Below are 56,397 nucleotides of genomic sequence, written 5' to 3'. Positions count from 1 at the left end.
GAAGGATGGACGGAAACGACAATATCGGCCCGTTCTTCGAGCACCGCGATTGCGCCTGGCCGCAGCCAGCCGCCCTCGGCCGCCGCAGCCATCGCCTTCTCACCGAGACCCTTGCCATAGGGTGGGTCGGCAAAGAGCACGTCGAAGGGGTCGAGATTGCCGACGCTGCCGAGATCGGTCGCATCCCGGCGCAGGATGCGCGTTCGACCATGCAGGCCGAGCGCATCGATATTCTCCCAGAGCAGCGCCCTGCCCTCGACACTGTTTTCGACGAAGAGCGCATGGCGACAGCCGCGTGAGACGGCTTCGAGGCCGACGGCGCCGGTGCCGGCAAAAAGGTCGAGAATCCGGGTGCCATCGACGCATTCCGGATAGGCATGGCTCAATATATTGAACAGGCTCTCGCGCGTCCGGTCGGCGGTCGGCCGGATCTCGTTGGATTTTGGCACGGCGAGAGGCCGTCCGCGAAACTCACCGCCGACGATCCGCACCGCGCGTCATTCCTTTTCCTCTAGCACCACCTCTGGACGGCCCGCCCGCAGGCCTGTCGCCGCCCGGTCTGTCCCCGCCCGGCTTGGTGCCTTTCGGCTTGCCGGAAAAACTCTTGGCCCCACCAGGTTTCGCCCCGCTGGGCTTGGCCGCAAAGCCCTTGCCGCGCGGCCTGTCTCCAGAAGGCCTGTCACCCGAAGGCTTGTCACCGCGCGGACGCTCGGAGCGGCCCTCGCCGGCAAAGCTTCTGGCTGCCCGCGGACGCTCATCACCGTCCTCGCGCGGCCTGCGATCGCCACGCGGCTTATCACCGAAGGGCCGGTCTCCACGTGAAGGACGATCACCGGAGGGGCGGTCGCTGCGCGGACGCTCAGAACGGCCCTCACCGGGGGAGGTTCTGGCGGCGCGAGGACGCTCGTCGCCATCCGCACGCGGCTTGCGATCACCGCGCGGCTTGTCGCCGAAGGGGCGGTCTCCACGCGAAGGACGGTCGCCGAAGGGGCGGTCGCCGCGCGGACGCTCAGAACGGCCCTCACCGGCAGGGCTTCTCGCGGCACGAGGACGCTCGTCGCCATCCGCACGCGGCTTGCGATCGCCGCGCGGCTTGTCGCCGAAGGGCCGATCACCACGCGGTGGACGATCACCGAACGGCCGGTCGCCGCGCGCCGGGCGGTCGCCAGAACCGCGGTCTTCGCGGGCGGGGCGATCACCAAAGCCGCGCTTGCGGCCGAAGCCTTCGCCCTCATCCTTGCCGCGGGGCTGCTCGCTCGAGCGGATCCATTCGCCATCCTCTTCGCGCACGCGGTTCACCTGCGTGCGCGGGCGATCCTCGATGCGATCATTCTTTGCCGGCGCCTGCTCGCCGCGCCGGCGCGCAGTCTGCGCATTCTTGGCGGCTTTCGCCGCTGCCTTTTCGCCGAGCGGCCGGGCGCCCGGCGCCATCCAGACATTGGCGCTGCGGCGCTGGCCGAGCGGCTGGGGACGCTTCGGCTTCTCGTCGTCCCTGCGGCCGCCGTCGCGGCGATCGTCCTCTTTGCGCGCCCCACCGTGGCGGTCGTCGCGCTTCGTATCGAGACGGCTCAGCGCCCGTTCGCGCTTGTCCTCGTCGCGACGCGGACCCTCGCGCTTTTCCGGTGCTGCCGGCTCTGCCTCTTCCTCGGCAGCGACCGCCGTCGTATTGTAGATCGGCGCGTCGAAATTCGCCTTGGCTTCCTCGATGAGGCGCGGGCCGAGCTGGTCGCGCAGTGTGCGGCCGCGCACTTCGACGACATGGCCTTCCGGCAGGTCGCCAAGCTGGAACGGGCCATAGGAAATGCGGATCAGGCGATTGACGTCGAGGCCGAGCGCACCGAGAACGTTCTTGATTTCGCGGTTCTTGCCTTCGCGAAGACCCATGGTGATCCAGACGTTCGAGCCCTGCGTGCGGTCGAGCGTCGCCTCGATCGAGCCGTAGAGCACGCCGTCGACGGCGATGCCGTCCTTCAGCTTGTCGAGCGCGTCCTGATCGATCTCGCCATGGGCGCGGACACGGTAACGCCGCAGCCAGCCGGTCGCCGGCAGCTCGAGCGCGCGGGCGAGACCGCCGTCATTGGTCAAGAGCAGCAGGCCCTCGGTGTTGATATCGAGGCGGCCGATCGACATGACGCGCGGCAATTCTTCCGGCAGGTTGTCGAAGACGGTCGAGCGGCCTTCCGGATCGGCATTGGTGGTCACCAGGCCGGTGGGCTTATGATAGAGCCACAGTCTGGTGCGCTCGATGCCGCGGATCGGCACGCCGTCGACTTCGATGCGATCGGCGAGCGTGACGTTGACGACGGGGGTGTCGAGCACCCTGCCGTTCAGCGTCACACGGCCTTCCATGATCATGCGTTCGATGTCACGGCGGGAGGCGACGCCGGCACGCGCCATCACCTTGGAAATGCGTTCGGCCTTGGCGTCACTATCGGTTTCGGCGGCGATTGCGCGTGCGACCGCAGGCTTTGCCGGCTTGTCGCCGTCCGCCTTCGGGCCGGCTTTCGACCTGATATCCCGTGAAAGGGGCTTTGCGCCCGGGCGTTTTGGCTTGTCTTTGGGTGTCATTTGTTGTTTGCCTGCCTTTTGGGCCTGTCTATCAGGTCACGCATCTGCGGTTAAGTGGAAATTCTTGCGATCGTGAAGACAAATCGTTTCATGGAGATGGCGCTCGAAGAAGCGCGTGCCGCCGGAGAACGCGGAGAGGTGCCGATCGGCGCCGTCGTCGTTATCGACGATATTGCCGTTTCACGCTCTGGAAACCGCACGCGCGAGCTCAAAGACGTCACCGCACACGCCGAAATCGCCGCGATCCGGCTCGCTTGCGAAGCGCTCGGACAGGAACGTCTTGCCGGTGCCGATCTCTACGTGACGCTGGAGCCTTGCACCATGTGCGCGGCAGCCATCTCGTTTGCGCGCATCCGCAGACTCTACTACGGCGCCGAGGACCCGAAGGGCGGCGGCGTCGACAATGGCGTGCGATTCTATGCGCAGCCGACCTGCCACCACGCCCCGGAGGTCTATTCCGGCTTCAACGAGGTCCAATCGGCCGATCTGCTGCGAAGGTTCTTTTCGCAAAGGAGAGAGGCGCCGTAATCCCAGCGCCTCTGCGCGGCGCCGTCATCCTTGCCGGCGCGCCGAAAAAGCCGCTATTGCAGGAGGTTCCACCACTGCTTGCCGGTGTTGGCGACCGCTGCATCCTTCTTGCGCTTCTTCTGCTTCTTGAGTTCGGGCTCGCCGACATCATCGAGCTTTGCCGGATCGTCGACGGTGCGGTAGCCGGGCGGCGGATCTGATATATAGCGGCGCTGATCGACATAGGAGCCCTTCTGCAGGGCGCGGGCTTCACGGTAGGCCTTGGTCTGAGCTTCCGTCGTGCGCCGGCCGCCTTCGATCGCAGAGCTTGCGAGCGGCGAGCGGTAATTCGGATTGTCCTCGTTCGCGTCGGCTTCCGAAACGAGACGAGCACGTGTCTCCTCCGGCGATTCAAGCCACTGCGGATTGTCCTTGTTGGCGACCGTCTGCTGCGGCGCAACGAGGGTCTCTTTCTGCGCCTGAGCCGGCAGCACCAGCGTTGGACGCGGCGTGTACTTGACGCCTTTGTTCTTCGGGTCTGGACCGGTCAAAGACACCGACTGGCCGAGATCGTCGGTCAGCTGCTCCATGGCGGTCTTGTCGGTGCCGTAGGTCGGGCTGCTGGCGCAACCGGACACCAGGGAGCATCCCGCCACTACAACAGACAGGCAGGCGCCCATACGGAACCAATGCGTTGCTAACATGAAAACCCTTCCAGCCCTGCCGGTGCAATCATCGCCCAACCGGACAACCGTCCCCCTGACGCAAAAATCCGGCCATTTTCAGGCAGCTTTTACCGGATGAACCGCGAAAACGCAATTCATCCGGCAATATTCTTCACGTAAGTGCGGCAAGCTCACGAAGGGCAGCAGCGTCGCGGGCCGAAACATCGGGATATTCGGGATCGGAACCGACATCCCTGGTGATGCGCCAGGAGCGGGCGCATTTCTCACCCTCTGCCAGCTTCGGCACGACGCTGACCTGAGGCACCTCCGCCAGGCGGAAGGCATCCCCTGGTCCTTCGCCGACCTTGATCTCGATTGCCGAGGTGATGCAGACCTCGGTGAAGTCCTGGCCTTCCAACGCCTTCAGCAGTTCCGGATCGGCGATATGAACGACGGGAGCCGCTTCCAGCGAGGAGCCGATGCGCTTGTCCTTGCGCTCGATCTCCAGAGCGCCTGTCACAACCGAGCGGACCGTGCGGATCTTCTTCCACTTCTCGGCCAGGGCATCGTTGCGCCATTCCTTTGCGACCGGGGCAAACTGCTCCAGATGCACCGAAACGGCGGACGGGTTGCGCGACAGCCAGGCCTCCTCGGTGGTGAAGGGCAGCATCGGGGCAAGCCACGTCACCATGCAATCGAAGATCTGGCGGATGACGTGCAGGCTGGCGCGCCGGCGCAGGCTCGACGGCGCGTCGCAATAGAGCGCATCCTTGCGGACATCGAAATAGAAGGCCGAAAGCTCGACATTGGCGAAATCGATCAGCGCGCGGGCGATCTTCTTGAAGTCGAAGGCATCGTAGTTCTCGCGCACCAGTTCGTCGAGTTCGGCAAGCCGGTGCAGCATCAGCTGCTCCAGCTCCGGCAGATCGGCAAACGCGATCTCCTCGCCCTTGTCGTGGGCGAGCGTGCCAAGCATCCAGCGGATGGTGTTGCGCAGCTTGCGATAGGCATCGACATTGGTCTGGATGATCGTCTTGCCGACGCGCAGGTCGTCGGCATAATCCGAGGTCATCACCCAGAGGCGCAGGATATCGGCACCGGCGTCCTTCATCACTTCCTGAGGTGCTGTGACGTTGCCCTTCGACTTCGACATCTTCTCGCCCTTCTCGTCCATGGTGAAGCCATGGGTGAGGACGGCGTTATAAGGCGCGCGGCCGCGAGTGGCCGCCGATTCCAGCAGCGACGAATGGAACCAGCCGCGATGCTGGTCGGATCCCTCGAGATAAAGATCGGCCGGCCACTTCAGGTCCGGGCGGTCTTCGAGCGTGAATGTGTGCGTCGAGCCAGAGTCGAACCAGACGTCGAGGATATCCATGACCTGGGTCCAGCGGGAATGGTCGTGGTCATTGCCGAGGAAACGCTCCTTGGCGCCTTCGGCAAACCAGGCGTCGGCGCCCTCATGTTCGAAGGCTTCGAGGATGCGGGCGTTGACGGCTTCGTCGACCAGGACATCGCCATCATCGTCTGCAAAGACGGCGATCGGCACGCCCCAGGCGCGCTGGCGCGAGAGCACCCAGTCCGGACGGCCTTCGATCATGGCGCGCAGGCGGTTCTGGCCGGCGGCGGGCACGAAGCGCGTATCATCGATCGCACCCAGCGCGCGCGAACGCAGCGTCGTGCCGTCGGCAAGGGTCTTGTCCATATAGACGAACCATTGCGGCGTGTTGCGGAAGATGACCGGCTTCTTCGAGCGCCAGGAATGCGGATACTGGTGCTTCAGCCGGCCGCGGGCAAAGAGCGCGCCGCGGGCGATCAGTTCCCTGATGACACGGTCGTTGGCATCGCCCTTCTTGCCGTTGTCGTCGATGACGCGGGCGCCCTCGAAGCCGGGGGCGTCTGATGTGTAGAAGCCGCCGTCGTCGACCGGAAACGGGATCTTGGTGTCGATGCCGCGGGCCTCAAGCGCGCGGACAGCCGACATCCAGGCATCGAAGTCTTCCCGACCGTGGCTGGGTGCGGTGTGCACGAAGCCGGTGCCGGCGTCATCGGTGACGTGATCGCCATCGAGCAGCGGCACGCGGAATTCATAGCCACCGCCGAGACCCTTGAAGGGATGGGCACAGGTCATCGCTGCGAAGTCGGCTGCAGAGACATCGCTCAAGCGCTTATACTGCAGCTTGGCCTTGGCGAAGGATTCCTCGGCCAGCTTGTCGGCAAAGATCAGCTTTTCGCCGGGACGCGGACCAAAATCGTTCTCGGCGGCCGTCACTTCATAGAGGCCGTAGGAGATGCGCGGCGAAAAGGAGACCGCGCGGTTGCCGGGGATCGTCCAGGGCGTGGTCGTCCAGATGACCAAGAACGCATCCTTGAGCGCGACCGGACCTTCGACGACTGGGAATTTCACCCAGATCGTGTCGCTCTCATAGTCCTGGTATTCGACCTCGGCCTCTGCCAGCGCCGTGCGCTCGACGACCGACCACATGATCGGCTTGGAGCCGCGATAAAGCTGACCGCTTGCGGCGATCTTCAAGAGTTCGCCGGCGATGCGCGATTCCGCGTGAAAATTCATCGTCGTATAGGGATTGTCGAAGTCACCCTCGATGCCGAGGCGCTTGAACTCTTCCGCCTGGACTTTGATCCAGCCGGCGGCGAATTCACGGCATTCCCGGCGGAATTCGTTGACCGGGACCTCGTCCTTGTTCTTGCCCTTCTCGCGGTACTTCTCTTCGATCTTCCATTCGATCGGCAGGCCGTGGCAATCCCAGCCGGGCACGTAATTGGCGTCGTAGCCGCGCATCTGGAACGAACGGTTGATGACGTCCTTGAGGATCTTGTTCAGCGCATGGCCGATATGGATGTTGCCGTTGGCATAGGGAGGGCCATCGTGAAGGACGAATTTCTCGCGGCCGGCGGCGGAAGCGCGCAGTTTCTTGTAGAGACCCATCTCCTGCCAGCGCTTGACGAGTTCCGGTTCCTTCTGCGGCAGGCCGGCGCGCATGGGAAAATCGGTCTCGGGCAAATAGAGGGTCTTCGAATAGTCGATCTTTTCGGCTGTATCGGTCATGTCTGACAATCGTTTTCTGGCGGCCCAGGAAGGGGCGCAACGGGCGTGAAATAGCTGGTGACGGAAGCGCTCTTACCAAGCGCCAAAAACCCGGACCTTCCGGCCGCTTAGCGCGCGCGGAAGGCCGGGCCGATAATTCGCATCATCATTGCCAGCCGATATTTCGTCATCGCGCCGGTTCATAGGCGTTTTTGCCGGGAAAAGGAAGAGAAGAATTCGCGGTTGGCAATCCGCTTCAACGGCTGGAATCGCCGGTGGCCGCAGCGACAGCCGCACTCAAGGCGACCTCAGGAAAAGCACAGTTTCCGATCAAGCGCGCCGAGTGGCTTGACACCCGCAAGCAGCGCCCTCGCCTCTTCCTCATCGCGCTTGATCCGGGCGACGAGCGGATCGAGGCCGTCGAATTTCAGCTCGGGGCGGAGATAACCAAAGAAGGAGACGGAGCAGAGCTGGCCGTAGAGATCGCCGCTGAAATCGAAAAGATAGGTTTCGAGCAGCGGCGCGCCGTTTTCCGTGACCGTCGGGCGGCGGCCATAGCTTGCAACGGCATCGTGGAGCGTGCCGTCCTGGCGGCGGAAGCGGACGGCGTAGATGCCGGCGGCAAGATCGACCTCCGGCGGCAGGCGCATGTTGGCCGTCGGAAAACCGAGTTGGCGGCCGAGCTTTTCGCCATCGATCACCTCAGCTTCCACCGTATAGCGGTAACCGAGCATGCCGGCGACTTCACTGACATTGCCCTCCTTCAGGAGCGCGCGGATATGGCTCGAAGAGACGACATCGGCGTTTTCGTCACGGAAGGCATCGATCAGGGTGACGCCGAAGCCGTAGGTATGGCCGGCATTCATCAGGAAGGCCGGACCGCCCTCGCGGCCACGGCCGAAATGGAAATCGAAGCCGGTGACCACTTCGGAAGCGCCGAGCCAATCCTTCAGGATCGAATGGATGAAATCATCGGCCGAGCGCTGCGAGAATTCGTAGTCGAAGGGATATTCGATGACGGCGCTGAAGCCCAGCGTTTCCAGGATACGGGCTTTCAGCGGCGCCGGCGTCAGGCGGAAGACCGGTGTCTGCGGCCGGAAGACCGTGCGCGGATGCGGCTCGAATGTCAGCACCAAAGCGGGGATACCGCGCGCCTTGGAGATCTCGAGCGCCCGGCTCAGCACCGATTGATGGCCGCGGTGCACGCCATCGAAATTGCCGATGGCAATGACGCCGCCCTTTAGATGGGCGGGTAGGGGTTCCCGGGTTTCATTGCGGTGGAAGACGGTCATCGGCTGGCTTCTCTTCATGCAAGGCGTGTCTTCATGCAAGGCGGGGCATCCACCACTTCGGCGCGGCGTTTTCCTGTTCGAGATAGGCGTTGAGGATCGCCTCGTCGGTCTCGCCGTTGAGAGTATATTCCTTAGCGTGGATACCGCCGCTGATGTAGAGGAGGTCGAGGCCGTAATTCAAGGCGCCGCGCACGTCGGTCGGCATGCCGTCGCCGATCGCCAGCACGCGATCGACCGGGAAATCGCCGCGAAGCTCGCGGGCAGCCGCAAGCGTCGCCTCGTAGATCGGCCGGTGCGGCTTGCCGGCGATGCGGGTTTTGCCGCCCAGCTGCTCGTAATAGGCGGCCATGGCGCCGGCGCAAGGGATGATGCGATGGCCGCGCTCGACGATGAGGTCGGGATTGGCGCAGATCATCGGCACGTCGCGGGCTTTGAAATCGAGAAGCATGTCGGTGTAATCCTCCGGCTTCTCGGTCTCGTCGTCGAAAAAGCCGGTGCAGACCAGCGATTGCGCTTCGCCCGCCGGCCGGCGCTCGACGCCAATGCCTTCGAGCAGCGCCTTGTCGCGCTCGGGGCCGAGCAGAAAGACGGTCTTCGGCCCTTCGGCGATCAGCCCGCGCGTGACGTCGCCAGAGGTGACGATCCTGTCATAGGCACTGTCGGGAACGCCGATCTGGCGCAACTGATCGACCACCTGCCAGGAAAGGCGCGGCGAATTGGTGATGAGGACAACGGCGAGGCCGTTTTCGCGTGCCGCTTCAAGGGCTGCGGCCGCCTTCGGGAACGGATCGACGCCGTTGTGAACGACGCCCCAGACATCGCAGAGCACCACATCATAGCGACCTGATATCTCCGAGAAGTTTTCTATCCGCTTGGCCATTCCGATTTCCCGATTTGCTTCAGTCACCGGTGACATTGCAAAGGCGCAAGACGATGGCAAGGCATTTTCTTCGCCGCCGGGCCAATGCGTAGAGCTCGAACGGCGATCCGGAGGAGCGGAAGGGCAAAGGGTTTTGACGATTATCGCGAAGCGGCAGATCGCCGAGCGCGGACGAGTTCGGCAAAGTTCAGCTGCGCCGAGGTTTTGGCCGCAATCTCCGACTATTCTCCGGCATCTTCACAATTCCGGCACAAAAATTCGTGATTGCTCTCATTGACTCCTCTCGGAGCCATCCCTAAATGCTCGTCGCTAGCACTCACCGCAAGGGAGTGCTAACATCTATCCATGTGGGCCAATCCGGTCCGCGAATGTCATTCGATCGAGGGATTAGACAATGGCAAGCACCAACTTCCGCCCCCTTCACGACCGCGTCGTTGTTCGCCGCGTTGAGTCCGAAGCCAAGACCAAGGGCGGCATCATCATTCCCGATACCGCCAAGGAAAAGCCGCAGGAAGGCGAAATCGTCGCCGTCGGCTCCGGCGCGCGCGATGAGTCCGGCAAGGTCGTCGCACTCGACGTCAAGGCTGGCGACCGCATCCTGTTCGGCAAGTGGTCCGGCACCGAAGTCAAGATCGACGGCGAAGACCTTCTGATCATGAAGGAAGCCGACATTATGGGCATCATCGGCTGATCGGCCGACCTGCTTTCCCGAAATGGCTGACGGGCTCTTTGCCCGAACAACTCGAATTCAGGAGTTAAGAATATGGCATCTAAAGAAATCAAGTTTGGCCGCACCGCGCGCGAAAAGATGCTGCGCGGCGTCGACATTCTCGCCGATGCAGTGAAGGTCACGCTCGGCCCGAAGGGCCGTAACGTCATCATCGACAAGTCCTTCGGCGCGCCGCGCATCACCAAGGACGGCGTTTCCGTCGCCAAGGAAATCGAACTCGAAGACAAGTTCGAAAACATGGGCGCCCAGATGGTCCGCGAAGTTGCTTCGAAGACCAACGACATCGCCGGCGACGGCACCACGACGGCTACCGTTCTTGCCCAGGCGATCGTTCGCGAAGGCAACAAGGCCGTTGCAGCCGGCATGAACCCGATGGACCTGAAGCGCGGCATCGACCTTGCTGTTGCCGACGTCGTGAAGGATCTCCAGGCCAAGGCCAAGAAGATCTCGACTTCGGAAGAAGTTGCACAGGTCGGCACGATTTCGGCCAATGGCGACAAGCAGGTCGGTCTCGACATTGCTGAAGCCATGCAGAAGGTCGGCAACGAAGGCGTCATCACGGTTGAAGAAGCCAAGACCGCCGAAACCGAACTCGAAGTCGTCGAAGGCATGCAGTTCGACCGCGGCTACCTCAGCCCCTACTTCGTGACCAATCCGGAAAAGATGATCGCCGACCTCGAAGACGTCTTCATTCTCCTTCACGAGAAGAAGCTCTCGAACCTGCAGTCGATGCTCCCGGTTCTCGAAGCCGTCGTTCAGACCGGCAAGCCGCTCCTCATCGTCGCTGAAGACGTCGAAGGCGAAGCCCTCGCTACGCTCGTCGTCAACAAGCTGCGCGGCGGCCTGAAGATTGCTGCCGTCAAGGCACCTGGCTTCGGCGATCGCCGCAAGGCCATGCTCGAAGACATCGCCATCCTGACGGGCGGCACTGTCATCTCCGAAGATCTCGGCATCAAGCTCGAATCCGTCACGCTCGACATGCTCGGCCGTGCCAAGAAGGTTTCGATCTCCAAGGAAAACACCACGATCGTCGACGGTTCGGGCGCTAAGACCGACATCGAAGGCCGTGTTGCCCAGATCAAGGCCCAGATCGAAGAAACCACCTCCGACTACGACCGCGAGAAGCTGCAGGAACGTCTTGCCAAGCTCGCTGGCGGCGTTGCCGTCATCCGCGTCGGCGGCTCGACGGAAGTCGAAGTGAAGGAAAAGAAGGACCGCATCGACGACGCGCTCAACGCGACCCGCGCTGCCGTTCAGGAAGGTATCGTCCCCGGCGGCGGTATCGCTCTGCTCCGCTCCTCCACGAAGATCACCGTCAAGGGTGCAAACGACGACCAGGAAGCCGGCATCAACATCGTTCGCCGCGCCCTGCAGTCGCTCGTTCGTCAGATCGCTGAAAACGCAGGCGACGAAGCCTCGATCGTTGTCGGCAAGGTCCTCGACAAGAACGAAGACAACTACGGCTACAACGCCCAGACGTCCGAATATGGCGACATGATCGCCATGGGTATCGTCGACCCGCTCAAGGTCGTTCGCACGGCGCTGCAGAACGCTGCTTCTGTCGCATCGCTGCTGATCACCACCGAAGCCATGATTGCCGAACTGCCGAAGAAAGAATCGGCTGGCGGCGGCATGCCGGGCGGCATGGGCGGCATGGGCGGTATGGACATGATGTGATAGGCCAACGGCCTTTCACAGCATCGTTCATGAAACCGCCCATCATCTAAGATGGTTCAGCGCGTCAAGCGCGCTGAACTGGCGGTATGGACATGATGTGATCGGCGAAAGCCATCACTGACTACCATTCCGGCATCCGGAACAGGAAGGGCGGCTCTCGGGTCGCCCTTTTCTTTTGCCCAAAGCGATTCGACGTGCGGCACAGTGATTTGCATAGCCGACGAACGCCCGCCCGGCTCCCTTTTACAGGCCCCGGGCACGAAGCTTGCGCGAGGCTTGCGCTGCCTGCGTCTTTCTCAGCCCACCGACATGCGAGAGATCATTGAGTTGCGGCACGATTTCCGGCCTGACGCAGAGTGAAAACGTTTGCAACGCTCTCAAAGATGATCCTCCTGTGCCAATTCTGGCGAAATAGGCCGAAGATGCAGGCATCCTAAGAAATGAGGCCGATCCGAATACCCCTTAAAAAGCCGTTGCCGTTTGTCCAAAAGCCCCTATAAATCCGCGCTGCAATTAAAGTGCGCCCGGCGATAATTTTTCGCCAATAGACGAGGCCGGGGCGCGGAAGGCGATGCATGAACGTTCGGCTTCGAAGGGCTCCGGTTACGGAGGCCAGATGGCCGTGGCAATCATCGCCGGATGAAGCGCGGGCATCATGCCCGCTGCTGCGTGATCCTGTTTCTTTGTGTTTGCCGAGCGTGCGGCGGGAGCCGCATCCGAACGGGGGAACGCCTTGTTTAAGATCGCCAGAGCCAATGCAGCCGTACCTTTGACACCCGGCTCGTTTGATGACGCCAATCAAAATCACGAGATGTTGGCGCAGTTTTCCGTTTCCGAAGCTTGGACTGGAGATTTTTCGAGCGGCATGCTCCGTCTCGGCGAATGGAGCGCGATGCTGCACGGCCTTGCCGCACGGGAATGCGGACTGCTCAGCCTGATCCGCTGCTATGATGCCAAGGACCGCAGCCACATATTGGAGCTGTTCGAGCAGGCGGCGACGCTCTGCTCCTCCTTCTGTTTTTCGACGACGATCATCATGCCGAACGGCTTTCGCCAGCCGCTGTTCTGCATGGGCGAGTCCAACGGTCTCGAGCAGAAATACAGCGGCAGCATGGTCGGCGTCTTCGTCTTTCCGCGCTTCAAGCTGGAAGGCACAAAGCAGATCACAAGCCGGCGATAGGCCGGACATCAAGATAAAAGGCCGCCTCGAGGGCGGCCTTTCTACTTTGCAGCGATCCGTCCGTTACTCCGGCTTGACCGGTATGTTGAGTCCCCTGGCACTTGCCGGGCGGGCGATGCAGCGCTCCAGCCAATCCGAGACGGCGGGGAATTTTGCGTATTCGAGCACCTCGCGGCCGCCATAGAAAATATCGGCGCCGCGAACCCAGGTGAAGGTGGTGATGTCGGCGATCGTGTATTGATCGCCCATGATCCATTGACGACCCTTCAGCCGGTCATCGAGCACGCCGAGCAGCCGTTTGGATTCATCGCGATAACGCTCGACCGGATAGGAATTGTTGGCGACCTTGTCGGCGGCGAATTTATGGAAATGCCCGAACTGGCCGAACATCGGGCCGATACCCGCCATCTGGAAAAACACCCACTGGATGGTTTCGTAGCGACCGGCGGCATCAGCAGGGATGAGCTTGCCGGTTTTTTCGGCGAGATAAAGCAGGATCGCGCCGGACTCGAAAAGGCCGATCGGCTTCCCGTCCGGACCGTTCGGATCGATGATCGCCGGAATGCGGCCGTTCGGGTTGAGAGATTCGAATTCCGGCGACTTCTGATCGTTGGCGGCGAAGGAAATATAATGCGGCTCATAGGCGAGGCCGAGCTCTTCGAGGGCGACCGAGACCTTCACCCCATTCGGCGTCTGCAGGGAATAGAGCTGGATGATGTCGGGATTTTTTGCCGGCCAGCGCGTCGTGATCGGAAATGCGGAAAGATCTGCCATCGGAGTCTCCATGTTGGGCGCCGACCATAAGAGACCCGGCTTGGCAAAGGCAAGCGGGGGCAGCTAATGCATGTCGCCCAAAAGTGTGCTGCGGTTTTGGGCCAACGACACGCATGACCACAAAAGATCCAACCGCGTCGCATGAATCCGGTCGAACGCGACGCGCTTTGGAGATCGTTCCATATTAGTGAACGAAGTGTCCCCTTTCGTTTATCTTTCCACAACGCAAGAAAAGAGCGACATAGAGGCATCCGAGGTCGAACCGGTGCTGGGGCACCAAGATCTCCAAAGTCCTTGAAACGGAGACAACGTCCATGTCGAACAACGTCATCATCCTGATTGCCCGTATTCTTCTTTCCTTCATGTTCATCCTTTCCGGCTTCATAAAGTCACCGATCCTGCCGGTACTGCGGGCATGATCGCCGGTGCCGGCCTGCCGGCAGCCCTGCTGGCCTATGTCGCAGGCCTTTTCGAACTGCTGGCCGGCCTTGCGGTTCTCACAGGCTTCCAGGTCCGCATTGCCGGCTGGCTGCTCGCCGCCTTCTGTGTCTTCACGGGCATTGCCTTCCACCTGCCCTACGCGAGTGGCACGGAACTCGTGAATATTCTCAACCAGATCATGGTCATGAAGAATATCACGCTGGCCGGCGCGTACATACTGCTCGCCACCGTCGGTGCCGGCGCCTACTCGCTCGACGCCCGGCGCGGCGCCTACGCAACCGCCTGACACCAGCAGACATCCTCCCGGACATACAAAACCCGCCGTCATCCGACGGCGGGTTTTTCTTTGCCTTCATGACTGAGATCAGAGGGCGGCACGCACCGCATCGATGATCGCCTGCACAGCGGGTTCGCCGGCGTGGCTTTCCTTGCGGGCGCGCACGAGGCAGGCCTGCGAATGCAGGATGACGCCGTCCTGGAGCACCTTCAGATGGTTAGCGCGCAGCGTCGAGCCGGTGGAGGTGATATCGACGATGATATCGGCCGAGCCGGAGGCGGGAGCGCCCTCGGTGGCGCCCAGGCTTTCGACGATGCGATACAGCTGGATGCCGTGCTGGCTCGAAAAGAACTGCTGGGTCAGCCGCCAGTATTTGGTGGCGATGGCAAGGCGCCTGGAGTGGCGGGCGCGAAAATCGGCCGCGACGTCGACGAGATCGGCCATGGTGTCGACATCGAGCCAGATCTCCGGCACGGCGACGACGACATCGGCGTGGCCGAAGCCGAGGCGGGCGCAGAATTCGACGCGCTTGTCGACCTCGGCAAAACCTTCCCGCATCAGATCCTCGCCGGTAACGCCGAAATCGACCGTGCCGTTGCCGATTTCGCGGGAGATTTCGGACGCCGAAAGGAAGGCGATTTCCACATCGTCCCAGCCTTCGACGCGGCCGCGATAGGAGCGATCGTTGCCAACAGCCGAGATCGTCATGCCGGCACGTTCGAAGATCGCCGAAGCGTCCTCCTTCATCCGGCCCTTGGAGGGAAGCGCGATGGTGATGGTCATGCGGCTGCCCTTTCGGTTTCGATGCGGTCGAGCCAGAAGGAGAAGCCGACGGCCGGAATACGGTCCGTCGCACCCAGGAAGGTCAGGAGCCGGTCGAAGCGGCCGCCGCCGGCGAGCACCGCGGTCGAGCCTTCCACCGTCACCTCGAAGACGAGGCCGGTGTAATAGTCGAGCGGCCGTCCGAAGGCGGCGCGGTAGTCGAGGCAGGAAAGATCGACGCCGGCATTGGAAAGTGCTGCAACGCGGCCATTGAAGCGGGCGAGCGCGTTGCCGAGTTTCAGGCCGGCAGCATCGGCAAAACCGGAAAGGGCTGCGGAAGCATTGATAAGCGGCACGTCGAGCGACAGGAACTCTTCCAAAACACGGAAGGCCGCATCGTCGAGGCGCGTTTCGGACAGGATGAGCTTTTCCTTGAGCCTTCGGGCGATCTCCAGGGCCGAGCGGCCGGCATTCGTCGAATAGCCGGTCTTCTGCATCTCCCGCTCGAGATAGGCGACCAGCGCCTGCTCGTCGTCTGATGCGACAAGCCTGGCGATATCGTCGTCCAGCCCGGTGACGAATTGCGGGCTGACGAGGCTGGCAAGCAGGGCTTCCAGCTGCGTCATATTGCCGAAGGCGTGGATCAGGCGCTTCTGCCAGCCGAGCGGCAGGCCGAGCGCCTGGACGACAGCCTCGAACACTGCCTGGTCGCCCAATGTCACGGCTAAGCGGCGGCCCGGCAGCAGGCGGGCGAGAATGCCGGTGGCATCGCCGATGGCGCGGGCGTCGGCGTTTGACAGGTCGATATCGCCAAGATCCTCGATGCCGGCCTGATAGAATTCATTGGCGCCGTCGCGGCGCTGGCGGAAAACCTCGCCGAGATAGGCATAACGCTTCGGCGTGCCGGTCGCCGTCTCGATGTGGCGCAGACAGACGGGGATGGTGAATTCGGGACGTAGGCAGAGGCTGGCGCCGGTTTCGCTCTCCGTCATGAAGATGCGGCGGCGCAGATCCTCGCCGGCGATATCAAGGAAAGGTTCGGCCGGCTGGATGACAGGCGTGTCGATGCGCTCGGCGTTGCGCTCGATGAATTCGGCAATGAGGTCGTTGGCGAATTCGGGGAGATTGATCAGGGGCATGCTGCGCTCCGTATAATAGGCGACGGGCGTGCCGGAAATGCCTCAGACATTCGCCGCTCGCTTCCGATCCTCGGCCTGCGCAGCAAGGATCTCCCTGACCTTGGCGACGAGGTCGGCTTCCGGGACCGTCTCCTGCGCCACGCGCGCCTCGCGCCAGCTGGCATTGTCTTCAATCTCGCCGGAGAGCCGCTTGCCTTCGATCAAATCCTTGATCTGCACGACGCTTGTCGCGCGCTCGTCGCCGCCCTGGATGATGGCGACTGGGCAGCCGCGGCGATCGGCATATTTCAGCTGATTGCCGAACTTCTTCCAGTTGCCCTGGAACATCTCGGCGCGGATGCCGGCGGCGCGCAGTTCCTGCGTCATCTTCTGATAGCGGCCCATCGCCTCGACATCGCCGTCCATGACGGTCACCAGCACCGGCTCGATGACCTCACTGGCGCCGAGCTTGCCGAGGTTCTTCAGGGCTGTCATCAGCCTGGAGACGCCGATCGAAAAGCCGGTCGCCGGAACCGGCTGGCCCATGAAGCGGGAGACGAGGCCATCATAACGGCCGCCGCCGCCGACCGAACCGAAGACGACTTTTTCGCCCTTTTCATTGGTGACGTCGAAGGTCAGTTCGGCCTCATAGACCGGGCCGGTATAATACTCGAGGCCACGGACAACCGAGGGATCGATCTTGATGCGGTCAGGGCCATAACCGGCGCTGGTAACCAGCGCACCGATGAAATTCAGCTCGTCGACGCCCTCGCCACCCCTGGCGGTTCCCGCAACCAGCTCGGCGAGGCGGGCAGCGCTTTCGGCATAGTCCGTGATGCCGACGAAGAACAGCACCTTGTCGATCTGCTCCTTGTCGAGACCAGCACCCTTGGTGAAGTCGCCGGATTCATCCTTGCGGCCGGGACCGAGCAGCAGGGCCACGCCCTCCGGGCCGAACTTGTCGAGCTTGTCGATGGCGCGCAGCACGTTGAGCCGCTGGCCGGCCTTGTCGTCGCCGCCGAGACCGATCGCTTCGAGCACGCCATCCAGAACCTTGCGGTTATTGACGCGAATGAGGTAATCGCCGCGCTTGATACCGAGGGCTTCCAGCGTATCGGCCATCATCATGCACATTTCGGCATCGGCCTGCACGCCCGGCGCACCGACGGTATCGGCATCGAACTGCATGAACTGGCGGAAGCGGCCGGGGCCAGGCTTCTCGTTGCGGAAGACGTAACCGGCGCGATAGGTGCGATAGGGCAGCTGGATTTCGTTGAAATTCTCGGCGACATGACGGGCGAGCGGCGCGGTCAGGTCGTAACGCAGCGACATCCACTGCTCGTCATCGTCCTGCAGCGAGAAGACGCCCTCGTTCGGCCGGTCGCTGTCAGGCAGGAACTTGCCGAGCGCATCGGTATATTCGAACAGCGGCGTTTCGAGCGGATCGAAACCATAATGCTCATAGACTTCCCGGATCTTTGCCGTCATCTCGTTGACGGCGCGGATATCGCCGGCCGTCCGGTCGACGAAGCCGCGCGGCAGGCGGGCCTTGAGCTTTTGCGGTTTCTTCTGCTTGTCGTTCATTTCCGGGGATTCCACTGACTGTGACAGTGGCGGTTTCCTAGCGGATTGGGCGGGGAGCGGCAAGGGCGAAGGGCCTTGATCTCAAGACCGGAATCGATTGAACGAAGAGGCATCCATCAGAAATGCGGATATGTTCATGATCACTGAGGCGCTTCTCTATGCCGCAACCTTGCCGCTGACCGGCAAGCCGCATCGAAAGTTCATCCGCTATTCCGTCAATCTCTGGTCGCGGGCCGGGCGCTGCGCGGCGGATTGGGCCGAACATGAGGAGATGAGCCGGAAGGCGATCCTGGCGGCGACGGCCGATCTCAGACAGAAGCGGACCGCCGTCGTCCTCGGCTCCGGCCTGTTGCGCGATGTACCGATCGAAGTGCTGGCGCGAGATTTCGACACCGTCGTCCTGGTCGATCTCGTTCATCTCGCCTCGGTGCGCCTGTGGCTGTCGGCCAAGTTCCATCGCAATGTCCAACTGATCGAGCGCGATCTTTCCGGCTACGACGACCTCGCCGCCGGCCGCGAGCCCGAACCGCTCGGCTTTTTGCGTGCTGTGCCCTATCTCGATTTGGTGGTATCCGCCAACCTGTTGTCGCAGATCGGCCGCGGTGTGAAACGGCGCCATGGGGCCGAGGCGGGGCGAATGCCTGAAGACACGGTGGAAAGGCTGATCGCGGCGCACCTGACCGGGCTTTCGGGGCTTCCCTGCCGCAACTGCCTGGTAACCGACATCGCCTATGCCGTCATCGACCGCAACGGCAAGACGCATGAAGAGGCCGACCTGCTGCATGGCGTTTTGCCGCCGCCGGCAAAAGCCGCCTGGACATGGCCGGTCGCGCCGCTCGGCGAAGAGAGCAAGGATTATAGGATCGAGCACAATGTCATGGCTGCTTGGTGACCAGGATGTGACCGCCGATTGCCTTGGCTTGTATCCAGCATTCGCCTATAAAACAGCATGCGCATGCTCGCCCTCATCACGATGTTTCTCGGCTGGCTGGTCTACAGCGCCATGTCCGCATGGGCCGGCTGCCCGACCTGTGCGTCGATGAATGCGCCGGTCGTCGTCGAAAACGGCATGCACCATCAGATGGCTGGCATGGATAGGCATGAGGCGGCTGATACGGCCGATCCGTTGAAAGACCCTTGCGCCACCGGCAACTCCGCGCATATGCCGCTTTGCGTCGCCTGTCTTTTGCTGCCAGCGACGGTGACGGTCATGGATGGCGGAAAGTCCATTTTCGGCTATCCCGCCCCGGCGCTTGCCCGCGCCCTGGACGACGACAAGCCGACGCCGCAGCCGCCCCCTCCCCGACTGTCCTGACACGACGACTATCCATGCCAATCGGGTGGCCCAGCCGCCCGGCAAACCTATTGTCAGACAGAGGAAGGAACTCTCATGTCTTTGAAAATCATCACCCTCACCGCAATGCTCGCCATCATTGCCGCTCCCGTCCTTGCCGAAGACAAGCCGATGGACATGAGCAAGCCAATGGGCAACCACGATGCGGCGAGCCACGCCTTCAGCGAGGCGAACGCCAAGATGCACAAGGATATGATGATCGACTATAGCGGCGATGCCGATGCGGATTTCGTCCGCGGCATGATCCCGCATCATCAGGGTGCGATCGATATGGCCAGGATCGAGCTGCAATACGGAAAAGATCCCGATATCCGCAAACTCGCCGAAGCCGTCATCAGGGCGCAGGAAGCCGAAATCGCCGAGATGAACGCCTGGCTTAAGGCCCACGGCAAGTAGTCGATCGTTGAGGAAAAGGGGAACGCCGGATGTCCGGCGTTCCCCAAGACTTATGTTGGCGAGGTCAGTCCTTCGGCTCGAAATCGGCCGGGCGGCGGCCGGCGCCCTGTCGCGCCAGCATCCAGCCCGGATATTCGGGCGCAAGCGCGCTCACCTCGTCGAGCTTCTTGATATCCCCTTCATCGAGCTGCAGCTTGACGGCGGCAAGGTTCTGGTCGAGCTGATCGACACGCTTGGCGCCGATGATGACTGTCGTGACGAAGGGCTTGGCCAGGATATAGGCGAGCGCGACGGTGGCGACGCTGACGCCGTGCTTTTCGGCGACTTCGCGCATGACGGCGACACAGGCCCAGGCCTTGTCCTTGTCGACGGGCGGGAAATCGAAACTGGCGCGGCGGCCTTCACCATTGCCGGGCGCGCCGGGACCGTACTTGCCGGAGAGCAGACCGCCGGCGAGCGGGGACCAGACCATCAGGCCAAGCTTTTCCTCCTGCATCATCGGCACGATGTCGCGTTCGAGATCGCGGCCGGCGATGGAGTAATAGGCCTGCACGGTTTCGAAACGGGCAAAGCCGCGGCGCTCCGACAGGCCGAGTGCCTTGGAAATGCGCCAGGCCTGCCAGTTGGAGACGCCGATGTAGCGCACGAGACCACGGGACACGAGATCGTCGAAAGCGCGTAGCGTCTCCTCGATCGGCGTCACCGTATCGGTCGCATGGATCTGATAGAGATCGATATGATCGGTCTGCAGCCGCTTGAGGCTCGCCTCGACCGAGTCCATGATGTGACCGCGCGAGGCGCCGCGGTCGTTCGGCTTGTCGCCCATGACGCCGTAGACCTTGGTGGCGATGACGACGTCCTTGCGTTGGATGTCGAGGTTCTTCAGCGCCTGGCCGAGCAACCTTTCGGACTCGCCGGTCGAATAGACGTCGGCCGTATCGATGAAATTGACGCCTGATGCAAGCGAGCGCTCGACGATCCGGTCGGCGGCATTCTGGTCGACGTCGGCGATGGCGCCCCAGGCAGTGCCTTGCTTGGCTTCGCCGAAGGTCATCGTGCCCAGGCAGATTTCCGAGACGAAAAGTCCGGTATTTCCGAGTTGATTGTAACGCATGATCGAAAAATTCCTTTGTGTCTGCCGCAAGAGGGGCTTGCGAACTACTGAACTTCATTTTTTGATTATTGGCCTGCATATGACAGGCACAGCCGTGGCTGGCTGCAAGGTGAGGCGATTTTCATGTAGTGCGGCGTCGGCGCTTTTCAACGCCGTAGCTTGGCTCTGCGGAGGCTATGCCCTTGTCTCGACACAGGCCGCCGATAGATTGCCGGCCATATTTTAAGAGGTGCGCATATGACGACGCGACCACTGACCACGATCGGCTTCGATGCCGACGATACACTCTGGCAGAACGAACAATATTACCGGCTGACGGAAGCCCATTTCACCGGGCTTCTTGCCGATTTCGCCGAAGGACCGAAGATTTCCGAACGGCTGCTGGAGGCCGAAAAACGCAACCTTCGCCATTACGGCTTCGGCATCAAGGGTTTCACGCTGTCGATGATCGAGACGGCGATCGAGATCACCGAGGGCAAGATTCCGGCCGGCGTGATCGCCAAGATCCTCGATACCGGCCGCGAGCTCCTCTCTCATCCTGTCGAGACCATGCCGCATGTGCGCGACACGCTGGAGGCGCTTGCCGGCAAATACCTGCTTGTCATGATCACCAAGGGCGATCTCTTCGATCAGGAGCGCAAGCTCGCCCAATCGGGGCTCGGCGACTTCTTCGATGCCGTCGAGATCGTCTCCGACAAGACGGCGGTCACCTATCGCCGCATCTTCGCCAAGGTCGGCGACGGGCCGGAGCGGGCAATGATGGTCGGCAATTCGCTGAAATCGGACATCGTGCCGGCGATCGCCGCCGGCAGCTACGGCGTCTTCGTGCCACACGAACTGACCTGGGTGCTGGAACATGTGGACGAGCCGAAAGAGGCGCCGCGTTTCCGCAAGATCGACCACCTCGGCGAATTGCGCGACCTGATCGCCCGGCTCGGCTAAGCCGGGCGCCACCTCTGCCTCATTGCGGCTTGGGCGGGGCCTTCGGGAACAGCGAGGGGCGCTCCGGCTCGGCCGGCGGTTTCGGCTGCTGCGGGGCAGCCGCCAACGGCTCGATCAGGATGCTGAAGGGAGCGCCGAGGCCGCGGCGCGGCGAGACCTTGGAATAATAGGGGCGCAGCAGCCAGGTGGCGTTTTCCTTGATCGTCGTCTCGAAGCTCATGCCGTCCTCGTCGGTGCCGAAGAAGGCCTCGTCATCGGGTTTCGACAGGTCGAAAATCGCCAGGAAGGCAAATTTGCTTTTGGTCGAAAAGCTGATCTTCATATGCTGACCGGCGAGCACCGGCAGCGTATAGACATGGCCATTGCCGAACTTCGTCCAGCCCTTCAACTGCATGGTGACGGCCGGGAATTGCAGCTTCTCCAGCTTCTCACCGGGATCGAGCTGCGGCGTCTGCGCCATGGCGGAGACGGTCAGGAGGAAAAGGGCAGCGGCGGCGATCAGTGTTCTCACGGGATGATCTTTCATGGGCGAACCAGAGCAGTGCGCATCGCCTCGACCTCGGGCCGGCAGAAGCAGCCTTCCAGATGATCGTTGACGAGACCCATCGCCTGCATGAAAGCATAAACTGTGGTCGGGCCGACAAAGGTCCAGCCGCGTTTCTTCAAATCCTTCGAAATGACCACCGATGTCGGCGTCGTCGGATTGGCGACGATGTGCTCGCGGTCGACCACCGCCGGCCGCTCGTTATGGCCGGGCTCGTAGCGCCAGAAATAATGGGCGAGCGAGCCGAATTCGCCGCGGAGTTCGATGGCGCGCTTGGCATTGTTGATGGTCGAGACGATCTTGCCGCGATGGCGGATGATGCCGGCATCGCCAAGGCAGCGAGCGACATCCTCTTCGCCGAAAAGGGCGACCTTGTCGAAATCGAAACCTGAAAAGGCGGCGCGGAAATTCTGGCGTTTGCGGAGGATCGTCAGCCAGGAAAGGCCCGACTGGAAGCCTTCGAGGCAGATCTTCTCGAAGAGGCGGATATCATCGGTGACAGGACGGCCCCATTCCTCGTCATGATAGCGGAGATAGTCGGGCAGATTGGCGTGCCAGTGGCAGCGGCTCCTGCCGTCCTCGCCGATGATGATGCCTGTCGCGCTCATGATCCTTCATTCTGCGGGGATCCGCTTCGTTCTCTGCTCATGATTCCGGCTTTACCATTTGCAAACCGTCTTTCCAAACCGAACGGTAACCCTGACGAAAAGTTTATCCGATCGGTCGGCTTTTCGTGAATCGATCTTTACCATTCGCTGGCGGATTGGGTGGCAGCGTCTTTCCCGGGTGGGACATCTCCGCCCGGGCGGACATGTCCCGCCAGCCCATTTTCGGTCATTTGTAGAGAGTTCGTCCGATGATGAAACAGCTTGTTCTTGCCGCAGCCCTTTTCGGCATTTTCTCCACGGCCGCCACTGCAGACGACCGCTACGCCACCCGCCCGCCCGTTGTGCTCAGCCCCGATCTGACCGCACCCTGGATCAACCAACTGGGCGGCGGCAGGGTTCGTCCCGTCGTCTATCAGCGACCGGTCGTCCAGCCGCAGCAGCGCGGCCTTTTCCAGCGCCGGATCATCCGTCGGGCGCCGCAGGTGTCACCGCAGACCGTTTCGGCGATCAATCCCGGCATCCCGTCGATCCGTCGTCCGATCGAACCGCAATACCTGCCGCAGATGGTCGATTACGACACCACGGAAAAGCCCGGCACGATCGTCATCGATACCAACAACCGCTTCCTCTATCTGGTGATGCAAGGCGGCAAGGCGCGGCGCTACGGCGTCGGCGTCGGCAAGCCGGGCTTCGAATGGGCCGGCGCCCACAAAATCACCCGCAAGACCGAATGGCCGGATTGGACGCCGCCTTCCGAGATGATCAGCCGCGAAGCCGCCAAGGGCCATTACCTGCCGGCGCGCATGGACGGCGGGGCGGAAAACCCGCTTGGCGCCCGCGCCATGTATCTCGGCTCGACGCTTTACCGCATCCACGGCACCAACGCCCCCTGGTCGATCGGCAGCGCCGTCTCCTCCGGCTGCATCCGCCTGCGCAACGAAGACGTCGTCGACCTCTACGACCGCGTCAATGTCGGAACCCGCGTCATCGTCATGTAAAGGCGGCGCAATACTTACAGCGCCACGCGTCTTTTCGAGAGCCGCAAAGGGCGCTGTAATCCTTTAAATTGCTGCATAATTTTTCCTTAAGTCGAGTCCGATTTGAGGATAAATTATGCAGTGGGAGCCGCAAGAACATCCGGCTCTCCTTCTCCAAAAATGCTTTATCCGGCCACACCGATCTTGAATCAGGCAGAAGTTCATGTAGCTTCGAGCGGATTTGCTTGAGGGGAATCGATCATGATCAAACTAATGCCGGGTCTGGCTGCTGCCGGACTTGTCCTGTCATTGATGTCTACATCCGCCTTTGCAGCACCTGCGGGCTCCGCGCCCGACAATGCACAGGCACCGGCACAGATCGTGCGCGTCGCGCAGATGCCGAAATATGTGAAGCCGCAGTTCAAGCGCAAGAAAGTGCGCCTGGCAACGACGGAAGCCGCCGGCACCGTCATCATCGATACCAACAACAAATATCTCTACCTCGTCGAAGGCAACAATCGCGCCACCCGATACGGCATCGGCGTCGGCCGCGACGGCTTCGGCTGGTCGGGGGTCGTCAAGATCGGCCGCAAGGCCGAATGGCCGAGCTGGACGCCGCCGGCCGAGATGCGCCGCCGCGAAGCCGCCAAGGGACATATGATTCCTGCTTTCCAGGAAGGCGGCGAGGACAATCCGCTCGGCGCCCGCGCAATGTATCTCTACCAGGGCGGCCGCGACACGATCTTCCGCATCCACGGCACCAATCAGCCCTGGACGATCGGCCTCAACATGTCTTCCGGCTGCATCCGGATGATGAACGAGGATGTGTCGCATCTCTACGATCGCGCGCCGGTCGGCACAAAGGTGATCGTCATCGGCCCCGGCAACAGGCAGGGCAAGGTGGCGTTCGAGGACAGGGGCATCGACGTGCTGCGCACGATGTTCGGCGGCTGAGCAACACTTACGAAAAAAATGAAAGGCGCATTTTGACGCGCCTTTTGTTTTGCTTAGACTTTGCGGCCGAAAGCTGGCAAACCTGCCTAAGAGTCGACACATTTATATCGGGGCTATTCAATGACATATGCGCTGCGTTCCTCCGCTTCCTTGCTTGCGGGCATCGCGTTTTTGACAATCTGTTCGGCAGTTTCCGCCTCGGCGGAAGATCTGCAATTCTCGATCTACGGCGGCTATCAGACCGCGCCGCACAGCGGCGTCGATCTTTCCGACGGCACGCATTTCACCGCCGGCTGGGAAGGTAAGTCCTTCGGCAGCCCACCTTATTACGGTGGCCGCGTCACCTGGTGGCTTGAGAACTTCAACAAGCCGAACTGGGGTATTTCGCTCGATTATACCCATGACAAGGTCTATGCCGACGACGATACGCTCGCCAAGGCCGGCTGGTCGCATTTCGAATTCACCGACGGCCTGAACCTCATCACGGTGAACGGTCTCTACCGTTTCCAGGATCCGACCCGCCGCTGGACCCCCTATCTCGGCGCCGGTATCGGCGTGAACATTCCGCATGTCGAAGTGATTCGCCCCGAGGGCAAGACCTGGGCCTATGAATTCGGCGGCGTGACGCTGCAGGCCCAGGCCGGCGTCGACTTCAAGGTGACCGAGCGCTGGTCGACCTTCGTCGAATACAAGGGCACCTATTCGCGCATCGACGTTCCGATCGACAGCGGCGTGGACCTGAAGACCAACATCTTCACGAATGCCGTCAACGTTGGCGTATCGTTCCACTGGTAAATAAATTTCGGCTGCGGCGTTAGAGCGGTTCAGCGCATAGAAGCGCAGAACCGCTCTAACCTTTTATTATTACGCAATTCCCGGCAAAACCGCTTTGCGCTTTGCCTGGGAAAACCGCTTCGCACTTTTCCTGAAATTGCTCTATTTGGTGCCGCAGCTGACCTTGCCCTCGACGGCATAGGGTTTTTCACCGCCTTCGATCGTCAGGGAATAGCTGCCGCTGAAATTTGCCGCCGGCTTGCCGCGTTCGCCAGCGACAACCACCAGATCCAGCGTTGCGCCGTTAGTGTCATCTTCGCCGCCGTCGAAGACTTCCATGAGCAGTTCGCCGTTACGCGACCAATGGTTGGTCAGGTGCTGCGATTCGAAAACGCGCTTTCCGAACACGGCCTCTTGGGCCGGATCCTTGACGATCAGCGCGCCGCGGAAATGGTTGAGCTTGTGGGCGGCAGCGCTTTCGAAACCGCTTTCGAGCGTGAAGCGCGCTTCCTTGTCATCGGCGGAACAGAAATAACGGCTATTTGCATGGGCGGTGCCTGCCGCACCGAGCAGTCCCGCAAATACGATCATTCCACGCCACATCGCCTAACCTCCCGAGACAGCGTGCTTTGCGGCTCTCGAAAAGATGCGCGGCGCTGTCATAGGTCTCAGCCTAACGGCAAACCTGTTAATTTTTCCGGCACAGCGCCGCCATAGGCCCAATCCAGAAGCTCGACCGTATGCAGGATCGGCATGCCGGTGCCGGTGGCAATCTGGGTGATGCAGCCGATATTGCCGGTGGCGATGATATCGGCCTTGGTCGCCTCGAGGTTCTTGACCTTGCGCGCCTTCAGCACGGCCGAGATCTCCGGCTGCATGATGTTGTAGGTGCCGGCGGAGCCGCAGCAAAGATGGCCTTCCGCCGGATCGCGCACAGTAAAGCCCGCCGCTTTCAATAATTGCTTCGGCGCGAGCGTGATTCGCTGGCCGTGCTGCATGGAACAGGCGGAATGATATGCGACGGTGATACCCTTCGGCATGTGTGCCGGCAGGTCGAGGGTTGCGAGATATTCGGTGACGTCCTTGGCCAGCGCCGAGACCCTGGCCGCCTTTGCGGCATAGGCGGGATCGAGGCGCAGCATGTGGCCGTAATCCTTGATCGTCGTGCCGCAGCCCGAAGCGGTGATGATGATCGCATCGAGGCCCTGCCCGTCGATCTCGCGCGTCCAGATATCGACATTGGCGCGGGCGCTTTCGAGCGCCTGTTCGGCGCGGCCCATGTGATGGACCAGCGAGCCGCAGCAGACCTCGCCCTCCGGCATCACGACCTCGACGCCGATCCGCGTCAGCAGGCGGATTGCCGCTACGGTGATGCCGGGATCGAGCACCGGCTGAGCACAGCCTGAAAGGATCGCCACCCGGCCGCGCCGTTCCGTCTCCGGCCGATATGTGCCGGGCTTTGCGAAGTCCGAAGCGGCCGGGATCCGCCGCGGCGCAAGCGCCAGCATGGCAGCGAAGGGTTTCAGCGCGCCACCGCGCATCAGGCCGACGAAGGGCCGGCCGAGACGGGCGAGATTGAGCGCCAGCCGGAAACGGCCGGGATAGGGCAACACGGCGGCAAGTAAGGCGCGCGTCAGCCGGTTCATGAACGGGCGTTTATAGGTCTTTTCGATATGGGCGCGGGCGTGATCGACCAGATGCATGTAGTCGACGCCGGAGGGACAGGTGGTGACGCAGGCAAGGCAGGAGAGACAGCGGTCGATATGGGTGACGACCTCTGCATCGGCGGGCCGGCCGTTTTCCAGCATGTCCTTGATCAGATAGATGCGGCCACGCGGACTGTCGAGCTCGTTGCCGAGCGTCACATAGGTCGGACAGGTGGCGGTGCAGAAACCGCAGTGAACACATTTGCGCAGAATCTGCTCGGATTCGGCGACATCAGGGTCGAGGAGCTGGGTCAGGGTGAAATTGGTTTGCATCTAGCGGGACCTCCGCTTTGGGAGAAGCTCGGGCGTATTGTTTGGGATACCCCCCTCTGTCCTGCCGGACATCTCCCCCACCAGGAGGGAGATCGATATGCCGCAACGGCTTCCCATCTCGCAACGCTCAGGTTTACCATCGCGATAAGTCGAAATGAGAGCGTCACGGCTCCTGCGTGATCTCCCCCCTTGTGGGGGAGATGTCCGGCAGGACAGAGGGGGGTAACCCAAGCGCAAACCCATCTTATCCCTCACCCCATCTTCCCCGGATTGAAGATTCCCGCCGGATCGAATTTCTCCTTCACCCGGCGCGACAACATCGCCACCGCCTCGGGCTCCGGCTGGAAGGCAGCTGTAACCGCCCTCGCCTCACCCGATGCACGGATCAGCGTCGCGTGGCCGCCGCCGAGCGCCTTGATGTAGCGACGGACCTGCTCGGCTTCGGGGCCGGCCTCCATGCGCATCCAGACGAGGCCGCCCTGCCAGTCGTAGAAGGCGTCGACGCCGGCCTCGAGGCGGAGGGCGGCAACCAGCTGATGGCCGGTGCCGGGGGCGACCGAGACGCGCCAGACCGGCCGCGTGGTGCCGTCGGCATAGGGCAGCACGTCGCGGATGTCCTGCCAGAGCCTGGAGCTTTCCGGCTGTTCCAGCCGCGTGACCGTGGCGAAGGCCGACATTGCAGCGGCAAGCTTTTCGATGCGTGCGTCGACCGAGCCGGCCAAGCCTTCTATGCGCAGAACGGTCGCCTCGCCCTCCGGCAATTTGCCGGCGAGGAATTTCCACGTCACCGTCAGTGGCAGGTGGGCAGCGCCTGAGACTTCGACCGGCAGCGCCATTGCCGCCGCCATGGCGTTTGTTGCCTCGGCGTCGTTGAGACCTGATAGCACCACTGTCCGCTCCGTCTTCGGGCGCGGCGGCACACGGAAGGTGACTTCGGTGAGGAAGCCCAGCGTGCCATGCGAGCCGGCGACCAGCTTGACGAGATCGAGACCGGTGACATTCTTCATCACCCGGCCGCCGGCCTTGATGATCTCGCCCCTGCCGTTGACGAAGCGCACCCCGAGCAGGCTGTCGCGGGCGGCACCCGCGATCAGCCGGCGCGGACCGGAGACATTGGCAGCGAAAACGCCGCCGATCGTCGGCTCGCCCGATGTGCCCATCACCGTGCGATGATCCATCGGCTCGAAGGCGAGCATCTGGCCGCTCTCCGAAAGTGCCGCCTCGACCTCGGCAAGCGGCGTGCCGGATCGGACGGTCATGACCATTTCGCCGGGATTATAGGCGACGATGCCGGAAAGGCCGGTCGAGCGCAGCCGGTCCTCGGCGGCAACGGTATTGCCGAAGCCCGAGCGGCTATTGCCGCCGCAGATCGCCAGCGGCCGGCCGCTCTCCGCATGGGCGCGGACGATCGCTGCTGCCTCTTCCTCGCTCGTCGGCATCAGATCGATCATGCGGCGGGGCGCCCTTCGAGCGGGAAGACCTTCGACGGATTGAGGAGCCAGCCAGGATCGAAGGCGGCACGCGCCGCCATCTGCTGGGTGAGATCGACCTCGGAATATTGGTGGCGCATCAGGTCGCGCTTCTCTATGCCGACGCCATGTTCGCCGGTGAGGCAGCCGCCGGCATCGACGCAGAGCCGAAGGATATCGTTGCCGGCGGCCTCGGCACGGGCGGCATCTTCGGGATCGTTGGCGTTGAAGAGGATCAGCGGGTGCATGTTGCCGTCGCCGGCATGGAAGACGTTGGCGACGCGCAAGCCGTAATGATCGACGATCTCGGCGGTTCTTTTCAGCACGTGCGAGAGCTGACTGAGCGGCACGGTGCCGTCCATGCAGATATAGTCGGCGATGCGGCCGGTGGCGCCGAAGGCGGATTTGCGGCCCTTCCAGATCAGCGCCGCCTCGGTCGCCGACTGGCATTCGCGCACGGTCTTCACAGCGTGCCGCCGGGCGATCTCGACGATGTCCTTCAGCGCGGCGTCCATCTCCGCTTCCGACCCCTCGACCTCAACGATCAATAGCGCGCCGACATCGAGGGGGTATCCGGCATGGGCGAAGGCCTCGCAGATCTCGATCGCCGGCCTGTCCATGAATTCGATCGCGACCGGGATGATGCCGGCGGCGATGACATCGGCAACGCAGGCGCCAGCCTTCTCCGAGCTCTCGAAGCCAAAGAGCACCGGGCGCGCGCCTTCCGGCTTGGCGATCAGCCGCACCGTTGCCTCGGTGACGATGCCGAGCTGGCCTTCATGACCGCAGACGAGGCCGAGCAGGTCGTAGCCTGCCGCATCCAGCGCCTTACCGCCAAGCTCGATCACCGTGCCGTCAACCAGCACCATCCTGACGCCGAGCAGATTATTGGTGGTGACGCCGTATTTCAGGCAGTGGGCGCCGCCGGAATTCATGCCGATATTGCCGCCGATGGTGCAGGCAAGCTGCGAGCTCGGGTCAGGCGCATAGAAAAAGCCGTCCGCGGAGACGGATTCGGAAATATTGAGATTGGTGACGCCGGCCTGGACCACGGCGACCCGGTTCGGCAGATCGATTTCGAGAATGCTGTTCATCTTCGACAGGCCGAGCACGACGGCATCCTCCTGCGGAATGGCTCCGCCGGAGAGCGAGGTGCCGGCGCCGCGCGGCACGACGGGAATGCCGTAGCGATTGCAATAACGCATGACCGCCGAAACCTCGGCCGTGGTGCGCGGCAGGGCGACGGCGAGCGGCAGGCGGCGGTAGGACACGAAGGCGTCGGTTTCGAACGGCACCAGCTCGCGCGCCTCATGCACCAGGCATTCCGACGGCAGAAGATCGGTCAGATCGGCGACGATCTGGGCTCGGCGCGCCAGCACTTCGGCGCGCGGCTCGAGAAACGAAATGGCGTCGGACATGGCGTTCTCCCTGGCCCTGACGACGGGGAATGACAGCGGGAAGATGACAACGAAACCGGCCGCGACCTCCCTGCCGCCGATAAACCGGCTTAGCACTTTCCCGAAAGTGGCGCAAATGCTAAGCACTTATGCCAAAAGGGGAAAAAGTCACAAAACCGTATGACCAATCTGGGTGATCTCGAAATCTTTGCCAAGGTCGTTTCGACCGGAAGCATGTCGCTCGCCGGGCGGGCGCTCGGCTTTTCGCCGGCCGTCGTCTCCAAACGGATCAAGCGGCTGGAGGACCGGCTCGGCACCCGGCTTCTGCAACGCACGACACGGCAGATCTCGCTGACGGAGGCCGGACAGGGCTTCTACGACCGCGTTCTCGGCATTCTCGCCGGGCTCGAAGAGGCAGAATTCTATATTTCCGGCCGCTCGGCGCAGATGCACGGCACGCTGAAGATCTCGGCCCCGACCTCCTTCGGGCGCATGCATATCGCGCCGCATCTGAAGGATTTCATGGAGGCGCATCCGGAGCTTGCGATCAACCTGGTGCTGACCGACGAATTCAGCGACATCGTCGGCGGCGGCTTCGATCTGGCGATCCGCATTGCCGAACTCACCGATTCGAGCCTCGTTGCCCGAAGGCTGGCGCCGGTGCGCCGGCTGCTCTGCGCCTCGCCGGATTACCTTGCGTCGCATGGCGAGCCGAAGCACATCGACGAGCTGAAACGCCATCGCTGCCTGCCGGCCCACAATAACGACACCTGGCGGCTGAACGGGCCGGACGGGGCGCTGAGTCTCAGGCCGGAAGGCTTGCTCGTCACCAATTCCAGCGAGGTGATCCGCGAGGCGGTCATCGCCGGGCTCGGGATCGCGCTGCGCTCCACCTGGGATATCGGTGAAGAGCTCAAGGCCGGCCGGCTGGTGCAGGTGCTGCCGGCCTATGAGAGCTCGCACAATGTCGCGCTGTCGGCCGTTTATCCCAGCCGGCAGTTCCTGCCGGCCAAGGTGCGGCTGTTCATCGACTATCTGGCAGAGCTTTATGGTCCCGTCCCCTATTGGGAGCGCTGACGGCATCACCGATTCAGCGCGCCAGCCTCTCGATGACAAGGTCCAGCAGGGCGCGCAGCCGCGCTAACCGCTTCATGTCGCGGTGATAGCCGACCCAGGTGTCGCGGCCGGGTGGCGGTTCACCGAGATCGACCAGTTCGATGGCCGCAAGAGAATCGCCGAGCGGCCGCGGCAGGACGGCGAGCCCGGCTCCGTTGGCGCAGAGCGCGGCCTGCACGTCGCGGCTGTTGCTGCGCGTGACGATGTCGGCCTGCGGCAACAGGCGCCGCAGCCAGCCGACATCCGGCATCTCGCCGAAAGCCTCGTCCATGGTGACAAGGCGGGCGCCCGCGCCGTCGCCGGCTTCGGGGTGCGGTGCGCCGCGACTGATGTAAAGGCCGTATTCGATACGGATAAGCTTGCGCGATACGATCTCCGCTTCCGTAAAAGGCTGGATGCGAAAGACGAGGTCGGCTTCGCGTCGCGACAGACTGAGAAGCCGGCTGTCAGTCAGCAATTCGACCACCACCTTCGGATGAACTTGCGAGAATTCCGCCAGCACAGGCGAAAGCACGTGCGCGCCGAACCAGTCGGATGAGGACAGCCTGAGTAAACCATCGAGCTGACGGCTGCCGCCGGCAAGGCTCCGCTCCATGGCGAGCGCCTCCTCCTCGATGCGTTCGGCGCCGGCGAACACGGCTGCGCCTTCGTCGGTCAGGACGAAGCCATCGGTCGTGCGCTGAAAAAGCGTCTGGCCGAGAGAGGCTTCAAGGGCACGCAGCCGTCTGCCCATCGTCGGCTGCGTCAGCCCGCGGTTGCGGGCTGCTGCCCCCAGCGTGCCGAACCGCGCGATCGCCAGAAACAGCCTGAGGTCACTCCATTCCATCGCTCGCATCCGCCAAACAAAAATGCATGGACTTCAGTCGTTATCTTTCATTTTCATTCGAGTTTCAATGAAGCATCTTTCTTCCACGCCAATTGCGGTGTTCCTACCGACGCCGCACCGCGAACGAAGGAGAGCTCCATGTCTGTACAATCAACGATGAAAGCGCTGTTGGCTGAAGCACCGAATTCACCATTGCGCATCGCCGATATTTCAAAACCGGTGCCCGGCGAAGGCCAGGTCCTGGTGCGCATCAAGGCAAGCGGCGTCAATCCGCTCGACCTCAAGATCCGGGCCGGCAATGCGGCCCATGCCCGCCATCCGCTTCCCGCCATTGTCGGTATCGATATGGCCGGTGTTGTCGAAGAGGTCGGAACTGGCGTCAGCGGTTTTCGCCGCGGCGACGCGGTCTACGGCATGACCGGCGGGGTCGGCGGCATTCAGGGATCGCTTGCCGAATTTGCAGCTGTTGACGCCGCGCTGCTGGCGCCAAAGCCGCAGAATCTGTCGATGCGCGAGGCAGCCGCCTTGCCGCTGATCTCGATCACCGCCTGGGAGGGGCTGGTCGACCGCGCCGGGGTCAAGGCCGGCCAGAAGGTTCTGGTGATTGGCGGCGGCGGTGTCGGCCATATCGTCGCGCAGATCGCCGAGGCTGTCGGAGCCGAGGTCTATGTGGTCGACGGCGCGTCGAAAGCGGACTATCTCGCCGGTCTTGGCGCAACACCGATCGATCGTGACGCGGAAACGGTTGAAACCTATGTCGCAAGGCACACCGGCGGCAAGGGTTTCGATCTGGTCTACGATACGGTCGGCGGCAAGGGGCTCGATGCGGCATTCCGAGCCGTCAGCCAGTTTGGCCACGTCGTGAGCTGCCTTGGCTGGGGAAGCCATGCGCTGGCGCCGCTCTCCTTCAAGGCGGCCACCTATTCCGGCGTCTTCACGCTGCTGCCGCTTCTGACCGGCGAGGGACGCGCCCATCATGGTGAGATCATGCGGGAGATGACGAAGCTCGTCGAAGCCGGCAAGGTGATGCCGAAGCTCGACCCGCGCCGCTTTAGCCTTGCCGATACAGATGAGGCGCATCGGCTGATCGAAGACCGGCAGGCGGACGGAAAGCTCGTCGTCGAGATCGACTGATCTCAATCCGTCGGCTCTTAATCCGTCGGCGGAATCAGCGCGCTAGATCGAGATAGGCGTTCGCCACCATCGCATCGATATCAGCGGGCACAGGCACGATGCAGGATTGCGGGCCGGCCTCACCCTTGGCGATGCGTTCCAGGCAGCGGGCCTGAAGGGTGAAGCCGAGATCCATCGACTCGACGGTATTGCCGAGCGGCCGCGGGCCGGCGAGATTGGCCATATGGCCGCCACCGAGCACATGGAAAGAGCGGCCGTCGCTGAGATGGAAGGTCTCGATATGGTCGGCCTCGTAGCGATCGATGCCAATGACATCGGGGTGGCGACGGAAGGCTTCGACATCGATCTCATGCGGGAAATGGCCGCCATTCATCAGGATCGCGCCATCCTTGACGAGCGGCAGGTCGGCCGCCGTCACGATGCCGGCAAAACCCGTGACGGTAACGATGATATCGGCCGAGCGGATCGCCGCGTCGCGCAGCGGTGTGGTGAAACCGTCGAGATGAGCTTCGAGCGTTGTCACCGGATCGATATCGATGACGCTGACGGTGGAAAAGGCATTGCGGAAACAGGCGGCCGTGCCCTTGCCGCAGGCGCCGTAGCCGAACACCGTCACGCGCTTGCCGTTGGTGGAGCGGTTGGTGAAGCGCAGGTAGCTTTCAAACAGGCTCTGACCGACGGCATGCCTGTTTTCGGCGAACTGCTTGATCGGGCTGTCGTTGATGACGAGGATCGGCATGTTCAGGCGCGCGCGCAGCGGCAGCAGGCGGATGCGGCCCGAGGTGGTTTCCTCAGTGCCGCCGCGGAGATTGGCGTAGGGTTTTTCCGCCGCGATGGCGAAAAGATCGCCGCCATTGTCGAGCAGCAGATTCGGCTTTTCGGCAATCACCGCTTCGAGGCTCTGATGGTGAGCGGCGGGATCGGTCGTCTGCATCGCGAAGACCGAGATGCCTTGGGTACGCAAGAACTCGACCGTCGAAGGCTGGGTGCTGTTGAGATTGCCGGTGCAGACAAGACGCGCCCCACCGGCGCGAAGCGTCATCAGCAGCGCCACCGTCTTCGGCTCGAGATGGATGCCGGTGCCGATCGACAGGCCCTCGAAGGGACGCGTCCGCTCGAATTCGGCCGCCGTCGCCTTGAGCAGCCGGCAGCTGTTGCCGATCCAGTCGATGCGGGTTGCGCTCTTTTCCATCAACTCTTTCCTATTTGCGTGTTGGTGCTGTTTCTAGCGGACCAACAGGGTTACGAATATGGAAGTAATTCTGGCGAAGGGGCAGAAAATCTGCCCTTTTCAGGCTGGTGTCCCGCAACGAAGCAACCAACCGGACAAGGCCGCAAAGGCCGGCCGTTTCACATCCGGCGTGCGGCAGCAGAGGTTGTAGCCCGATGGCCGAGAGATGAAGCCGTAGGGCGCGACCAGATGCCCGCGCTCGAGATCGTCCTCGATCGAGGCACGTGGGGCAAGTGCGATGCCAAGCCCGGAACGGGCGGCACCCAGCGCCAGCAGCAGATCCGCGAATTCCTGGGTGCGGGAAAAGACGACCGGCGGCGTGCCGCTTTCGGCAAACCATTCGTCCCAGAGCTTCGGAACGCTGCGGCTGATAAGCATCGTCTGCGTGCCCATCGCCGCCGGGTCGCTCGATAGTGTCGCGCCAAGCGAAGGCGTTGCGACCGGACCGAACTCATCCGCCATGAATCGCAGGGCGGTAATGCCTGCGGCCGGCCGGTATTCGCCGCCCATGATCACGGCGTCCAATTCCAGGTGCATCTGCAGCGGTTCGACCGTGGCCATCGGCACGATGTCGACGGTATCGCCGAGGCTCGCCTGCATGTCTGCTGCGCGCGGCATCAGCCACCAGACCGCGAAGGCGGAGGGTACGCCAAGGCGGATGCGGCGCGGCACGGCGCCTTCGAGTTCCGACGCGGCGCGCTGCAGAATGTCGAAAGCCGCGCTCGCGGCGGCCGCAAAAGCGCTGGCCTGCAAGGTCGGGACCAGCCTGCGGCCGTCGCGCAGGAAGAGCTTGCTACCGAAGTGATTCTCCAGCGTGTCGATCTGCTGGCGCACGGCGCCGCGCACCACATTCAGCTCTTCGGCAGCCTTCAGAATGCTGCCATGACGGCAGACGGCCTCGAAGGCGCGGATGGCATTGAGCGGGGGAAGACGCATGGGGGCGACATTCACAAAATCATGGTGGATCACTAGATCTCGGCATTGAACGAAAGGCAAGATCACGCCATATTGTACAGCTGTGCAATGTGACGCATTCGAGACAGGATGCGACGGATTTTCCGAGCCTGTCCGGCCTCGATTTCCCTATGAACGGCGATCAAATCGCGTTTCGAATCGTCCTGCGGCCTTTTGGATTGCGTAAGCTTTCCGTGATATACGTATATGAGTGATTCCTAACGACGACTGCGAAGGTGACCCGACCATTGACTCTTTTCGCCCGACTGGCTTCCGATGTGCAACTGATGTTCCGGCGTCCGCCGCGACAGCAATATGGTGCGCTCTGCTATCGGGTAAAGAAGAAGAGCGGTGAGGTCGAGGTGCTGTTGATGACGAGCCGCGATACCGGCCGCTGGGTCATTCCCAAGGGCTGGCCGATGACGCGCAAATGCGCCCATGAGGTCGCGATGCAGGAAGCCTTCGAGGAAGCCGGCGTCCGCGGCGCGGTCGAAACGGAGACGCTCGGCGCCTACACCTATTCGAAGGCGTTGCGCGACGGGGTGCAGGTGATCTGCAAAGTGCAGGTCTATGCGCTCGAGGTCACCGACATGGCGAAGAACTTCAAGGAAAAAGGCGAGCGCCGCATCGAATGGGTCTCGTTCGACGAGGCGGCGGCGCGCGTGCGCGAACCGGAGCTCCGCCACCTTTTCCTCGCCTTCAAGCAAAAGATGACCGACAGGCTTTCGGCCAAGGCGGCGAAGCAAATTCCAGACGTGAAACAAATTCCGGCGGAATGAATCCTGCCATCTTGCACTGCTAGGAAAGCAGCGTAGAAGCAGATTCATCCTCAGGAAAAAGAATGCCGCCACGTCCCGCAGTCCTCACGAAACGCACGCTCGACAAGGACCTCGACAAGATCACCCATGCCGAGGACGTGGCGAAGCATGTTTTGCGGCGGCTGGTGGCGCCTGGTCTCGGGCTGATCTTCGTCGGTCTGGCCATGCTCTTTGCCGGCGTCTATGTATTCGACCGGCCGGGAGCGATGCTCGTCATCGCGGCCGCCGCCCTTGCCGGCTATATGGCGATGAACATCGGCGCCAACGACGTGACCAACAATGTCGGTGCCGCCGTCGGGGCGCGCGCCATGACGATGGGCCAAGCATTGGTCATCGCTGCGATTTTCGAAGTTCTTGGCGCCACGATCGCCGGCGGCGAGGTCGTCAAGACGATTTCCTCAAACATCGTCGACGCCGTCCAGGTACCGCCGGCGCTGCTCGGCTGGATCATGATGGCGGCGCTGATGGCGGCGGCTCTCTGGATCAACCTCGCAACCTGGATGAACGCGCCGGTTTCCACCACCCATGCTATCGTCGGCGCGGTGATCGGCGCCGGCATCTCAGCCGTCGGGCCGGAACCGGTGAACTGGCAGGTAATGCTGGAGATCACCTCGAGCTGGATCACCTCCCCGCTGATCGGCGGGCTGATCGCCGCCGGGCTGCTTTATCTCGTCAAGACCCTGATCATCTACCGCGACGACAAAGTAGCGGCGGCACAGCGCTGGGTGCCGGTGCTGGTCGCGGTGATGGCGGGCGGCTTCATGGCCTATATGGTGCTGCAGCTGTCGCCCCCGGGCAGGTTCCCGCCGCTGACCGTCCTCCTCATCGGAATCGGCATCGGGCTGGTGAGCTGGCTTGCCGCCCGGCCACTCGTTCTCGCCCAAGCGCGGGAGCTCGAAAACCGCAACAGCTCGCTGCGAACGCTGTTCCGGCTGCCGCTGATCGGCTCTGCGGCGCTGCTGTCCTTCGCGCATGGCGCAAACGACGTTTCGAACGCGGTCGGGCCGCTGTCGGCGATTGTCCATTCGGTCGGCATCGGCGGCGGCGGCGGCATCGGGCATCCGCCGCTCTGGGTGATGCTGATCGGCGCCCTAGGCATCTCCGTCGGTCTGCTGCTCTTCGGGCCGCGCCTGATCCGCCTCGTCGGCGAGGAAATTACCAAGCTCAATCCGATGCGGGCCTATTGCGTGGCGCTGTCGACAGCTTTTACCGTCATCGTCGCCTCCTGGCTCGGTCTGCCGGTCAGCACCACACATATCGCCGTCGGCGCCGTCTTCGGCGTCGGATTCTTCCGCGAATGGTATACGCGCCATTCGAAGCGTCGCATCGCCTATATCAGGCGCAAGGCCGAGAGCTTTGATATCGACGAGCCGGAAGAGCCGAATATCCACGAGACGCGGCGGCGCTATCTCGTGCGCCGTTCGCATTTCATGACGATCATCGCCGCCTGGATTGTCACCGTGCCGGTTTCGGCAGCGCTTGCGGCAATGATTTATTGGGTTATGTTCGCGCTCTTCGTCTAAAGCGCGTCGCGATTTGTCCCGGCGCCGTGCTTTAGGTCTTTATTTTCTAGCGTGTCATGATCGCAAAACCGCTGCACAGTTTTACGAGGCATGCTTTGAGACCCCGAGTTTTTTAATGCGCGCCAATTTTCGCATGCAACGGCTTTTCGTCGACGCGCCGCTTACGCGCGGTGCCGGCGTGGAGGCGAATGCCGATCAGTTCAACTATCTCGCCAATGTGCTGAGGATGGAGGACGGTGGGGAGATCCTGCTCTTCAACGGCCGCGACGGCGAGTGGAAGGCAACCCTTACCTTCCCCACGCGCAAACGCATCCTTTTGACGGCAACCGAAGAGACACGGCCGCAGCCGCAGCCTTGCGACCTGCATTATCTCTTTGCGCCGCTCAAGGTCGGCCGGATGGACTACCTCGTGCAGAAGGCGGTCGAAATGGGCGCCGGCCTGCTGCAGCCGGTCATGACCCAGCACGTGCAGGGCAAGATCACCAATCTCGACAAGCTGCGCGGCAATGTCGTCGAAGCGGCGGAGCAATGCGGCATTCTCGGCATTCCCGACGTGGCCGAACCGGTGAGGCTTCTCGACCTGCTCGACCGCTGGCCGAGCGAGCGCCGCATCATCTATTGCGACGAGGGCGATGCCGGGCAGAACCCGCTGCCGGTGCTCTCGGCGATCAGGGAAAGACATCTCGCTCTGCTCGTCGGGCCGGAAGGCGGCTTTTCGGAAGAAGAGCGGGCGCGGCTTCGAAGCCTCGATTTCGTCACGGCCATTCCGCTCGGACCGCGCATCCTGCGGGCCGATACGGCAGCCGTTGCGGCCCTGGCGGTGGTCCAGGCGGCGATCGGCGACTGGAACTAAGGTCGAAAACGGGTTGACATGGAAATCGCTGTTATTTTTTTGATGCGTCGTTGAAAGAATTTCACTTGCAACATGGGTGGCTTGGGTCCTAATCAGCCTTCCAACCGCCCGGCCCCCTGGGCGCCTTTTTGAATACAGGTATCCCGCATGGCCCGCGACACTACCGACCAGACACCGCTCTCTTCGGTCCAGGATCTGACCGATTATATCGCCGCCGGCAACAAGCCGCGGGAGCACTTCCGGATCGGCACCGAACACGAGAAATTCGCCTTCTTCCGCGCCGACAACAGCCCGGTTCCCTATTTCGGCGATGCCAGCATTTCGGCCCTCTTGACCGGCCTGCAAAAAAAAAGCGGCTGGGAGCCGATCACCGACGGCGGCAACATCATCGGCCTTGCCGAGCAGCATGGCATGGGCGCGATCTCGATCGAGCCCGGCGGCCAGTTCGAACTCTCCGGTGCACCGCTGGAGACGATCCACGAGACCTGCAAGGAATCGAACCAGCATCTGGCGACGCTGCGCGAAATCGCCGAGCCGATGGGCATCCGCTTCCTCGGTATCGGCGGCAGTCCGAAATGGACCTACGCGGAAACGCCGCAGATGCCGAAATCACGCTACGAGATCATGACCCGCTATATGCCGAAGGTCGGCACCCAGGGTCTCGACATGATGTACCGCACCTGCACGATCCAGGTGAACCTCGATTTTTCCTCGGAAGCCGACATGCGCAAGAAAATGCGCGTTTCGATGAAGCTGCAATCGCTGGCGACCGCGCTTTTCGCATCCTCGCCCTTCACCGAGGGCAAGCCGAACGGCCTGCTCTCCTGGCGCGGTGACATCTGGCGCGATGTCGACAATCGGCGCGCCGGCCTGCTCGATTTCAGCTTCCGCGACGATTTCGGCTTCCGCGACTATGCCGAATGGGCCCTCGACGCGCCGATGTATTTCATCGTCCGCGACGGCCGCTATCACGACTGCACCCATGTCACCTTCCGCCAGTTCATGAACGGCGCATTGAAGGGCGAGGTCGCCGATCCGGCGCCGACGATGGGGGACTGGACGAACCATCTTTCGACACTTTTCCCCGACGTGCGGCTGAAGCGTTTCCTCGAAATGCGCGGCGCCGACGGCGGCCCGTGGCGGCGCATCTGTGCGCTGCCGGCCTTCTGGGTCGGCCTGCTCTACGATGATGCAGCACTCGATGCTGCCGACGAGTTGACGAAGGATTGGACCTTTGCCGAGATCAGCGCCCTGCGCAATGCGGTTCCCGCCGAAGGGTTGAAGGCGCAATTCCGCGGGCACCCGCTCTTCGCCATGGCGCGCGAAGTGGTCGGCATATCAAGGGCCGGTCTCAAGGCGCGCGGCAAGCTCAACCGGGAAGGCCAGGACGAGACGATCTTCCTGGCGCCGCTCGACGAGGTGCTCGCCAAGAAGGCGACGCTCGCCGAGGATTTGCTGTCGCTCTATCACGGCCGCTGGCACGGCTCCGTGGAGCCGGTCTTTGAGGACTATCAGTACTGAGTCCGACCCCGGTTCCCCTTTTCCTGGAATCGCTCTGACAGCCGCTGTTTTCGCCTGTTTCCGAGCAGCGGAAGTGAAGGCCGGCGACCTAGCGCATCGTGCTTTCCGAAAATCGGAATCGATTTTCGGAAAGCACGATGCGAGGATCGAAAGAGTTGGAGCGTCCTTTGTGCGTCAGAAAGCACGCACGGCGCTCGCGTGCTCCACCGACCCGCCGCTGGAGCCTCGGCCGCATGCTCTCGCTAAATTCCTCCCTAAGTTCTTATGGCAAAAAGCAGTTTGCTCATTGCCATTTCCGGTTATAGTGGCGTTACAACGCGTCACGACCCGGGGAAAGGGACTTCCATGCTGCCACTCTTCGACATGATGATGCAGGCGCAGAACGGCGCGGCGATGGAGGCGATCGCCCGGCAGTTCAATCTCGCGCAGGAACAAGCGACGAAGGCAATGGCGGCGCTGATGCCGGCCTTTTCCGCCGGGCTGAAGCGCAGCACCAGCAATCCCTATGATTTCGTCGGGCTGATGCAGGCGGTCTCCTCCGGCAACTATGCGCGATATTTCGAGGATATGAACCGGGCGTTCACGCCAGAGGGTATTTCCGACGGCAACAACATCCTTGCCCAGCTCTTCGGCTCGAAGGAGGTTTCGCGCGCGGTCGCCGCCCAGGCGGCGCAGATGACCGGCATCGGCCAGGATATTTATAAGCGGATGCTGCCGGTGCTGGCCGATACGCTGATGGGCGGGCTTTTCAAGCAGACGACCGGCCAGATGTCTTCGCCGGTCAACCCCTTCGTCAACACGGCGATGGGCGAGACCATGCAGAAATGGCTGGAAAGCACCGGCTTTGCGCCGAAGCCGAAGACGACCCCGGACCCCAGCATCTTCGACAATCCCTTCACCCAGGCGATGCAGCTGATGTTTTCGGTACCGAAGCCGGAAGCGACATCTCAGCCGAACCCCTTCCTCGACAATCCCTTCGCCAAGGCCTTCCAGGAGATGATGGGCGGGCTCGGCCAGCAGCCGGCGGCGCAGACTAAGACCAAGACGCCGGAGGCGCCGAAGGAAGAGGCGAAGCTCAATGCCGACAGCTATACCGAGATGCTGAACGCCATGTTCGACAGCGGACTGGAAGTGCAGAAGAACTACCAGAGGAACCTGGAAGCGATCTTCGAAACCTATCGGCCTAAGCCCTCCTCGGACAAGAGTGAATAGCACTGTAGATTTTTACGCATGTCGCTATCGCCAAACCGCGGCACACTTTGCGCGACATGGTTTAGCGCATAAAAAAACCCGGAGATGGCTTGGGAAAGCCGATCACCGGGTCAAGCGGCAGGGCTATTGGCTATCACCCTGCGGGGAAACTCGCCGCTCCTACTGTTCGTAGGAGCGGAAGAGGGACAGGCGCCAGCGATTGCGCGCCGAGCGCGTCAGATGTTCCGACGGGTCCTCGAAAAAGGTCGATGCCAGGAACGCGGAGGACAGGTCGGCCCTGCTAAGGCCGATATCCCTCAGCTGAGCGTCGCTCAGATCGTGCAGCGTGTTGATCTCCATGCGATTGCGGAACCCGCGAAAGAGGGAGGTCAACGGTGCGAGGCCTGCTGCCAGACGCTGGGGAAACGTCGGGGTGAGCTTGCCGCAGTCGAGTTCTATTGTTCTGTCTGTCATCCGCATGGGACTCTCCTTTCTTTCGATTTCTTTCAGGCGCGCAACAACCCACCCCTCCCGCGAGGTCGCACGGGAAGGAGCAAGGCTGAATTGGCTCGGACAGGCAGGGTGTCTGTCCTTCACTTTGCTTGATTTGCATCCCGAAGATGCCAAAGACCTATTGATCAGTCCAACGAATGTTTCTAATGATTATCATCAGCTATCTTTATGGGTGACAACATGTCCGCGCCTCTTGATCTCGACCAATTGCAGACTTTCATCGCCATCGTCGATTCCGGCAGCTTCACCAAGGCCGCCGACAGGGTCTACAAGACCCAATCGGCCGTCTCCATGCAGATGCGCCGTCTCGAGGAACGCATCGGCAAGCAGCTGTTCATCAAGGACGGGCGGGGAAACCGGCTGACGGTCGAGGGCGAAAAGCTGCTCAACTATGCGCGGCGCATCATCCGCCTCAACAATGAGGCTATCGCCGCCTTCGACGACAACAGGCTGGAGGGGACGCTGCGCATCGGCACGCCCGATGATTATGCCGACCGCTACATGCCCGAAATCATCGGCCGCTTCGCCAAGACGCACCCGAATGTCGAGCTCTATATCGTCTGCGAGCCCTCGGTGGATCTTGCCGAACGCATGCATAAGGGCGAGCTCGACATCGCGCTCGTCACCCATAATCCGCGGGAGCGCATGTCCGATGTGGTGAGAACCGAGCCGCTCTGCTGGGTGGGCTCGGCCAACCATCCGATCCGCGACGACGCGCCGGTACCGCTTGCCGTCGGTCGGCGTGACTGCCAGTGGCGCCAGCTCGCCTGCTCGGCGCTCGATGCCGTGGGACGCGAGCACCAGATCCTGTTTACCAGCTGGTCCTGCACCGTCGTTGCCGCCGCCGTGCTGGCCGGCATGGCGGTTTCGGTGATGCCGGAATCGGCGCTGCGGACGGGCATGAAGGTGCTGAGCCAGGCGGACGGTTTTCCAGCGCTGCCGCCGGTGCAGATCGGCATCATGAAGCGGCCGGGCGTTTCGCTTTCGCTGATGAACGCGATCACCGCGCATATCACCGCCTGCCTCGACAATATCACGCCCACTGTCGTCGACGACAGCCTGGAGGCGGACGTCAAATCCGCCCAGGCGCGCCTTTATCCGCGGTTGAAGGCTGCCAATATGGTGCCAAGCTGGTAAGAGTTCTCAGGCAGCAGCCGGCACGGTCGCGGTGAAAAGAGAGGCGCGGATGACGCGCTTCCACTCATCGAGCATACGCCGTGCCAAGGCCTCCTCGCTGACGGCGGCAAGTCGGATCACGGCGCCGATCAGGTGGCTGAACAGGTAAGTGCGCGCATACATTTCTTCGTCGCAAAGGTCGGGGGCCAGCTGACGCACGGCGTCACGGAAGATGCCGGCGACGTGACCGCTATGCTCAATATTCAGCTGCAACAGATCCTGATCGGTCTCCGTTCCCATCCAGACACCGAGATAGACGGGATCGTCGTGGTAGGAATCGTAATACCAGTCGATGGTGGCGCAGACCACGTCCAGCGCCTGGTCGAGTGACCGTACGTCGGCAAACATCGCCGCCATCTTCGTCTGGATCGCCGAGGCATGCTGGTCGAACAGGGCTTTGACGATCGCCGCCTTCTCCGGGAAATACTGGTAGACCGAACCGATCGGCACCTTGGCTGCAGCGGCGAGCTCCGTCATCCGCATGGCGCTGACGCCCTTTTCGGCGATGATCTTGGCGGCGGCGGCGAGAATGAGGTCCAGCCTCTGGATGCTGCGCTCCTGCTTCGGCTTTCTGCGCAAGCCGATCCGATCCATGCTTTCCGCGCCCATGTCGTTCCCATTCTTTTTGTTCGCGGCGGAAGGCATGACATGCAGGTCTTCATCGGCCGTAAATGGAAACACTCGCATTTTAACGACCGGCAAAAGCGTATGAAAAACGGGGCTCTACGGCATTATGCTGCAACTCAAAGTGTTGCAATGTTCTTGCGCGTCTGAAAAGACGCGGGAGCGCTGCAATGCATCTCGTATTTAAATCGGGACGTTTTTAGAATTTCACCGACAGCGTCGCTTTGGCCCCATGCTGCTGCGCGTTACCGGCAATCTGGCCGGAATAGGCGATGCCGAGGATGGCGCTTTCGGTGAGGTCGAAGTCGAGCCCGGCGTCGAGAACGAAGGCGTTCTCTGCCACCGGCACGCCGGCGACGGCGAACGCGTCGCCTCCGGCAAAAGCATGCGTCGACACCGGAACGATGTCGCCGGCGGCATGCCGCCAGCCTGACATGCCGCGCAGGGTGGCGTTCGTCTCGCCCAAGCGAACCTCCATTTCGGCATGCAGGCCAAGCGTGGTGATGGTGGTGTTGGTCATGCGGCTGGAGCTGTCGAGCGCTGCCGCCCCGCCCTCTTCGGTGAAGCCCGCCGTTCGAATGCCGACATGGGTGAGATTGACGAAAGGCTCGAAAGTGGCCGCCGCCGTATCAAACCGATAGCCCAGCTCCGCAAATGCCTGCAGCGTGCCGGCATTATAGCTTGCTTCCAGCCTGTCCTCGAAGCTTCCAATAGCGACGCTGCGGCTGGTCTCGATCTCGTGCCACGTATGAGCGAGACCGGTGCGGAAGGCGAGACCGCCCCATTGCGTGCCCGCGTAAAGGCCGAGGTGATAATCGTTACTCGATCCCGATGAGCTTCGGTGCCGCGGGTCGAATTGGGAATTGCTGTAACCGGCCATCAGGCCCAGCCTGACGTCATCGAACATGGCGTCGACGCCAGCGAGAAGCCCGCCGGTCTGGTGGTTGAGGGTGGCGGCATTGCCGTCCGTGCGTGTCTCGCTTGCGCCGCCAAAAGCCGTGCTCCAGAAAACCGGCGCGTCCGAAGGATTGGCAGCGATGAGTTCCGGACCGACCGGCCAGAAAGCCTGTATCGGGATTACGCCAGCACTGGCGTCGCTAAACGCCGAACGCAGACGTTCGTTGGCGGCCTCGCGGACAAAGAGGCTTTGCGTAATCAGCGCCGTTTTGATCGAGCCATGGATTTCACCGGAAAGCGCGTCGTAACTGGCCTGAATCAGCGGCTCGTCATCGGGCAATGTGACGATGGCGTCGTAGATATCGTTGCCAGTTCCGAGATTCTCTGCAGCCTCTGCCGCGGCCATCTGGTTGCGCGTCCGTGCCATGTCGCTGAAACGTACGTTGTTGCGTTCGATCTCCAGATAGACGTTGTTCAGATCATAGGAGAGCTCCGCCGCCAGGAAGGCATAATCGGAGGTGACGGCGCCGAATGTTCCGTTGATCCCGCCAGCGGCGGTAAGGATCGTATAGGTGGAGAAAGGCTGGTAGTCGCCATTCATCCCAACATGGGTAACGCTGGCGCCGTTGAGGAACGCGGTCCCCGTGACCGAGATCAAATCGCTGGCTGTGCCAGCCGGATCGACCTCGACCTCATAGGTGGAACTGGGATCGAGGGTGAGGTTGCCGCCGATGGTCAATGTCCCGATGGAGTTGCCCGGCGCGATGGTGACGCCTGCGCCGGCGGTCACCGCACCGATATGACCCGACCCGGCCAGCGTGCCGCCCGTCATCATCAAGATGCCGCCAAGGCTGCCATTGACGATCAGGCGTCCGTCCGAAACCGTGGTCGTGCCGGCAAAGCCCGAACTGTTGCCGGTCAGGCGCAAGGTGCCGCTGCCCAGCATCGTGACGTCGCCGCTGCCGGAGAGTATGCCGCCATAGGTGGTGTTGTTCGCCTGATCGAGCGTGAGTTCGGCGCTGCCGATGACGATCTCGCCGCCGCTTCCCGAAAGCTGCGCCATCGTCAGGTCGAAGCCACCGAGATCGAATATGCCGCCATTGACCGCATAGGCGCCATTCTGCACGAAGGCACCGGCGCTGCCCGCCTGCAACGTGCCGGCCTCGACCGTCGTCACACCGGTAAAACTGCTGGTGCCCGAAAGCGTCAGTGTGCCGCTGCCCTTTTTGGTCAAGCCACCGGCGCCTTGCAAATCCGTGGCAATGCCGACGGCAAAGCCGTTCGTATCGATAAAGGCGCCGCCAGCATCAATCGTTACCTCGCCGGCGTTGAAACCGCGCAGGAAATTCGCCTCGTTGCCCGTTGCGCTGAGAATACCGCCATCGAAAACGAGGTCCGCGTCACCACCGCCTCTCTCGATATAACCGGTCTCCAGGACGCCGCGCCCGTTTGCGGCGCTTCCGGCGATCCGCACAGTTCCCGTGGCGCCCGAATCGTCGGCGATGATAACCTCGGAAGCCGAAACCGTGCCGCCATTCTCGACGCTCATACTGCCTGAACCGAATTCGCCCACGAACAGCGCGCCGGAATTGATCCAGCTCGACCCCGTATCGGTCACGCTCACCACGCCGTTGCCGTTCGAACTATAGCCGACATAACCTTCACTCGCAGTGACCGAGCCGCCATTCGAAATGGTCAGCGTTCCCGCTCCCGCCTCGCCGACCGAGATATAGCTGGAATTGCTCCAGATCGAGTTCGTGCCGGTGACGATGACCTCGCCGATGGCAGTCGTGTCGTTGCTGATAAGCCCGGCAGTGCTGCTGACCGTGCCGCCATTCGAAATGGTCAGAGTGCCGGTGCCGCTGTCGCCGATATAAAGATCCTGGGCGTTGGTCCAGGTCGAGCCGGTGCCGGTGACCGTCACCGTGCCGCTGGCGCCAGAGAAATAGCCGATACGGCCGAATATATTGTCGACAACGCCGCCTTCTTCGATATTGAGCACGCCGACACCCCGATGGCCGACGTAGAGGTCGTCGGAATTGGTCCAGGCCGAGCCCGTCCCCGTAACCGTTACCGTTCCTGCAGCGCCGGGATCGACACCGAGCACGCCGATGTCATTGCTGACTATGCCGCCATTCCGGATGACAAGGGCTGCATCGTCACCATTCTGATCGCCCACGATGAGGTTGGTATTGATTGTCCATGGACTCGGTTGCGTGCCCGCGCCGGTACCGCCCGGGTCGTTGCCATCGACGATCTCCGTGTCGTTGCCGGTGATGACCTGCGCCCATCCCGGCCCTACAGCCAGCACCAGCGCCGCAGTGCTCGCCAATCCCGTAAGTCGCAGCATGACCCTCCCTTGGATTGCCGCTCCAGATATCCTTTCGCCCATGCTCGCTCGCAAATCGTCCCCACCATCATTCGCTCGCGCAGAAATAGGCCAATCAATTTAAATATTAGTAACCATGTTATTGAAATATTCATCGACAGCGGGAACAACAGCCTTACGCCGCACGCGTTAGGCGCATGTTTTGACTGGTCTTCCAGCCTTTTCACTTTGGTGAAAACAATATCGTTGGGAATGGCTCAACGTCCGGCGGCCATATTGCCGCCGATGCCGGCAACTTGCGTCGTCGGCCTGCAACACTTACGGGCAAATAATGGGGCGGCGGCGCCTGTCGCCTCAGCTCATCAGCATCCATGCGGCAAGCCAGATCCACATGGCGCCAAGCACCAGGTAACCGGCAGCGAAGATCGGGCTGCGATAACGCAGGTCGTTGCTGGTGACGTGGACGGCGGCATGGGCGTAACGCAGGGCGACGAAGGCCCAGGCGAGGCCGAGGGCGACGAGATTGTCTGCCTCGGTGATATAGAGAAGAATGCAGCAGGCGTAGAAGAGCACCGGCAGTTCGAACTGGTTGGCGAGGCAGTTCTTGACGACAAGGCTTTCGGCCGGCTCGCCGCGGTTTTCGCGATAATCCGATTTCACGATGCTGCCGGCGCGGACCATTTTTGCGCGCCGAAGCCCAAGAAGCGCATAAAGACCATAGACCAGGGCCACATGGGCGAGCAGTGGCCAGAAGATTTGATAGCCGGTCATATGTTGGTCGTTTCCTTTCCGCTTCCGCGTTCGACGCGAGCATTAGCCGAAAGGGGAGCTGGATACCAGCATAGGGCAACGCCCCATCGACACCTGCGTCGCTAAGGCACGTCGCCGCAGGTGTCCCGGCTTTTCGACATGGAGCTGGATGGAATAACGGCGCCTCAGTCCGAGCGCGACGAGAGCCAGCGCATGACGGCGAGCCGGGCGATGAGGATGAAGCAGATGGCAAGGCTTGCGAATTTCAGCCGTGTCATCCAGGGCAGCAGGTGTGTTGCAAGACTTGCGGACGCACCCTTGCCGAAGGCCACAAGGCCCGAGATGTTCTCGCCGTAGTCGGCGATGCCGTAGATGAACGGCAGCAGGTAGATCGCCTTGCCAACGAGCGGATGCGCCGATCGGCCGAACCATGCACCGCCGGGACCGAGTTTGAGGAAGGCGAGGAACAGCAGCGCCGTCAGCAAGGCCGGAAAGATCAGCTCCGGCCCGAAATACATGGCGCGCAGCAGCCTGGTCGCCGTCTCGTTCTCATCAAGCAGCTTCTGCATGTGGAAGACCGCCGACTCGTCGTAACCGGCGAAATAGGTATCGAGCACCGCCTGGCCAGTTTCATGCTTGAACGGGACGACGAAGCCGAAGGTCGTCCAGGCGAGCACGGCAAGGCAGAGGGCTGCGAGCAGCGCGACGATCCAGAGAGGAATCCCGCTGCCCGCCTTCATGATCAGAGGCCGGCGCCCGGATAGTTCGGGCTCTCGCGGGTGATCGTCACGTCATGGGCGTGGCTTTCGCGAAGACCGGCACCGGAGATGCGCACGAAAGTGGCCCGCTCCTGGAAATCCTTGAGATCCTTGCCGCCGACATAACCCATGGCCGCCTTGAGGCCGCCGGCGAGCTGATGGATGACGCCCGAAACCGGCCCCTTGTACGGCACCTGACCTTCGATGCCCTCAGGCACGAGCTTCAGCGTGTCGCGCACCTCGGCCTGGAAGTAACGGTCGGCCGAGCCGCGGGCCATGGCGCCGACGGAGCCCATGCCGCGATAGGCCTTGAAGGAGCGTCCCTGGTAGAGATAAACCTCGCCCGGGCTCTCATCGGTGCCGGCAAGCAGCGAGCCGATCATGACGGCGGAAGCGCCGGCGGCGATCGCCTTGGCAAGATCGCCGGAGAACTTGATGCCGCCATCGGCGATGACGGGCACGTCCTGATCATTCGCGGCCTGCACCGCCGACATGATGGCGGCGAGCTGGGGCACGCCGACGCCGGCAACGATGCGCGTCGTGCAGATCGAGCCCGGGCCGATACCGACCTTGACGGCATCCGCGCCGGCATCGATCAGCGCCCTGGTGCCGTCATAGGTGGCGACGTTGCCGGCCATGATGCGCACCGAGTTGGAAAGCTTCTTGACGCGGCTGACGGCATCGAGGACGCGCTGCGAGTGGCCATGGGCGGTATCGACGACCAGAAGGTCGACACCGGCCTCGATCAGCCGCTCGGCGCGCTCGAAGCCGTCATCGCCGACGCTGATGGCGGCGGCAGCGCGAAGCCTGCCCTGCGCATCCTTGGAAGCGTTCGGGTTCAGCTGCGACTTCTCGATATCCTTGACGGTGATGAGGCCGACGCAGCGGCCTTCGGTATCGACCACCAGCAGCTTCTCGATGCGGTGCGAATGCAGCAGGCGCTTGGCCTCCTGCTGATCGACGTTTTCCTTAACGGTGACCAGATTGTCCTTGGTCATCAGTTCATGGATCTTCTGTTCCTGATCGGAAGCGAAGCGGACGTCGCGGTTGGTCAGGATCCCGACGAGGCGGCCGGACTTCTCGACGACTGGGATGCCGGAGATGCTGTAGGACTTCATGAGCCCGAGCGCATCGGCAAGCGTCGCATCGGGGCCGATCGTCACCGGATTGACGACCATGCCGCTTTCAAACTTCTTCACTTGCCGGACCTGCTCGGCCTGTTCGATCGGCGTCAGGTTGCGATGAATGACCCCGAGGCCGCCGGCCTGGGCCATGGCGATCGCCAGGCGGCTTTCGGTGACGGTATCCATGGCGGATGAAATGATCGGGATGTTGAGTTCGAAATCGCGGGCGATGCGGGTGGAGATATTCGTCTGGCCTGGCATGACCTCGGAATGTCCGGGCTGCAGCAGCACGTCGTCGAAGGTAAGCGCGTCTGCGCCGGTTGCCGTTTCAATGATACGTGCCATGGCCAAATTCCTTCATTTAATAAAAATGCGACCCTGTCCGGAAACGAATCGTCCGCCCCGGCGGTCTGCATGGGTTGCTTGGAAGTTGGCGAGGGCTGGTAACACGTCTATGACAGGAAGGAAATAGCAAAAAGCCCGGCATGTCCGCCAGGCTGGTCATGGGTGCCATGCGCCAGGAGCATTGCGGGAAAAACGCCAAGCGCTTTTCCGTTCGGAATTGCATAAAAACAAGAAGTTAGAGCGGCCCAGCGCTTCCGTGAAAGGCTGGCCCACTCCAGATCAGATGTCGAACTGATAGCTCTTCGGCACGAAGCGATAACCGCCATCCTGCCGCTCGACGAAGCCGACCGCTGGGAACGGCATGTGATAACCAAGGAAGGCGATCTTCTCGCTCGCGATCATCTCGAAGACCTTGCGGCGCGTGGCGGCTGCCTGCGCCTTGTCCATGTCGAAGCGCACCTCCCAATCCGGCCGCAGCAGCGACAGGATATAATGGTTGGCGGTATCGCCGGTGAGCACAAGGCGTTTGCCCTCGGATTCGACGTGGAACACCATATGTCCCGGCGAGTGGCCGGCCGCCAGCACCGCAGTCACACCGGGCGCGACGCTATCACCTTCCTTGATAAAAGTAGTCTTCTCGGCGAGCGGTACGACATTGGCGAGCACCGCCTTGTGGCCGCCCTCGGCAGGGGTGCCCTCACGTGCCTTGTCCGACCAGAAATCATATTCCGCCTGGCCGACGACATAGCGGGCATTCTTGAAGGCAGCCGCGCCGTTTTCCATCAGGCCGCCGATATGATCACCGTGCAGGTGGGTCAGCGCCACCAGCGTGACGTCGTCGGCCGAATATCCCGCAGCCTTCAGGCCTTCGGTCAGTTGGCCGGCGCCACGTGCGCGGCCGGCAGCGCCGAAGCCGGTGTCGACGAGGATGACATCCGAACCGGTATCGATGAGAGCCGGCGTATAGCCATTCATGAACTTGTCGGCCGGCAGGAAGTTTGCGGTCAGCAATCCCTTGACGGTTTCGGGGTCCTGATTGGTGCCGAAGGTTTCATAGGGCTTTTCGACAATGCTGGTGCCGTCACGGACGACGGTGAACGTATAGGAACCGAGCTTGAATTGATTGATCTCGGGCAAAGGCGTTCCATCCATATGATTGCGTTCTCCAGTTGCGGCCGCTTCGGCCTTCTCTCGCAAAATGACCGGCGCCGCCAGCAGGCCAAGGCCTGCGGCAAAAAGGGTGCGCCGCTTTATTCCCGACGAAATTGTCATATGTCCATCCTTCATGACGTGCGAAGCGTCGCCGCACGGCCCCCAGTGTCGATTCCGGCCGGATTTCTTGCTCCCGCCAGGTAAACATATGTCAATCTTGACAAGCGACGTTAATGCGCAAGCCGTCTCACGCAGACGTGAAGCAAACGTGTCGTCGACCCGGATTTGGGGATTGGCAGAACCTGCAGCTGGGACTAAACAGCACCGGCCTTTCCAGCTCCATTCCGCGCCCATCAAGGCTCCCGCCTATGAATCGCATCGTCCCGCTGATCCTTGCCGTCGCCCTCTTCATGGAACAGATGGACTCGACTGTCATTGCGACGGCGCTGCCGGCGATCGCGGCGGATCTCAATGTCGGGCCGATCACGCTGAAGCTGGCGCTGACCTCCTACATGGTGGCGCTGGCGGTGTTCATCCCGGTCAGCGGCTGGATGGCCGACAGGTTCGGCGCGAAGAAGATCTTCCGCCTTGCCATCTCGGTCTTCGTCATCGGCTCGATCTTCTGCGCAATTTCGTCCAACCTCGTCGAATTCGTGTTTGCCCGCTTCCTGCAGGGCATGGGCGGCGCGATGATGACGCCGGTCGGCCGCCTCGTGCTGGTGCGCACGACGCAGCGCAGCGATCTGGTCTCGGCCATGGCGCTGCTGACCATCCCCGCGCTTGTCGGCCCGCTCACCGGACCGCCGCTCGGCGGTTTCATCACCACCTATTTCAGCTGGCACTGGATCTTCCTGATCAACGTGCCAGTCGGCATCATCGGCATCTGGCTTGCGACGATCTTCCTGCCGGAGGTGGAAGCGACGGCGCCGCCGCGGCTCGATTTCACCGGTTTCGTGCTGACTTCGCTATCGGCTGCGGGCGTCGTCTTCGGCCTGTCGGTGGTCAGTCTGCCGGCCCTGCCCCCGATCATCGGCGTCACCGCCACCTTGATCGGCCTCATCTGCGGCGTCCTCTACGTGCGCCATGCCAAGCGTCATCCGGCGCCGATCCTCAATCTCAACCTGTTCAAGAACCCGACGTTTCGGGCCTCCACCTTGGGCGGCATGCTCTTTCGCATTTGCGTCGGCGCCATGCCATTCCTGACGCCGCTGATGCTGCAGCTCGGCTTCGGGCTGACGCCGTTCCAATCCGGCCCCATCACCTTTGCAGGCGCGATCGGGGCGATCACCACCAAGTTCATGGCGAAGCGCGTCTTCGCCGCCGCCGGCTTCCGCACAACGCTTCTCGGCGCCGCCATGGTAACGACCCTGGTGACTGTCGTCACCGGCCTGTTTACGCCGTCGACGCCGCATCTCGTCATCATCGGCGTGCTGCTGCTCGGCGGCTTCTCCCGCTCCTTCATGTTCACCGGGGTGAATGCGCTTGCCTTCGCCGACATCGATGATGCCGAAGCTAGCCAGGCGACATCGATGAGCTCGGTGATGCAGCAGGTCAGCCTGGCGCTCGGTGTTGCGGTCGCCGCCGCGATCCTGGAGAGCTCGATCTATTTCCGCGACGAAGCGCTGCAGGTGGCCGATTTCCACCTTGCTTTCTACATCATTGCCGGACTGACGGTCATTGCGACCATTCCCTTCATCCGAATGGACCGCAATGCCGGCGCACTCGTTTCCGGCCACCGCTTGAAGACGATGACGGCCGCAACTGTTGAAGCCGAACAGCACGCGGTGAAATAAAGCATGTCGCGCAAAAGTGTGCAGCAGTTTTGCGGGAACGACATGCGTGGAAACAAAGACCTAAAGCGCGAGGAGCGAAGGCACCGCTACTGCGGGTTTTCGCAGACCGCAGAGAGCTTGTTACCGTCGAGATCACGCACATAGGCGGCATAGAATTGGGCATGGTAGGAGCGCAGGCCGGGCTCGCCCTCATCCACGGCGCCTGCCGCGATTGCCGCCGCATGGAAGGCATCGACATCAGCCCGCGTTTCGGCTGCAAGCGCCACCATGGCGCCATTGCCTGAGGTTGCCCGGCGGTGATTGAACGGCGTCACCACCCAGAAGCGGCAGCGCGTATCGCCCTCGGCGGAATAGCCGATTTCCTCTTCGGAAGAGCGCTGACGGCGATAGCCGAGGGGAGACAGCACGGCATCATAAAAATGCCCTGCGCGATACAGGTCGTTGGTTCCGAGCGTGACGTAAAGAAGCATGGGATCAGCGGTTCAAATCCTGACAGCGCGGTGCGCCCTTCAGACACGCAAAGGACGCGGCAACGCTTTCCATTGCTGCATATCTTATCCTTAAATCGATACCGTTTTAAGGAGTTATGCAGTTGATCGCCATCATCCGTCGGGACCGGCCCGAAGATCAAGCTTCCTCTGCGTTGCCTTCGGCCTTGCGTCCCTTGAACCCCTTGGCCAGCAGGAACATCTCGACTGATTCGGCGCGCGACGAGTTCGGTTTGACATGGACGACCTGGCGGAAGTTCTGCTTGAGCATGGCAAGCAGCTCACGCTCGGTGCCGCCCTGGAAGGTCTTGGTGAGGAAGTGCCCGCCTTCCCCCAGCACTTCGACGGCGAAATGCGCCGCCACCTCACAGAGATGCATGGTGCGCAGATGGTCGGTGCGGTGGTGGCCGGTGGTGGGCGCCGCCATGTCGGAGATGACGAGATCAGGCGTGCCGCCGACGGCCTCCAACAGCTTTTCCGGCGCACTGGGATCGAGGAAATCCAGCTGCAGGATCTTGACCCCCGGCAGCTGGGTCATTTCGAGGAAATCGATCGCAGCCACACGAATATCATCATCTGTCGAACCGGTGACTTTGGCGGCGATCTGCGACCAGCTGCCGGGGGCAGCGCCGAGATCGATAATGCGCCTGGCGCCGCGCAGGATATGATGTTTCTCGTCGATCTCCAGCAGCTTGAAGGCGGCACGGGCGCGATAGCCTTCGAGCTGGGCGCGCTGCACATAGGGATCGTTGATGTGGCGCTCCAGCCATTGGCGGGAGGAGGCCTTCATCTTCTTGTTCTTGACGCGCTGGCCGAGCTTGCGGCCGGTGCGGTTTCCCGCGATCGGTGCCTTGGTCATGCCTATTCCTTATCTCACGATCTCACGCGCTGGCCGCGGCGGTTGCGGTTGCGCCGCCACACGCCGTCATCGGCCATCATGTCGGTGAGCAAGCCTTCCCTCAAGCCGCGATCGGCAACGCGCATGCGCGGGCTCGGCCAGCGGCGGCGGATCGCCTCGAGAATGGCGCAGCCGGCGAGCACCAGATCGGCCCGGTCAGGCCCGATGCAGGGATTGGCGGCACGGCTTGCGAAATCCCAGGAGAGAAGCTTTGCCTGCATGGCGGAGACCTCGTCGTCGGATAGCCAGATGCCATCGACCTTGCGCCGGTCATAACGCGGCAGGTCGAGATGCACGCCGGCCAGCGTCGTCACCGTGCCCGATGTGCCGATCAGGTGAAAGTCGCCGGTCTGGGCGACCTCGATCTCCGGGCAATCGAAGCTTCCAAGCATGCCTTCGACTTCACGCACCATGCCTTCGAAGGCCTCCGGCGTGACGTCGTGCCCGCCATGGCGCTCCGACAGGGTCACGACGCCGACCGGCAACGAGGTCCAGTGGGTGATGTGATTGGCAAGGCGGCTGAAGCGATTGTCGCCGATGCGGATGACGGCAATCTCCGACGAGCCGCCGCCGATATCGAAGAGCACGACGGAGCGCGTCTCACGACCGACCAGCGAAGAGCAGCCAGAGACGGCCAGCCGCGCCTCTGTCTCACGATCGATGATCTCGAGCGCGAGGCCGGTTTCGGCAACGACCCGGCTGAGGAATTCCTCGCCATTGACGGCCTGGCGGCAGGCTTCGGTGGCGATCAGCCGCATGCGGCGGATCTGCCGGTTCCTGAGCTTGGAGGCGCAGATCCTCAGCGCCTCGATCGCCCTCTCCATCGCCTCATCCGACAGGCGGCCACTTGCCGCAAGGCCTTCACCGAGGCGCACGATGCGGGAAAAGGCGTCGACGACGCGAAATTGTCCTGGACGGGTAGGCTGGGCAATGAGCAGACGGCAATTGTTGGTGCCGAGATCGAGGGCGGCGTAGAGCTCCTCCGGCCACACATGCTCGCCGGCCTGACGATCCCCCGGATGCCCGGAATGGGACTGGCTTTCCTGGCGCCCCCTGCGGTTGGCGCTTGCGCCATTCAGTGTTTCACGCAGTTCGGCCCTGAGCACCGATTCTTCTGCGCGGCTTTCCTGCTGCTGGGCGCCTGATGGTTTTGCCGATGTCAACGGCCGGCCCTGCAGACCGCGCTTGCCGCGGTGCTTGCGGCGGTTGCGGCGGCTCGGCGTTGAATCGCTATCGGAGCGGACAGCATTGCCTGCCGCTGCCGTCTGTTCCATTGCCTGGGGGAGAGGTGAACCGTCCTGCACAGCACCATGGCCACCACGACGGCGACGCTTGCGCTTGCGGGCCGGATTCCCGGCTGCATCTTCTATCGGGCGCGCAGGCTGTCCGGCACCGCCGGAAGGCTCATGCGAAGCGGGATGAGCCGCGTTGCGGGATTGCCCGCCACGTTTGCCCTTGCGGCGCCTGGACTTCTTGCCGTCCTTGCGCCCTGCCGCCAACGCCCCGTCAAATTGCGGCTTTGCGCCGCCTTCGGGGTCTTTCACGTTGTTTTTCCATCGCGCCGCGCAAGTCCTGAGGTATGCAGCAGGCGCTCATTCGATTTTTGCGTTGCGGTAAGAATATCAGCGCCCGCCGAAATCGCCAAATTCTTTTTTGGACAGGGGATTTGCAGCGATTTCACCGTTCCCCAGCAGCACCGATTTTTTTCAAAACAGCTATTTGCAATCCCCCGGCTTTTGGTTATAAGCGCCGCACACCAGCCGACCGCCCGCCGGTTCGCTTATGCTGGGGAATAGTTCAATGGTAGAACGACGGACTCTGACTCCGTTAATCTTGGTTCGAATCCAGGTTCCCCAGCCAATATTTCACTAAGCGATTGATTTTACGACAAAACGGGTTTGCTTTTATCTGCCTCCCGTCCCCTCCCCCAATGCCTGCTTCCTTTTCGCTGCCCTGATCACTTGGATCGACGGGCGCAGCATGTCGGCGAATCCGACATCCTGGCTTGGGCGAGCATCTTGCAGCAGCTGCGCATTACACACCGCCCATTTCGATTTTTTTTGATTTCGGGCGCGCCGTGGTGGGCAGCGATGGTAGGCGCTAATTGGCGTCGGCCTGACGTCTTCTCGCTTCTGGAATAACCCATCGCCAAAATTGGTCAGCGACTGGGAAAACAAATGAGGCTTCGACATACGCATCCTGTTTCTGGCTGCCGAGAAGGTCATCCGCCGTAAGGGCATACGGCATTAAGTTACCTACTTCTGATAGATAAGTCGGTGCAGAAGACCTTGATTTCCGATTATTTCAGTTGCGCTCGTTGCAGAAAGCGACAAGAAGGTGGTTGTCTATTGATCTGCGAGACGCTGGTAAGCAATGC

At 62.1% G+C, this 56,397-nt stretch carries 50 protein-coding genes, 1 tRNA gene and 1 pseudogene (1 of these 52 only partly in view); 22 read left to right on the top strand and 30 right to left on the bottom strand.

The window, feature by feature from the left end; all coding sequences use genetic code 11:
• Together rsmD and ACM5SV_RS34370 are read right to left on the bottom strand one after the other, a co-directional pair.
• On the bottom strand, positions 1-491 hold the 5' portion of the coding sequence (rsmD, locus tag ACM5SV_RS34375) for a 16S rRNA (guanine(966)-N(2))-methyltransferase RsmD (RefSeq protein WP_011650636.1). 70 nt of this gene lie to the left of the window's left edge; 491 of the gene's 561 nt are visible here — the first part of the coding sequence; its start codon is at positions 489-491; the stop codon falls past the left edge of the window.
• Positions 472-2,568 (bottom strand): pseudouridine synthase, encoded by a 2,097-nt coding sequence (locus ACM5SV_RS34370; protein WP_222015643.1) that lies wholly within the window; start codon positions 2,566-2,568, stop codon positions 472-474. The genes rsmD and ACM5SV_RS34370 overlap by 20 nt, the downstream gene beginning before the upstream one ends.
• 90 nt (positions 2,569-2,658) lie before the next feature.
• Between ACM5SV_RS34370 and ACM5SV_RS34365 the strand changes: the two genes are divergently transcribed.
• A complete protein-coding gene (locus ACM5SV_RS34365) occupies positions 2,659-3,096 on the top strand; it encodes a nucleoside deaminase (protein ID WP_032996237.1) in 438 nt (145 codons plus the stop codon).
• 53 nt (positions 3,097-3,149) lie between these two features.
• Here the strand turns inward: ACM5SV_RS34365 and ACM5SV_RS34360 are convergent, their stop codons facing one another.
• From ACM5SV_RS34360 to ACM5SV_RS34345, 4 genes are all read right to left on the bottom strand, one after another.
• Positions 3,150-3,779: a hypothetical protein gene (locus ACM5SV_RS34360; protein WP_012756210.1), complete on the bottom strand. Its 630-nt coding sequence runs from the start codon at positions 3,777-3,779 to the stop codon at positions 3,150-3,152.
• Between the two features lie 133 nt (positions 3,780-3,912).
• Positions 3,913-6,804, bottom strand: a complete 2,892-nt coding sequence (gene ileS, locus ACM5SV_RS34355) for an isoleucine--tRNA ligase (protein WP_222015645.1) — start codon at positions 6,802-6,804, stop codon at positions 3,913-3,915.
• Positions 6,805-7,091: 287 nt separating this feature from the next.
• The gene (locus ACM5SV_RS34350; RefSeq protein WP_222015673.1) at positions 7,092-8,075 is read right to left on the bottom strand and encodes a bifunctional riboflavin kinase/FAD synthetase; all 984 of its coding nucleotides are present in this window, start codon (positions 8,073-8,075) and stop codon (positions 7,092-7,094) included.
• 31 nt (positions 8,076-8,106) lie between these two features.
• Entirely contained in the window at positions 8,107-8,955 is an 849-nt protein-coding gene (locus tag ACM5SV_RS34345) for a TIGR01459 family HAD-type hydrolase (RefSeq protein WP_222015646.1), read from the bottom strand.
• Positions 8,956-9,349: 394 nt separating this feature from the next.
• On the opposite strand from ACM5SV_RS34345, the gene groES reads away from it, so the two are divergent.
• The 3 genes from groES (at position 9,350) to ACM5SV_RS34330 (ending at position 12,542) form a co-directional block, all read left to right on the top strand.
• Positions 9,350-9,646, top strand: a complete 297-nt coding sequence (groES, locus tag ACM5SV_RS34340; RefSeq protein WP_003545797.1) for a co-chaperone GroES — start codon at positions 9,350-9,352, stop codon at positions 9,644-9,646.
• A gap of 72 nt (positions 9,647-9,718) precedes the next feature.
• Complete coding sequence (groL, locus tag ACM5SV_RS34335) at positions 9,719-11,362, top strand: chaperonin GroEL (protein WP_012756206.1); 1,644 nt, start codon at positions 9,719-9,721, stop codon at positions 11,360-11,362.
• Between the two features lie 733 nt (positions 11,363-12,095).
• Positions 12,096-12,542, top strand: coding sequence for a hypothetical protein (locus ACM5SV_RS34330; protein WP_017993062.1), 447 nt, complete (start codon positions 12,096-12,098; stop codon positions 12,540-12,542).
• A 63-nt stretch (positions 12,543-12,605) separates the two neighbouring features.
• On the opposite strand, the gene ACM5SV_RS34325 is transcribed toward ACM5SV_RS34330, so the two are convergent.
• On the bottom strand, positions 12,606-13,316 hold the full coding sequence (locus ACM5SV_RS34325) for a glutathione binding-like protein (RefSeq protein ID WP_012756204.1): 711 nt from the start codon (positions 13,314-13,316) through the stop codon (positions 12,606-12,608).
• A 314-nt stretch (positions 13,317-13,630) separates the two neighbouring features.
• On the opposite strand from ACM5SV_RS34325, the pseudogene ACM5SV_RS34320 reads away from it, so the two are divergent.
• Positions 13,631-14,043: pseudogene (locus ACM5SV_RS34320) on the top strand (DoxX family protein).
• A gap of 78 nt (positions 14,044-14,121) precedes the next feature.
• On the opposite strand, the gene hisG reads toward ACM5SV_RS34320, so the two are convergent.
• From hisG to hisS, 3 genes are read right to left on the bottom strand one after another with little or no spacing between them, the layout of a single operon-like run.
• Positions 14,122-14,817, bottom strand: coding sequence for an ATP phosphoribosyltransferase (hisG, locus tag ACM5SV_RS34315; RefSeq protein WP_012756202.1), 696 nt, complete (start codon positions 14,815-14,817; stop codon positions 14,122-14,124).
• A complete protein-coding gene (locus ACM5SV_RS34310; protein WP_017993059.1) occupies positions 14,814-15,935 on the bottom strand; it encodes an ATP phosphoribosyltransferase regulatory subunit in 1,122 nt (373 codons plus the stop codon). The genes hisG and ACM5SV_RS34310 overlap by 4 nt, the downstream gene beginning before the upstream one ends.
• A gap of 42 nt (positions 15,936-15,977) precedes the next feature.
• Positions 15,978-17,498 (bottom strand): histidine--tRNA ligase, encoded by a 1,521-nt coding sequence (gene hisS / locus ACM5SV_RS34305; RefSeq protein ID WP_128407392.1) that lies wholly within the window; start codon positions 17,496-17,498, stop codon positions 15,978-15,980.
• A 130-nt stretch (positions 17,499-17,628) separates the two neighbouring features.
• On the opposite strand from hisS, the gene ACM5SV_RS34300 reads away from it, so the two are divergent.
• From ACM5SV_RS34300 to ACM5SV_RS34290, 3 genes are all read left to right on the top strand, one after another.
• Positions 17,629-18,390 carry a hypothetical protein gene (locus ACM5SV_RS34300; protein WP_171815672.1) on the top strand — a complete coding sequence of 254 codons (762 nt, stop codon included), beginning with the start codon at positions 17,629-17,631 and terminating at the stop codon, positions 18,388-18,390.
• A 57-nt stretch (positions 18,391-18,447) separates the two neighbouring features.
• Positions 18,448-18,813 carry a hypothetical protein gene (locus ACM5SV_RS34295; protein WP_012756198.1) on the top strand — a complete coding sequence of 122 codons (366 nt, stop codon included), beginning with the start codon at positions 18,448-18,450 and terminating at the stop codon, positions 18,811-18,813.
• Between the two features lie 75 nt (positions 18,814-18,888).
• Positions 18,889-19,248 (top strand): DUF305 domain-containing protein, encoded by a 360-nt coding sequence (locus tag ACM5SV_RS34290; RefSeq protein ID WP_222015647.1) that lies wholly within the window; start codon positions 18,889-18,891, stop codon positions 19,246-19,248.
• A gap of 64 nt (positions 19,249-19,312) precedes the next feature.
• On the opposite strand, the gene ACM5SV_RS34285 is transcribed toward ACM5SV_RS34290, so the two are convergent.
• Positions 19,313-20,362 carry an aldo/keto reductase gene (locus ACM5SV_RS34285; protein WP_017993054.1) on the bottom strand — a complete coding sequence of 350 codons (1,050 nt, stop codon included), beginning with the start codon at positions 20,360-20,362 and terminating at the stop codon, positions 19,313-19,315.
• Between the two features lie 237 nt (positions 20,363-20,599).
• Between ACM5SV_RS34285 and ACM5SV_RS34280 the strand changes: the two genes are divergently transcribed.
• A complete protein-coding gene (locus ACM5SV_RS34280; RefSeq protein ID WP_017993053.1) occupies positions 20,600-21,304 on the top strand; it encodes an HAD family hydrolase in 705 nt (234 codons plus the stop codon).
• Positions 21,305-21,323: 19 nt separating this feature from the next.
• Here the strand turns inward: ACM5SV_RS34280 and ACM5SV_RS34275 are convergent, their stop codons facing one another.
• Entirely contained in the window at positions 21,324-21,830 is a 507-nt protein-coding gene (locus ACM5SV_RS34275) for a hypothetical protein (RefSeq protein ID WP_017993052.1), read from the bottom strand.
• A complete protein-coding gene (locus tag ACM5SV_RS34270; protein WP_222015648.1) occupies positions 21,827-22,456 on the bottom strand; it encodes a DNA-3-methyladenine glycosylase I in 630 nt (209 codons plus the stop codon). Before ACM5SV_RS34270 ends, ACM5SV_RS34275 begins: the two co-directional genes overlap by 4 nt.
• A 248-nt stretch (positions 22,457-22,704) precedes the next feature.
• On the opposite strand from ACM5SV_RS34270, the gene ACM5SV_RS34265 reads away from it, so the two are divergent.
• The 3 genes from ACM5SV_RS34265 to ACM5SV_RS34255 all read left to right on the top strand — a co-directional run bounded on the left by ACM5SV_RS34265 (position 22,705) and on the right by ACM5SV_RS34255 (position 25,182).
• Positions 22,705-23,454 carry a L,D-transpeptidase gene (locus tag ACM5SV_RS34265; RefSeq protein WP_017993051.1) on the top strand — a complete coding sequence of 250 codons (750 nt, stop codon included), beginning with the start codon at positions 22,705-22,707 and terminating at the stop codon, positions 23,452-23,454.
• A 240-nt stretch (positions 23,455-23,694) separates the two neighbouring features.
• On the top strand, positions 23,695-24,387 hold the full coding sequence (locus ACM5SV_RS34260) for a L,D-transpeptidase (protein ID WP_221965354.1): 693 nt from the start codon (positions 23,695-23,697) through the stop codon (positions 24,385-24,387).
• 120 nt (positions 24,388-24,507) lie between these two features.
• A complete protein-coding gene (locus ACM5SV_RS34255; protein WP_113547258.1) occupies positions 24,508-25,182 on the top strand; it encodes an outer membrane protein in 675 nt (224 codons plus the stop codon).
• 141 nt (positions 25,183-25,323) lie between these two features.
• Here the strand turns inward: ACM5SV_RS34255 and ACM5SV_RS34250 are convergent, their stop codons facing one another.
• From ACM5SV_RS34250 to ACM5SV_RS34235, 4 genes are all read right to left on the bottom strand, one after another.
• Positions 25,324-25,764, bottom strand: coding sequence for a hypothetical protein (locus tag ACM5SV_RS34250; protein WP_222015649.1), 441 nt, complete (start codon positions 25,762-25,764; stop codon positions 25,324-25,326).
• A 65-nt stretch (positions 25,765-25,829) separates the two neighbouring features.
• Positions 25,830-27,140 (bottom strand): glycolate oxidase subunit GlcF, encoded by a 1,311-nt coding sequence (gene glcF / locus ACM5SV_RS34245; protein WP_222015650.1) that lies wholly within the window; start codon positions 27,138-27,140, stop codon positions 25,830-25,832.
• Between the two features lie 251 nt (positions 27,141-27,391).
• Entirely contained in the window at positions 27,392-28,591 is a 1,200-nt protein-coding gene (gene glcE / locus ACM5SV_RS34240) for a glycolate oxidase subunit GlcE (protein ID WP_222015651.1), read from the bottom strand.
• Positions 28,588-30,027, bottom strand: a complete 1,440-nt coding sequence (locus ACM5SV_RS34235) for an FAD-linked oxidase C-terminal domain-containing protein (RefSeq protein ID WP_222015652.1) — start codon at positions 30,025-30,027, stop codon at positions 28,588-28,590. Before ACM5SV_RS34235 ends, glcE begins: the two co-directional genes overlap by 4 nt.
• 159 nt (positions 30,028-30,186) lie before the next feature.
• Between ACM5SV_RS34235 and ACM5SV_RS34230 the strand changes: the two genes are divergently transcribed.
• Positions 30,187-31,083 (top strand): LysR family transcriptional regulator, encoded by an 897-nt coding sequence (locus ACM5SV_RS34230; protein WP_012756185.1) that lies wholly within the window; start codon positions 30,187-30,189, stop codon positions 31,081-31,083.
• Positions 31,084-31,096: 13 nt separating this feature from the next.
• Here the strand turns inward: ACM5SV_RS34230 and ACM5SV_RS34225 are convergent, their stop codons facing one another.
• A complete protein-coding gene (locus ACM5SV_RS34225) occupies positions 31,097-31,948 on the bottom strand; it encodes a LysR family transcriptional regulator (RefSeq protein WP_128407385.1) in 852 nt (283 codons plus the stop codon).
• 138 nt (positions 31,949-32,086) lie between these two features.
• Between ACM5SV_RS34225 and ACM5SV_RS34220 the strand changes: the two genes are divergently transcribed.
• Positions 32,087-33,082, top strand: a complete 996-nt coding sequence (locus ACM5SV_RS34220; RefSeq protein WP_222015653.1) for a zinc-dependent alcohol dehydrogenase family protein — start codon at positions 32,087-32,089, stop codon at positions 33,080-33,082.
• A gap of 34 nt (positions 33,083-33,116) precedes the next feature.
• On the opposite strand, the gene ACM5SV_RS34215 is transcribed toward ACM5SV_RS34220, so the two are convergent.
• Positions 33,117-34,274 (bottom strand): adenosylhomocysteinase, encoded by a 1,158-nt coding sequence (locus tag ACM5SV_RS34215; RefSeq protein ID WP_222015654.1) that lies wholly within the window; start codon positions 34,272-34,274, stop codon positions 33,117-33,119.
• 99 nt (positions 34,275-34,373) lie between these two features.
• Positions 34,374-35,282, bottom strand: coding sequence for a LysR substrate-binding domain-containing protein (locus ACM5SV_RS34210; protein WP_419425491.1), 909 nt, complete (start codon positions 35,280-35,282; stop codon positions 34,374-34,376).
• Between the two features lie 233 nt (positions 35,283-35,515).
• Here ACM5SV_RS34210 and ACM5SV_RS34205 point away from each other — a divergent pair, with 233 nt between their 5' ends.
• From ACM5SV_RS34205 to ACM5SV_RS34185, 5 genes are all read left to right on the top strand, one after another.
• Positions 35,516-36,046, top strand: coding sequence for an NUDIX hydrolase (locus tag ACM5SV_RS34205; protein WP_012756180.1), 531 nt, complete (start codon positions 35,516-35,518; stop codon positions 36,044-36,046).
• Between the two features lie 62 nt (positions 36,047-36,108).
• Positions 36,109-37,608: an inorganic phosphate transporter gene (locus tag ACM5SV_RS34200; RefSeq protein WP_017993039.1), complete on the top strand. Its 1,500-nt coding sequence runs from the start codon at positions 36,109-36,111 to the stop codon at positions 37,606-37,608.
• A 115-nt stretch (positions 37,609-37,723) separates the two neighbouring features.
• Positions 37,724-38,461, top strand: a complete 738-nt coding sequence (locus tag ACM5SV_RS34195; protein WP_017993038.1) for a 16S rRNA (uracil(1498)-N(3))-methyltransferase — start codon at positions 37,724-37,726, stop codon at positions 38,459-38,461.
• A gap of 147 nt (positions 38,462-38,608) precedes the next feature.
• Entirely contained in the window at positions 38,609-39,982 is a 1,374-nt protein-coding gene (locus ACM5SV_RS34190; protein ID WP_222015658.1) for a glutamate--cysteine ligase, read from the top strand.
• 345 nt (positions 39,983-40,327) lie between these two features.
• Positions 40,328-41,194: a DUF937 domain-containing protein gene (locus ACM5SV_RS34185; protein ID WP_222015660.1), complete on the top strand. Its 867-nt coding sequence runs from the start codon at positions 40,328-40,330 to the stop codon at positions 41,192-41,194.
• A gap of 159 nt (positions 41,195-41,353) precedes the next feature.
• Here ACM5SV_RS34185 and ACM5SV_RS34180 read toward each other — a convergent pair whose 3' ends face one another.
• Complete coding sequence (locus tag ACM5SV_RS34180; protein ID WP_222015661.1) at positions 41,354-41,653, bottom strand: DUF1127 domain-containing protein; 300 nt, start codon at positions 41,651-41,653, stop codon at positions 41,354-41,356.
• A 213-nt stretch (positions 41,654-41,866) separates the two neighbouring features.
• Between ACM5SV_RS34180 and ACM5SV_RS34175 the strand changes: the two genes are divergently transcribed.
• Positions 41,867-42,823 carry a LysR substrate-binding domain-containing protein gene (locus tag ACM5SV_RS34175; RefSeq protein WP_032986695.1) on the top strand — a complete coding sequence of 319 codons (957 nt, stop codon included), beginning with the start codon at positions 41,867-41,869 and terminating at the stop codon, positions 42,821-42,823.
• Positions 42,824-42,829: 6 nt separating this feature from the next.
• Here ACM5SV_RS34175 and ACM5SV_RS34170 read toward each other — a convergent pair whose 3' ends face one another.
• From ACM5SV_RS34170 to ACM5SV_RS34145, 6 genes are all read right to left on the bottom strand, one after another.
• A complete protein-coding gene (locus tag ACM5SV_RS34170) occupies positions 42,830-43,471 on the bottom strand; it encodes a TetR/AcrR family transcriptional regulator (RefSeq protein ID WP_113547273.1) in 642 nt (213 codons plus the stop codon).
• 214 nt (positions 43,472-43,685) lie between these two features.
• Complete coding sequence (locus ACM5SV_RS34165; RefSeq protein ID WP_260690241.1) at positions 43,686-46,733, bottom strand: autotransporter outer membrane beta-barrel domain-containing protein; 3,048 nt, start codon at positions 46,731-46,733, stop codon at positions 43,686-43,688.
• A 333-nt stretch (positions 46,734-47,066) separates the two neighbouring features.
• A complete protein-coding gene (locus ACM5SV_RS34160) occupies positions 47,067-47,483 on the bottom strand; it encodes an MAPEG family protein (RefSeq protein ID WP_222015663.1) in 417 nt (138 codons plus the stop codon).
• Positions 47,484-47,647: 164 nt separating this feature from the next.
• Positions 47,648-48,202, bottom strand: a complete 555-nt coding sequence (locus tag ACM5SV_RS34155) for a hypothetical protein (protein WP_128440018.1) — start codon at positions 48,200-48,202, stop codon at positions 47,648-47,650.
• A gap of 2 nt (positions 48,203-48,204) precedes the next feature.
• Complete coding sequence (gene guaB / locus ACM5SV_RS34150) at positions 48,205-49,689, bottom strand: IMP dehydrogenase (RefSeq protein WP_130765971.1); 1,485 nt, start codon at positions 49,687-49,689, stop codon at positions 48,205-48,207.
• A gap of 279 nt (positions 49,690-49,968) precedes the next feature.
• Positions 49,969-50,961 (bottom strand): MBL fold metallo-hydrolase, encoded by a 993-nt coding sequence (locus ACM5SV_RS34145; RefSeq protein ID WP_222015664.1) that lies wholly within the window; start codon positions 50,959-50,961, stop codon positions 49,969-49,971.
• Positions 50,962-51,209: 248 nt separating this feature from the next.
• On the opposite strand from ACM5SV_RS34145, the gene ACM5SV_RS34140 reads away from it, so the two are divergent.
• The gene (locus ACM5SV_RS34140; protein ID WP_222015665.1) at positions 51,210-52,634 is read left to right on the top strand and encodes a DHA2 family efflux MFS transporter permease subunit; all 1,425 of its coding nucleotides are present in this window, start codon (positions 51,210-51,212) and stop codon (positions 52,632-52,634) included.
• 86 nt (positions 52,635-52,720) lie between these two features.
• Here ACM5SV_RS34140 and ACM5SV_RS34135 read toward each other — a convergent pair whose 3' ends face one another.
• From ACM5SV_RS34135 to ACM5SV_RS34125, 3 genes are all read right to left on the bottom strand, one after another.
• Positions 52,721-53,104 carry a VOC family protein gene (locus ACM5SV_RS34135; protein ID WP_012756167.1) on the bottom strand — a complete coding sequence of 128 codons (384 nt, stop codon included), beginning with the start codon at positions 53,102-53,104 and terminating at the stop codon, positions 52,721-52,723.
• Between the two features lie 157 nt (positions 53,105-53,261).
• Positions 53,262-53,981: an RlmE family RNA methyltransferase gene (locus tag ACM5SV_RS34130; protein WP_113547243.1), complete on the bottom strand. Its 720-nt coding sequence runs from the start codon at positions 53,979-53,981 to the stop codon at positions 53,262-53,264.
• Between the two features lie 14 nt (positions 53,982-53,995).
• Positions 53,996-55,564: a Ppx/GppA phosphatase family protein gene (locus ACM5SV_RS34125; protein ID WP_222015666.1), complete on the bottom strand. Its 1,569-nt coding sequence runs from the start codon at positions 55,562-55,564 to the stop codon at positions 53,996-53,998.
• A 242-nt stretch (positions 55,565-55,806) separates the two neighbouring features.
• On the opposite strand from ACM5SV_RS34125, the gene ACM5SV_RS34120 reads away from it, so the two are divergent.
• Positions 55,807-55,880: transfer RNA gene (locus ACM5SV_RS34120), tRNA-Gln, on the top strand.
• Positions 55,881-56,397 lie beyond the last annotated feature (517 nt).

It is taken from the genome of Rhizobium sp. CRRU65, from assembly GCF_048551595.1.
GTDB classification, from domain to species: domain Bacteria; phylum Pseudomonadota; class Alphaproteobacteria; order Rhizobiales; family Rhizobiaceae; genus Rhizobium; species Rhizobium leguminosarum_J.
Note: the sequence above shows the minus strand (reverse complement) of the source record. Positions and strands in the feature narration are given on the sequence as shown.

What these genes read in the sequence shown, in the direction of transcription:
- ACM5SV_RS34255 (WP_113547258.1), top strand. Translation starts at nt 24,508, where the DNA reads ATGACATATGCGCTGCGTTCCTCCGCTTCCTTGCTTGCGGGCATCGCG.
- guaB (WP_130765971.1), bottom strand. Translation starts at nt 49,689, where the DNA reads ATGGCACGTATCATTGAAACGGCAACCGGCGCAGACGCGCTTACCTTC.
- ACM5SV_RS34295 (WP_012756198.1), top strand. Translation starts at nt 18,448, where the DNA reads ATGCGCATGCTCGCCCTCATCACGATGTTTCTCGGCTGGCTGGTCTAC.
- ACM5SV_RS34195 (WP_017993038.1), top strand. Translation starts at nt 37,724, where the DNA reads ATGCGCGCCAATTTTCGCATGCAACGGCTTTTCGTCGACGCGCCGCTT.
- ACM5SV_RS34165 (WP_260690241.1), bottom strand. Translation starts at nt 46,733, where the DNA reads ATGCTGCGACTTACGGGATTGGCGAGCACTGCGGCGCTGGTGCTGGCT.
- ACM5SV_RS34265 (WP_017993051.1), top strand. Translation starts at nt 22,705, where the DNA reads ATGATGAAACAGCTTGTTCTTGCCGCAGCCCTTTTCGGCATTTTCTCC.
- ACM5SV_RS34135 (WP_012756167.1), bottom strand. Translation starts at nt 53,104, where the DNA reads ATGCTTCTTTACGTCACGCTCGGAACCAACGACCTGTATCGCGCAGGG.
- groL (WP_012756206.1), top strand. Translation starts at nt 9,719, where the DNA reads ATGGCATCTAAAGAAATCAAGTTTGGCCGCACCGCGCGCGAAAAGATG.
- ACM5SV_RS34370 (WP_222015643.1), bottom strand. Translation starts at nt 2,568, where the DNA reads ATGACACCCAAAGACAAGCCAAAACGCCCGGGCGCAAAGCCCCTTTCA.
- glcF (WP_222015650.1), bottom strand. Translation starts at nt 27,140, where the DNA reads ATGCAAACCAATTTCACCCTGACCCAGCTCCTCGACCCTGATGTCGCC.
- ACM5SV_RS34235 (WP_222015652.1), bottom strand. Translation starts at nt 30,027, where the DNA reads ATGTCCGACGCCATTTCGTTTCTCGAGCCGCGCGCCGAAGTGCTGGCG.
- ACM5SV_RS34260 (WP_221965354.1), top strand. Translation starts at nt 23,695, where the DNA reads ATGATCAAACTAATGCCGGGTCTGGCTGCTGCCGGACTTGTCCTGTCA.
- ACM5SV_RS34130 (WP_113547243.1), bottom strand. Translation starts at nt 53,981, where the DNA reads ATGACCAAGGCACCGATCGCGGGAAACCGCACCGGCCGCAAGCTCGGC.
- ACM5SV_RS34215 (WP_222015654.1), bottom strand. Translation starts at nt 34,274, where the DNA reads ATGGAAAAGAGCGCAACCCGCATCGACTGGATCGGCAACAGCTGCCGG.
- ACM5SV_RS34290 (WP_222015647.1), top strand. Translation starts at nt 18,889, where the DNA reads ATGTCTTTGAAAATCATCACCCTCACCGCAATGCTCGCCATCATTGCC.
- ACM5SV_RS34300 (WP_171815672.1), top strand. Translation starts at nt 17,629, where the DNA reads ATGTTCATGATCACTGAGGCGCTTCTCTATGCCGCAACCTTGCCGCTG.
- ACM5SV_RS34350 (WP_222015673.1), bottom strand. Translation starts at nt 8,075, where the DNA reads ATGACCGTCTTCCACCGCAATGAAACCCGGGAACCCCTACCCGCCCAT.
- ileS (WP_222015645.1), bottom strand. Translation starts at nt 6,804, where the DNA reads ATGACCGATACAGCCGAAAAGATCGACTATTCGAAGACCCTCTATTTG.
- ACM5SV_RS34160 (WP_222015663.1), bottom strand. Translation starts at nt 47,483, where the DNA reads ATGACCGGCTATCAAATCTTCTGGCCACTGCTCGCCCATGTGGCCCTG.
- groES (WP_003545797.1), top strand. Translation starts at nt 9,350, where the DNA reads ATGGCAAGCACCAACTTCCGCCCCCTTCACGACCGCGTCGTTGTTCGC.
- ACM5SV_RS34310 (WP_017993059.1), bottom strand. Translation starts at nt 15,935, where the DNA reads ATGCCCCTGATCAATCTCCCCGAATTCGCCAACGACCTCATTGCCGAA.
- ACM5SV_RS34185 (WP_222015660.1), top strand. Translation starts at nt 40,328, where the DNA reads ATGCTGCCACTCTTCGACATGATGATGCAGGCGCAGAACGGCGCGGCG.
- ACM5SV_RS34145 (WP_222015664.1), bottom strand. Translation starts at nt 50,961, where the DNA reads ATGACAATTTCGTCGGGAATAAAGCGGCGCACCCTTTTTGCCGCAGGC.
- ACM5SV_RS34325 (WP_012756204.1), bottom strand. Translation starts at nt 13,316, where the DNA reads ATGGCAGATCTTTCCGCATTTCCGATCACGACGCGCTGGCCGGCAAAA.
- ACM5SV_RS34285 (WP_017993054.1), bottom strand. Translation starts at nt 20,362, where the DNA reads ATGCGTTACAATCAACTCGGAAATACCGGACTTTTCGTCTCGGAAATC.
- ACM5SV_RS34180 (WP_222015661.1), bottom strand. Translation starts at nt 41,653, where the DNA reads ATGCGGATGACAGACAGAACAATAGAACTCGACTGCGGCAAGCTCACC.
- ACM5SV_RS34225 (WP_128407385.1), bottom strand. Translation starts at nt 31,948, where the DNA reads ATGGAATGGAGTGACCTCAGGCTGTTTCTGGCGATCGCGCGGTTCGGC.
- ACM5SV_RS34275 (WP_017993052.1), bottom strand. Translation starts at nt 21,830, where the DNA reads ATGAAAGATCATCCCGTGAGAACACTGATCGCCGCCGCTGCCCTTTTC.
- glcE (WP_222015651.1), bottom strand. Translation starts at nt 28,591, where the DNA reads ATGATCGATCTGATGCCGACGAGCGAGGAAGAGGCAGCAGCGATCGTC.
- ACM5SV_RS34280 (WP_017993053.1), top strand. Translation starts at nt 20,600, where the DNA reads ATGACGACGCGACCACTGACCACGATCGGCTTCGATGCCGACGATACA.
- ACM5SV_RS34360 (WP_012756210.1), bottom strand. Translation starts at nt 3,779, where the DNA reads ATGTTAGCAACGCATTGGTTCCGTATGGGCGCCTGCCTGTCTGTTGTA.
- ACM5SV_RS34175 (WP_032986695.1), top strand. Translation starts at nt 41,867, where the DNA reads ATGTCCGCGCCTCTTGATCTCGACCAATTGCAGACTTTCATCGCCATC.
- ACM5SV_RS34345 (WP_222015646.1), bottom strand. Translation starts at nt 8,955, where the DNA reads ATGGCCAAGCGGATAGAAAACTTCTCGGAGATATCAGGTCGCTATGAT.
- ACM5SV_RS34365 (WP_032996237.1), top strand. Translation starts at nt 2,659, where the DNA reads ATGGAGATGGCGCTCGAAGAAGCGCGTGCCGCCGGAGAACGCGGAGAG.
- hisG (WP_012756202.1), bottom strand. Translation starts at nt 14,817, where the DNA reads ATGACCATCACCATCGCGCTTCCCTCCAAGGGCCGGATGAAGGAGGAC.
- ACM5SV_RS34155 (WP_128440018.1), bottom strand. Translation starts at nt 48,202, where the DNA reads ATGAAGGCGGGCAGCGGGATTCCTCTCTGGATCGTCGCGCTGCTCGCA.
- ACM5SV_RS34250 (WP_222015649.1), bottom strand. Translation starts at nt 25,764, where the DNA reads ATGTGGCGTGGAATGATCGTATTTGCGGGACTGCTCGGTGCGGCAGGC.
- ACM5SV_RS34190 (WP_222015658.1), top strand. Translation starts at nt 38,609, where the DNA reads ATGGCCCGCGACACTACCGACCAGACACCGCTCTCTTCGGTCCAGGAT.
- ACM5SV_RS34220 (WP_222015653.1), top strand. Translation starts at nt 32,087, where the DNA reads ATGTCTGTACAATCAACGATGAAAGCGCTGTTGGCTGAAGCACCGAAT.
- ACM5SV_RS34170 (WP_113547273.1), bottom strand. Translation starts at nt 43,471, where the DNA reads ATGGGCGCGGAAAGCATGGATCGGATCGGCTTGCGCAGAAAGCCGAAG.
- ACM5SV_RS34270 (WP_222015648.1), bottom strand. Translation starts at nt 22,456, where the DNA reads ATGAGCGCGACAGGCATCATCATCGGCGAGGACGGCAGGAGCCGCTGC.
- ACM5SV_RS34140 (WP_222015665.1), top strand. Translation starts at nt 51,210, where the DNA reads ATGAATCGCATCGTCCCGCTGATCCTTGCCGTCGCCCTCTTCATGGAA.
- ACM5SV_RS34230 (WP_012756185.1), top strand. Translation starts at nt 30,187, where the DNA reads ATGACCAATCTGGGTGATCTCGAAATCTTTGCCAAGGTCGTTTCGACC.
- hisS (WP_128407392.1), bottom strand. Translation starts at nt 17,498, where the DNA reads ATGAACGACAAGCAGAAGAAACCGCAAAAGCTCAAGGCCCGCCTGCCG.
- ACM5SV_RS34200 (WP_017993039.1), top strand. Translation starts at nt 36,109, where the DNA reads ATGCCGCCACGTCCCGCAGTCCTCACGAAACGCACGCTCGACAAGGAC.